We start from the raw sequence: 55710 nt of genomic DNA on the forward strand, positions 1-55710 counted from the left end.
ACCGACCACAGGTCGGTGCCCCGCTTCTCTTGGTGTTGCGAGTTCGAGTCGCCTACTTGGCGTCGCCGTTCGGCTGCTGGCCTGCGCCGTCCTGCTGGGGGGCGTCCTGAGCCGGCTTGTCAGCCTTCTGCTCGTCGACGCCGAGCTGCTGCTCGACCTTGTCGCCGGCCGAGTGGATCTGCGAGTCGTACTTGCCGCCGGTCTTCGAGCTGATCGCGTCCTCGGCCTTGCCGAGACCATCACGCACCTTGTCCGGGTTCTTGCGAGCGAAATCCTTCGCCTTGTTGAGAAGGCTTCCGAAGTCGACCATGTGATATCTCCTTGTTTCGGTGGCGGACCGGTGGGAACCGGCCGCTCGGCACTGTAGACCACGGGGCCGATGCTGCGGTGTTCATCGAGGTGCCGAATCGTCCTGCACCGGCGTCGATCGTTACGGTGCTGGCGGTGGCCTTCAATTCTACGCCGCGAGCGACGACCGGAGCAGGAACAGATGACAGCGCAACGCATTACGGAGCCGGCCGTCCTCGTCCGGGTCGACGGATCGGTCGGGCGGCTGACGCTCAACCGGCCGCGAGCGATCAACGCATTGAACGCCGAGATGGTCGACATCCTGCAACGCACGCTCGACGGGTGGCGATCCGATCCGCGCATCAGCGCAGTGCTCATCGACGGTGCAGGCAGCCGCGGACTCTGCGCCGGAGGTGACGTCGTCGCAATGCATGCGGACGCGGTGGGGAAAGGCACTGGCATCCTTGACTTCTGGCGCGCCGAGTACATCCTCAACGCGACGATCAGCAACTTCCCCAAGCCGTATGTCGCGTTGATGGACGGCATCGTGATGGGTGGCGGGGTCGGCGTCTCGGCGCACGGCAGCCACCGCGTGGTGACCGAGCGGTCGCGGATCGCGATGCCCGAGACCGGCATCGGCTTCGTGCCCGATGTCGGCGGCATCCACCTGCTCGCGCATGCGCCGGGGGAGACCGGCACCCATCTGGCACTCACCGCCGGACAGATGGATGGCGCCGACGCGATCGCACTCGGCTTCGCCGACCACTTCGTGCCGTCCGGCTCCCTGGACGCCTTCACCGCGTCGGTAATTGCGGACGGTGTGGACGCGGCGGTGCTCACGTACGCCGAAACACCGCACCAGTCAAAGGTTTTCGCCGCCCGAACCTGGATCGACGAGGTGTATGCCGCCGCCACCGTCGAGCAGATTGCCGAGCGACTCGAGCGACGCACGGAGCCTGAAGCACAGGCAGCAGCGACAGCGCTCGCGGGTAAGTCGCCGGTTGCGCTCAAGGCGACCCTCAGGTCGTTGCGCAAAGCCCGGACTACCGACTCGCTCGAGGCCGTGCTCGACCAGGATTTCCGGGCGGTGTCCCATGCCCTGCGGACCCACGACCTGGCCGAGGGCATCCGCGCGCAGGTCATCGACAAGGACCGCAACCCGCACTGGTCGCCGGAGACGCTGGCGGAGGTCGACGACGCGATGGTCGACGCCTATTTCGCTCCGGTGGAGCACGAGCTCGGACTGGCCGATCGAGGGCACCCACAGGGCTGACCAGTCGCTGTCCGCGAGCTGCGCTGCATGATCTCCGAATATTGATAGGGAACCTGTCCTCGATTGCCGACGTCGATACCTCATCCGACACAACGCAGCAAAGCTGTTGTGTCACAAGGGGATCGGAGACAGGTATGAGTCAGCAGAGTTATGCGTCAGCCACATCTCGCGAGGGGCGCCGACGCAAGGGGCAGCTGAAGTGGACAGTGGCTGCGGTCGCCGCGGGCGTCGTCGCCGTGCCGGCGATGGCGTTCGGCATGGGTAGCACGGCGGCACATGCCGCGTCACGGGACGGTGTCTGCACCAAGGGCGAGTTCTGTTACTACTTCAACAGCAACGAGAAGGGGTCGGTGTCCGACTTCAAGCACTCGAAGGCGAATCTCGGTGCGAGCCAGCCGGATTGCTACGAGTTCCGTGGTCCCGGCAGTGGCAAGCAGGTATGCGTGAAGAACAACGCGGCATCCGTCTGGAACCGGACCGGTCACACCGTGACGGTCTACTACAACAGCAACTACGGCGGCCCGTCGCAGCGAATTGCCCCGGGGCACAAGGCAAATCTCATCCCGGCGCTGAAGAACAACAACGCATCGCACGAGTTCGGCGGGCATGCCTCGCCGCCGCCGAAGAGCAGCGGCACGGTCCGTGATGTCATCGCTGCGGCACGCTCGCAGATCGGCAAGGGCTATGTCTATGCCTGGGCGGGCGGCGGCAAGTACGGCCCGACGCGGGGGACGACCAGTCCCTCCGGACACCACGACGGAGACCACATCGGCTACGACTGCTCGGGGCTGATGCAATACGCGTTCTGGCAGGGCGCGCACATCGACGTGGGCGGCTACTCCGGTGCGCAACAAGGGAATTACCAGCACATCCCGCTGAGCCAACGCCGTCCGGGCGACATGGTCTTCTGGGGTTCGTCCGCGTCCAGCACGACCCATGTCGCGCTCTACATCGGGAACAACCAGATCATCGAGTCGTCCGTGCCGCGCACGCACAACAGCGTGCACGTCGCGGGCCTCTTCTCCCACCCGAGCGAGGGTCTGCTTCCGTTCGTCGTCCGGCCGGTGCGCTGACGCCCGACTCGACGTTCACCGCGGCCCGGAGCACAGCGTGCTCCGGGCCACGGTCGTGCGGTGCGACGACGGCCTCTGCACACGGCGCGGAACCCATTGGACACAATGTCACTCACGCGATATACAGCCCACGGAACGAGGAGTGACGGTGACCGAATACAACACGATCCTGGTGGACCGAGAGGGCCGCACCGCGACGATCACGCTGAACCGGCCCAAGGCCCTCAATGCGCTGAACTCCGAAGTGATGACCGAGGTGGTTGCCGCAGCGGAGGAACTCGACCAGGACGCCGGCATCGGCGCCATCGTCATCACCGGTTCGGCGAAGGCCTTCGCGGCCGGCGCGGACATCAAGGAGATGGCCGACAAGACCTTCTCCGAGGTGTATGGCGGCAACCTCTTCTGGGGCTGGGAGCGCCTCACCCAGGTCCGCACGCCCATCGTCGCGGCCGTGGCCGGCTACGCGCTGGGCGGCGGCTGCGAGCTCGCCATGCTCTGCGACCTGATCATCGCGGCCGACACGGCGAAGTTCGGCCAGCCGGAGATCACGCTCGGCGTCATACCCGGCATGGGTGGCTCGCAACGGCTGGCGCGTGCGGTCGGCAAGGCCAAGGCGATGGACATGGTGCTCACCGGCCGGCAGATCGGCGCGGAGGAGGCTGAGCGTTCGGGTCTGGTCGCCAGGGTCGTCCCTGCCGACGAGTTGCTGACCACTGCCGCAGAGGTCGCGGCGAAGATCGCCGGTATGTCGCTGCCCGCTGCGATGCTGGCCAAGGACGCGGTCAATGCGGCCTTCGAGACCACCCTGTCCGAGGGTGTGCGGCTCGAACGTCGTTCATTTCACGCGGCATTCGCCACCGACGACCAGAAGGAAGGTATGGCGGCCTTCGTCGAGAAGCGCGCGCCGAAGTTCACCAACTCGTGAATCTGCGGGTTTGAGTAGCCGGGTCTGCGGGTTGAGTAGCGACGAAGGAGCGTATCGAAACCAGCGACCTCTGCGGGTTGAGTAGGCGGGGGAGCGCAGCGGAGGAGCCGTATCGAAACCGGCAGCGCTCACCACTCCGACGATTCCTCGAAATCCCCTGCGTCCTGGCGCAATCGGGCCAGGATCCGCAGCAACGGTTCGAGGTCCTCGTCGGCCAGCCCGGGTTTGGCGAAGACCGCTTCGTTCAGTTCCCGGGTCGCGGTCAGCGACAGCTCGTGACCTTCCGGTGTCAGCTCGACCAGTGTCGTGCGCCGGTCGGTCGGATGCGGCGTACGTCGTACCAGCCCGACCGCTTCCAGCCGGTCGACGGCATTGGTGACGCTCGTCGGGTGCACCTGTAGTCGCGCGCTCGCCTTGGTCATCGGCAGCGCCCCGGTGCGGGTGAAGTGCAGCAGGGTGAGCAATTCGTAACGGGCGAAGGTCAATCCGAGTGGCTTGAGCACTTCCTCGACACGTGCGAGGAAGATCTGCTGCGCCCGGATGACCGAGGTGATCGCCGCCATACCGTCGGCATACTCGCCCCAGCCGTGGGAGGTCCACTGTCGGCGTGCCTCGGCGATCGGGTCGTGGGGCAACGGGCTCGGCATGCCGGTGATTGTCGCATCATCGGTCCGTATGCCGAGCGGACGTGCCGTGTCCGATCGAACCAACAGGCGCCGCAACGCGTTGGAGTGAAAGGATGAGGGGACGAATCTCGAGCTTTGGAGGGTGACATGAGCGTGCGGGTCTGGGTGGACGGCGAGATGGTCGACGACAAGCCCAGTGTGCGAGCGCTGGACCACGGCATCACCGTGGGCGACGGAGTCTTCGAGACCGCGAAGGTGGTCGACGGCAAGCCGTTCGCGATCAATCGACACAATGACCGGCTGGACCGCTCGCTGCACGGCCTCGGCCTGCCGTCCGCCGACCGGGCGCGACTGCAGGAGGGTTTCGACGCGGTCCTTGCTGAGCCGCTCGACTTCGGTCGCCTGCGCTACACGGTGACCGCGGGCGAGGGGCCGCTCGGGTCCGACCGCAGCGACAGCCCGCTGACCTACATCGTTGCCTCGATGCCGGTCGACCGCCCGGCGCCGAGCACCAAGATCGTCGTCGTGCCGTGGACCCGCAACGAGCGCAGCGCCGTCGTGGGCCTGAAGACCACGTCGTATGCCGAGAACGTCGTCGCCCTCGCCGCCGCGAAGAAGGAAGGTGGCACCGAGGCGATCTTCGCCAACAACCGTGGCGAGCTGTGCGAGGGGACCGGCTCCAGCATCTTCGTCGTCGTCAACGGCGAGCTGCTCACCCCCAAGCTCGAGTGCGGCCCGCTGGCCGGCATCACCCGGGCGCTGACGATCGAGTGGAGCCGCGAGGCCGGCATCCCGGTGCGCGAGGAGATCCTCCCGATCGACGTGCTCGACACCGCGGACGAAGTCTTCATCACCTCGTCCACCCGCGACATCCAGGCGGTCTCCGCCGTGGGCGACCGCGAGTTGCCCGCACCGGGACCGGTCACCACTGCCGCTGCGAAGGCATTCGCCGACGCGTCGGCAGCGGGTCGCGACTGAGGTACACCATGGCCGGCCCGCCGCCCCAGGACATCGATCGCGCCGTGCACGACAAGGACGCCAAGATCTTTGAGGAGCGGTTCGCGTGGCGCGCCCGGATCCGGGCCAACCCCACGTCATACCTCTTCTATCGCATCGGGATCGGCATCCTCGGGGCGCTCGTCGTGGCAGCCGGGATCGTGCTGCTTCCGCTGCCCGGCCCCGGCTGGGTGATCATCTTCGTCGGCATCGGGATCTGGGCGACCGAGTTCACCTGGGCCAAGCGGCTGCTGCGGTTCGCCAAGGAGAAGGTCGGGCTCTGGACCGCCTGGATGGGCCGGCAGAACTGGTTCGTCCGCGCACTCGTAGGGCTCGGCATCGTGCTGCTGGTCGCGGCCTGCTTCTGGTTGGTCTTCCTGGTCAGCGGTGTGCCGACTTTCCTGCCCGCCCAGGTCAAGGATTGGATCGGCCATCTGCCCGGGCTCTGAGGCCACCCGATTATGCGCCGGCGCCCGCCGTCGGCTAATGTTGGCGCTCGCAGCACGGTCTGTATGACGGCCGGTCGCAGCACCCGGATGTGTAGCTCAGCTGGTTAGAGCGTTCGCTTCACACGCGAGAGGTCAGGGGTTCGAGTCCCTTCACATCCACCACACGAAAACGGCCTCCGACGCGCGGACACGCAGGTCAGGGGCCGTTGCGGCTCCTACTTCGTTTCGTTCGGGTGATGTGTGTACACCCGCTCCAGCACGACGACCTGGCCACGCACGAAATACCAGATCCTGGCGTCGCCCTGCCGCGTCGGCTTCACCTGCCAGCGCTGGTACTCGATGCCGTCGTGAACAACCGTCTCGAGTTCGTCCTTCAGCGGATAGCACGTCGGTGAGCTGGCGTGCGGCGTCTTCGTCAAAAAGTCCCAGACATCGGCGAGCGGGTTGCGGATCGTCGCGCACAGATCGCGCCATCCTCTTGCTGCACCGGCGGAACCGAACTCGATCGTGTATTCGCTCTTCTTCGTTGGCCGCTCGACCTTGTGCCCGCGCTTCATTCAGGGGCGCTCCACCGGAACGCCCTCGTCGAACCATTCCACCGGCTCGGAACCGTAACCGGCGGCCATGTTGATCGCTGTCTCGCGCCAGGCGGTCATCGTCGCGATCGCCAGGTACGGCTGGCCGGTCGCAAATGATCCACGGGCGGCCTCGACGAGTTCATGGGCGCACTTGTCGCGACCGTTCTCGCTGAGCGCGAGCATCCAGGGGAACGCGTTCGCCATGCGTTCGGGGAGGGTGCCCCGGTCGTCGGTCGAGGCAGCGATGATCTGCGCGGCGAAGTTCAGCAGCTCCGCACGCGCATCGGCCTCCCGTTTGCTCATGAGCACGAGGTCTTCCCCGTCGCGGCGGGTGACCGCGACAGGTTGGTCCTCAGCGGCCTCAAAAACCTTCGTTGAATGGCGGCTGAGGTCGGAGGACGGGAAGGTGGGTTGGATCGTCTGGGCTGGCACACCCACACCATACTTCAGAACGTATTCTGAACTCGAATTGGTATGTGGCTACCCGGGACACGACCGGGCTCTTCCGCGTTCGCTCAGCCCGTGATGCTGGGGTGCCCGTTCTCGATGTGGCCGACGACCCGCCGGGTCCAGAACAGGTCGGCCGAGCAGGTGACGGTGAAGTCGTACCAACCGTGTTGATCGACAACGGTGTTGAAGCCTTCACTCCTTGTCGCACCCGAGGCCACGCGATAGTTCCAGGGCCCGTCCGCGCGGTAGTTGTTCGGTGTCACCGTGAACGTCGCCGCGTGCGCGGAGTCGTTCACGAAGTCGAACCACAGCTTCTCGGGGGCGCCGGAGAACCGGGTGACGATTTCCAGACCGCGGGCAGCACCGCCGGCAGCGCCGGTCATGCGGCGCAGGAAGCGGTTCGGGCCGATGACCGTGACGTGGTAGTGGCTGTCGTGCTGCGCGCCGGCGTCGACCGATTCGGTCACCGTCTCGCCGGGCGCCACCGTGAACTGCCGGGGCCGCTCTCCGCCGTTGTAGATCGCGAAGTGGGCGGATGACGTGGCGCTGGCGCCGACGTTCGCCATACTCACCTCCAACCTGACGGATGAGGCGCTGTGATGCCAGCGGTCGATCCAGGCGTTCGCCTGATAAGGCAGCGCACGTGCGGGGCTGGTGCCCGGCTCCTGCTTCGGGCGTGTATTGGTCGTGGGTCGGATTGTGGTGCCTCCTGAGGCGGACAGCTGCGTGGGTCGGGGAGCGGGCAGTGGCGGCATACCGAAGACCGGCCAGGTGAAGTCGAAGGCGGACGTGAGGTCGCCGCACACGGCGCGGCGCCAGGCGCTGATGTTGCGGCATACCGCGGGCTTCCCGATCGCCGTGGTCCAGGTCTCCAGGAATCGCAAGACCGACGTGTGGTCGAACACTTCTGAATCGACGAAACCCCCTCTGGTCCAAGGGGAAACGATCAGCATCGGGACCCGAAATCCCAGCCCGACGGCGGTCCCGTCATAGAACTCGTTGGCCGTCCCAGGGGCCGGCGCCGGCGGCGGGACGTGGTCGAAGTAGCCGTCGTTCTCGTCGTAGTTGATGAGGAGCACGCTGGAGTCGAAGACCGTGGGATCAGCGTTGAGCGCGTGCATCAGACCGTGGATCAGGCGCTCACCGTTGGCGGGCGGGCCGACCGGATGCTCGGAGTTGATCTTGTCGGTGATGATCCAGGAGACCTGTGGCAGCTTGCCGGAGCGGACGTCTGCTGCGACTGCGGCGACGATGCCGTCGGCGACCGAGCCGTTCTTGGTCGGGACGCGCTGCAGGCCGTTCCGGGCGAGGGGCGAGTCCGGCTTGGCGTCCTCGAAGCTGGCGAAGTACTCCAGGGCGTTGTTGTCGAAGTTGTTCGTGCCCTGGTAGACCCGCCAGGTGATTCCGGCATCCTGGAGGGCTTCGGCATACGTCTGCCAGGGCAATCGGTGGCCCATCGCATCGGCGCCCGTGTATGGCGGATGGGCCACGAATCTCTTCGCCGGATCGATGGTGCCGCTGAAGAAATAGGTGCGGTTCGGTCCCGTCGAACTCAGCACCGAGGCGTGGTAGGCGTCGCAGATCGTGTAGTGGTCGGCCAGCGCGAAGTGGAACGGATGATCGGCATGGGTCAGGTAACCCATGCAGTCGACGCCCTTGGCGCGGATCCAGTCGTCGAGCCTGCCGTGATCCCAGGCGGCGTGTTGACTGTCCCACTCGTGCGGGAGACCGCGCTGGTGCTCGACCTCGGCCCTGGAATATCCGACGTCCTGCGCGAAGGGGTGCTGGTGTTTGTGTCCGTCGGGCTGATCGAACACCGTTGCGCCGCCCCCGTTTTCGCGCCCGATTTCGCGCCCGATTTCGATGACGCTGTGATCGTCGAAGCCACGGACGCCCTTGAGCGTGCCGAAGTAGTGGTCGAAGCTGCGGTTCTCCTGCATCAGCAGGATGACGTGCTTGACGTCCTTGATCGTCCCGGTTCGTGGCGCCGCGGCGGACCTGGTGGACTCGGCGGACTCGGAGTGCTCGTACGCGACGCCGCCGGCGGCCAGTGCCGTCAGGCCGGCCGCTCCGACGCCGGTCAGGAAACCGCGGCGGTTGAACTCGGACATGGGACCTCCCCTGTAGGACGTCCCAGAGCTATCAGTCGAGGAATGTAGCGACCGTGAAGAAGTCGTGGTCGCACTTCGCCCACCGGGTCTCGCGGGTGGGGCATGGTCGGACCTATGGACAACACGAGCGATGGCACGAGCAGGCGGATGGGCCGACGCGGCTTCCTGAGCGCGGCGGCGCTCGGGGGAGCGGGAGCGCTGACGATCGGCGGCACGCAGCGGGCGAGTGCGGCAACGGCTCGACCGGGTGGTCATCGGTTCCGTTGCGGAGCGGACGTCGCGGCGGCCGATGGATGGAACGTCTTCTCCGGTCAGCGAATCGGGGTCATCACCAACCCGACCGGCGTCGTCCGGGACGGATTGCGCAGCATCGTCGACGTGATGGTCGAGTCCGGGAAGGTCGAGATCGGCGGGGTCTTCGGGCCTGAGCACGGCTTCCGCGGCACCGCCCAAGCCGGCGACTCCGAGGAGACGTATGTCGACGAGCGTACCGGCGTCACGGTGTATGACGCGTACGGCGCGAACATCGACAAGTTCGTCACCTACTACGGGACGGCGAAGGTCGACACGATCGTTTTCGACATACAGGACGTCGGCGCGCGTTTCTACACCTACATCTGGACGATGTACAACGCGATGGCCGCGGCCGCGAAGCTCGGCAAGCGGTTCGTGGTGCTGGACAGGCCGAATCCCGTTGGGGGAGAGGCGAAAGGCCCGGTCCTGAAGGACGGCTTCACCTCCGGCGTCGGTCTGGACAAGATCGCCCAGCAGCACGGCATGACCGCCGGCGAGCTGGCCCGCTTCTTCAACGGCGAGTTCATGCCGACCGTCGCCGGCAAGAAGGTCATCGACCTCGAGGTCGTCAAGGTCGAGGGCTGGTCGCCGTCGGAGCTGTATGCCGACACCGGTGCGCCGTGGATCCTGCCGTCCCCCAACATGCCCACGCCGGACACGGCGCTGCTCTATCCCGGCCTGTGCATGTTCGAGGCGACCAACCTCTCGGAGGGCCGCGGCACCACGCGACCTTTCGAGCTGATCGGAGCGCCCTATGTGGATTACAAGTGGGCACAACGGCTCTCGAGTGAGGACCTACCCGGCGTGGAATTCCGGGAGGCCTACTTCAACCCCACGTTCTCCAAGAACGCCGGCAAGGTCTGCGGCGGAGTCCAGGTGCACATCATCGAGCCGAGCCGAGCCGAGTCGACGCGATCCGCACCGCCACCACGATGATGACCGCCCTGCGCGACCTGTATGCCGACTTCGACTGGCGCGGCGACGCCGGCCGCTGGATCAACCTGCTGACCGGCTCGGACCGCTTCCTGAAGATGTTCACCGCCGGCGACAGCGCAGCGCAGATCGTCGCGGCCTGGCAACCGGAGCTGAAGGCCTTCGACCGGACCAGGAGGCAGTACCTGCTCTACCGCCGCTGAGCGTCGTCCCGGGCACTGGAAGGTGCGGACAGCGACGTGACTACGGTGGATCAATGCTGAAATGCGCAGGCGAGGTTGCCGATGTCATCCAGCGGCTGGAGCTGCTGGATGAGCCGTGGAGCCAGTTGTCGGAGTCTGAGGCCACGACGCTGCTGGGCGCCCGGGGCGAGGACCTCGAACGGCTGCTGACCGTGGCTGGTGCCGTGCGCGACCAGGGCTTGGCGAGGGCCGGCCGCAACGGGGTCATCACATACTCGCGCAAGGTGTTCCTTCCTTTGACCCACCTGTGTCGCGACCGTTGCCACTACTGCGTTTTCGTCCAATCGCCCGGCAAGTTGGCAGCCGCCGGCATCAGCCCCTACATGAGTCCGGACGAGGTGCTGCAGGTCGCTCGCGCCGGTGCGGAGCTGGGCTGCAAGGAGGCACTGCTCACTCTCGGCGACCGCCCCGAGGACCGGTGGACCAGCGCTCGCGAGTGGCTTGACCGCAATGGCTACGCCTCGACGCTCGATTACGTCGGGGCCATGGCGAAGCTGATCCTGGACGAGACGGGGCTGCTGCCGCACCTCAACCCGGGAGTCATGTCCTGGGCGGAGATGCAACGCCTGAAGCCCGTCGCGCCCTCGATGGGGATGATGCTCGAGACCACCTCATCCCGGCTGTGGGAGACCCCGGGTGAGGCGCACTTCGGGTCACCCGACAAGGACCCAGCGCTGCGCCTTCGGGTGCTGGAGGACGCGGGTCGCTCGGGCATCCCGTTCACCACCGGCGTGCTGCTCGGCATCGGTGAGACACCTTCGGAGCGAGTGGACGCCATCCGCGCCCTCCGTGACACCCACGAGCGGCACGGGCACATCCAGGAGGTGATCGTTCAGAACTTCCGGGCCAAGCCGGCGACCGCGATGATGGGCAGCGCGGATCTGGGGACTCAGGAGTATGTCGCGACGGTCGCGGTCACGCGCTTGCTGCTCGGTCCGGACATGCGGGTGCAGGCACCTCCGAACCTGACCGATCCCGCCGAGCTGTCGCTGCTGGTCCGGGCGGGCATCGACGACTGGGGCGGTGTGAGCCCGTTGACCCCGGATCACGTGAACCCGGAGCGACCCTGGCCGCAGATCACCGAGTTGGCGGAGCAGACGGCGGCCGAGGGTTACGCACTGCGCGAGCGGCTCACCACGCATCCGCATTACATCCGGGATGCGCGCGGGACGTCGAGCGGGACGTCGAGCGGACACGGAGACGGTTGGTTCGACGACCGTTTGTTCGCTCGGGTTTCGGCTCTCGCCGATGACTACGGGCTGGCCCGACGCGATGCCTATCTGGAGTCGGTGTTGCGGCGGGCCGAAGCGGATCCGGCCGGGCTCAGCGACGCGGAGTATGTCGCGCTGCTCCATGCCGACGGTGATGACCTGGAGGCGCTCGCCGCACTGGCTGACCGGGTGCGCGCCGCGCACGCCGGTGACTCGGTGACGTATGCCGTGAACCGCAACCTCGACTCCTCACTCGGATTGTCGGAGGAGCGGATCGCCGAGCTCGTCGGTGAGGCGGTGTCGTTGGGTGCGACGGAGATCTGCGCGCAGGGTCCGGTGCCCGAACATCTCGGTGCTGCCGGCTATCTGGACTTCGCGCGGGCGGTGAAACGTGGCGGGCCGGTGCATCTGCATGCGTTCCGACCGGCCGAGGTGCTCGACGGCGCTGCTCGTGCCGGCGTGGAGCTGGCCGAGTGGCTGAACGCGCTGGCCGGGGCCGGCGTCGACACCGTGCCGGGCACTGCGGCTCGGATCCTGGACGACGCGGTGCGGGAACGTCTCACTGCCGGCACCGACATCCCGGTCGGCGAGTGGGAACGCGCCATCATTGCGGCACACCGTGCTGGACTACGTTCAACTGCGACCATGGTCTACGGGCATGTCGAGACCCCTGCGCAGCAGGTTGCCCACTTGCGGCGGATCACGTCGATTGCGATGCGTACCAACGGATTCACCGAATTCATCCCGATGCCGTGGCTGCCGACGGAGTCGCCGGTTCGGGTGGAGGGTCATCGTGGCGGACCGACGCTTCGAGAATCACGCGCGGTGTACGCGGTCGCCCGGCTGATGCTCACCGGTCACATCGATCACGTCCAGGCGGCGTGGACGAAGCTCGGCCTGCGCGGCGCTCAGCTGGTGCTTGCCGGGGGAGCGGATGACGTCGGCGGGGTGCTGCTGGACGGGGACCTGGACCCGCTCGCCGGGCCGGAGCAGGGTCGCGAGCTGACCGTCGCGGATGTGCAGCGACTCGCGGCCGAGATCGGTCGTTCGACGCGGCAGCGAACAACGACGTATGACGACGTGACATGACGGCCGAGACGACAGCAGCGGGTATGGCGATGCGGCAGGTCGCGATCGTCGGCGCGGGGATCGCCGGGCTGGGGCTCGGCATACGCCTGAAGCGCTCCGGTCAGGATGACTTCGTCATCCTGGAGCGTGGCGCGGACGTCGGTGGGACCTGGCGGGACAACGTCTATCCGGGTGCTTCGTGCGACATACCGAGCACGTTGTACGAATACTCGTTCCGCCCGAACCCGTTGTGGTCACGCCGTTTTGCGCCCGGCGCGGAGATCCACCGGTACCTGCGTGATGCGGCCGAGCAGGAAGGGCTCCTGCCGCACCTGCGACTGGATTGCGCGGTGAACGCTGCCCGCTGGGACGCTGAGGACGAGTGCTGGCGACTCGACACGGCGGATGGCCCGGTCCGGGCGCGCGTCCTGGTGATGGCGGCCGGCAGACTGAGTGAGCCCCGCCTGCCCGAGGTGAGCGGACTCGACGAGTTCGAGGGGAGAGCATTTCATTCGTCCCGCTGGGATCGTCGATCGTTGACCGACCTGCGGGTCGGCGTGGTCGGCACCGGAGCGAGCGCGGTCCAGCTCATCCCGGAAATCGCCTCGGACGTCGAGTCTTTGGTTGTCTTCCAGCGGAGTCCGGCATGGGTGCTGCCGAGGAACGACAGGGGCTACACCGCCACGGAGACGCGCCCGGGTCGGGCCGAACTCGCACGCGATGCGGAAGAGCTCTTCGCGGCACGGCTGCACGGCTCGCCGGCAGCTGCGGAACTCGAGCGGACTGCTCGAGAGCATCTGCACGCGCAGGTCCCCGCGGGTCGGCTGCGGGATTCGCTGACCCCGGATTACGAAATCGGTTGCAAGCGTGCGGTGTTCAGCAACAGCTACTTCCCTGCGCTGCAGCGCCCGAACGTCGTCCTGGAGCCGTCCGCGCTGCAATCGGTCGACCGGTCCGGGGTGACGTCAGCGGACGGGCAGCACCACGAGGTCGACGTGCTGATCTTCGCCACCGGCTTCGAGACGACCCAGCCGCCGTTCGCGCGGATCGTCACCGGCCGCACCGGCAGCCTGGCCGAGCACTGGTCCGCCGGCATGACCAGCTATGCGTCGACCGTGGTCCACGGTTTTCCCAACCTGTTCGTGCTCGACGGACCCAACTCGGCGCTCGGCCATCACTCCGCGTTCGAGGTCATCGAGGCGCAGTTCGACTATGTGCTCGGGGCGCTCGATCACCTACGGACAGTTGGGTATCCGCTGGAAGTCACTCGTGCTGCAGAGGAGTCCTACACCGAACTCATCGACCGACTGGCGGCCCGCACGGTGTGGCTGCACGGCAACTGCTCCAGCTGGTATCGCGACGAGTCGAGCAACCGACTCACCCTGGTCTGGCCCGAACGCGCCACAACCTTCCGCCGGCTCAACAGCACCTTCGACCCGTCGGTCTTCCAGCCTCTATCGACGAGAGTCAGCTGACCACGACTTCGTCCACGCCGACGCGGTGGTGGGCGTCGCACTCTGCCACGACCCGCACGCGCTCGCCGCACTCCAGGTGCTCGAGGACTCGCGGCCGCGTTCCGGGTAGGTGCTTGGCACCCCACTGCCCCAGCGCGATGACGGCCGGCATCAGGTCGCGGCCCGAAAGCGTCAGCACGTAGGCGTGGCGAGTGCGCTGGCCGGGCTCCTGGTAGGGCTGCCGCTCCAGGAGGCCTGCGTCGACGAGGTCGCGCAGCCGCGCGGCGACGACCGCCTCGGTGAGCCCGGTGCGGCGGACGAAATCATCGAAGCGGCTGGTGTCGAAGTATGCCTCGCGCAGCAGCAGCACGGCCGAGCGTGTCCCGATGAGCTGCATCGTGCGGTCGATCGGGCAGCGGTCGCCGGGGGAGCGGCGGCCACGGCGCGCCATGACACCGGCAAGTGCGAAAGCCATGGACACCAGCCTACCCCTGACTTGTGCGAACCATACCCAGGTGGCACGCTCTGGCTATGCAATCCCAAAGCCAGATCCCGCTCGACTCGGTGGCGCCCTCCGAGCCGCCAGGTCCCGTCCGCCAGAGCCGGGTGCTGCTCGTGCTCTCGGCCGCGGCGTTCATGGCCAGCCTCGACCTCTTCATCGTCAACGTCGCCTTCGACACGATCGGGCGCGACTTCGGGAACGCCTCGATCTCGGACCTCAGCTGGGTTCTGAACGCCTATGCGATCGTGTATGCCGCCCTGCTCGTTCCGCTCGGACGCCTCGCCGACCGCTACGGCCGCAAGGAGGGCCTCCTGATCGGTCTGGTGATCTTCACCCTGGCGAGCGCCGCATGCGCAGTGAGCCCGGGGCTCTGGTGGCTCGTCGCGTTCCGGACGCTCCAGGCCGCTGGTGCTGCGGCACTCACACCGACGAGCCTTTCCCTCCTCCTGCGCGCCACTGACCCCGAGCACCGCGGCCATGCCGTACGCGTGTGGGCGGCAACCGGCGCACTCGCCGCCGCGGTCGGGCCCGTCGTGGGCGGTCTGCTCGTCCACCTCGCCTGGCAGTGGGTGTTCCTGGTGAACCTCCCCATCGGGGTGACGGCTGTCGTCGCCACGCTGATCTGGGTCCCCGACGTACGCGACGGTGGAGGGGACCGGGTGCCGGACCTGCTGGGTGCCGTCGTCCTGGCGCTCACGGTCGGTGCCCTCGCCCTCGGTGTGGTCAAGGGACCTGACTGGGGCTGGTCCGACGTCAGGGACCTGGCCGCTTTCGCGGTTGCGGTCGTCGGGTTCGTCTTCTTCGTCGTCCGCACCGGCAGGCACCCCTCACCGGTCGTGTCGCCGGCGCTGCTGAGGGTTCGCACCTTCGCCTGGTCGAACGCCGCGTCGTTCGTGTTCAGCATGTCCTTCGGTGCGGGCCTGCTGTCCTCGATTCTGTGGTTCCAGCAGGTCTGGGGATATGGGGCTGTGCGTACCGGCCTGGCCATCGCCCCAGGCCCGGTCACGGTGCAGCTGACGGCGTACGCCGGTACCCGGCTGGCCCGGCGCGGGGTACCGGCCGGACGGCTCGCCGCGCTCGGGTGCCTCCTGATCGCGGGCGGCTACACCTGGATCCTCACCCAGGTGGGCGCCGAACCGCACTGGGTGCGCGAGATGCTGGCAGGACAGCTCCTGGTCGGTGCCGGCGTGGGGTTCGCCCTCCCCACGATCCTCGCCTCCGGGACCGCAGACCTGCCCGCGCACACGACCGCAACCGGCAGCGCCGTGATGAACATGAGCCGCCAGATCGGCACCGTACTCGGGGTCGCGGTGCTGGTCGCCGTCCTGGGTGCTCCCGCCACATACGGCGCAGCCCACCACGTCTTCACGCTGGCATGGTTGCTGATCGTGATCGCTGCCTTGCTCGCCGCCGGCGTCTCTCTCGGCATGACGCCGCGGGCGCGAGGCGACCTCAGCCCGGCTGATTAGAGTCGGAAGCTGCGACCACGACGTGTTGACGACAGCTTTGGAGTGAGGACCTACATGACCACGACCACGCAGATCCGGATGGCGGCATACCCGGTCGGTATGCCGCAGGACAGCGACTTCGAGACGGCGACCGTCGAGCTTCCCGAGCTCGGGGACGGGCAAGTGCTGCTGCGCACGATCTACCTGTCGCTCGACCCCTACATGCGCGGTCGGATGAGCACCGCCAAGTCGTATGCCGCGCCGCTGCAGCCCGGCGACGTGATGCTCGGCGCCACCGTGTGCGAGGTGCTCGAGTCACGCGCGGAGGGCTTCAAGGCGGGCGACATCGTGCTCGCCTACACCGGCTGGCAGACCCACGCCGTCGCGGACGCCGAGCACTTGCGACGGCTCGACCCGCAGCAAGCGCCCGTTTCGACAGCTGTCGGTGTGCTGGGTATGCCGGGCTTCACGGCATACGCCGGCCTCTTGGAGATCGGCCGGCCGAAGCCGGGTGAGACCGTCGTGGTCGCCGCTGCGGCGGGTCCGGTGGGCTCGGCCGTCGGACAGATCGCACGGGTCAAGGGAGCCCGTGCAGTCGGGATCGCCGGTGGCCCGGAAAAGTGCCGAATCCTCACGGAGACCTACGGATTCGACGCTGCGGTCGACCACCGTTCGCCCACGTTCGCCGACGACCTCGCCGCCGCCACACCGGACGGCATTGACGTCTACTTCGAGAACGTCGGCGGCCCGGTCACCGAGGCGGTCGTCAAACGACTGAACCTCTACGCCCGGATGCCCGTCTGCGGGCTGGTCGCCGGCTACAACGCCACCGAGCGACCGGCCGGGCCGGACGAGTTGCCCGGGTTCATGAGAAGGGTGCTGACCCTGAGCTTGACGATTCGTGGATTCATCCAATCCGAGTTCGTACCAACGCATTACAAGGCATTCCAGCAGGACATGTCCGGCTGGATCCGCGACGGCGAGGTCAACTACCTCGAGGACATCGTCGACGGCCTGGACAACGCACCCGAGGCGTTCCGCGGGCTGCTCACCGGTCGCAACGTCGGTAAACTGCTGGTGCGCGTCGGAGAGGACCCGACCGGGAAGGACCTCTGATGCCCACCGTCAGCGTCCGTTACATCGTCCATGACGTCGACGAGGCGATCGCGTTCTATGTCGGCCGGCTCGGCTTCACCGAGGTGATGCATCCCGCGTCGACGTTCGCGATGCTCGCCCGCGGCGACCTGCGCCTCGTCCTGTCCGCCCCAGGCGGCGGCCCCGGCGGTGGTCAGGCCCTGGCCGACGGGACGACGCCCAGCCCGGGCGGCTGGAACCGCTTCGCGCTCGAGGTGGACGACATCGAGACGCTGGTCACCGATCTGCGCGAGCACGGCGTGCGCTTCCGCAACGACATCGTCAACGGTGTCGGCGGCCGCCAGACGATCGCCGAGGACCCGTCCGGCAACCCCGTGGAGCTCTTCCAGCCGACCATCGATGAGGCCCGGCTGGAGTCCTAGCGGATTTCGATACGTCTACTCGACCAGCTTCTGGCGTAGGAACGGGATTCGGCCACCGGCCAGCACCATGTCCACCTGGCGTGGGGACAGCTGGTGCCGCAACTTGTATGACGCCTCGCTGCGCGAGTTGCCGGTCTCGACGGTGTCACCGCCCTTCAGCGCCTCGTGCAGGCCGTCGAGGACCAACGTGTCGCCGAGCTGGATGTCGTCGTAGTCGCCGGCGTCGTCGAACTCCAGCGCGAGAATGCCGAAGTTCGCGAGGTTCTGCCAGTGGATCCGCGCGAACGACTTGGCGATCACGACACGCAGCCCGAGGTAGCGCGGTGCGATGACCGCGTGCTCGCGCGACGACCCCTGCCCGTAGTTCTCACCCCCGACGATGATGTGACCACCGTCGTCACGAAGCGCCGTGACGCGCTCGACATACTCCGGGTCGACGGCCTCGTAGACGAAGTCGGAGATCTTCGGGATGTTGCTGCGGTAGGGGAGCACCTTGGCGCCGGCGGGCAGGATCTCGTCGGTGGAGATGTCGTCGCCGACCACCAGCCCGACCTGCGCCTCGACATGGTCCGGTAGTCCGTCGAAGTCGGGCAGCGTCGAGATGTTCGGGCCCTTGACCAGCTCCACCTCACGCGCTTCGGCCTCGGGCAGCGGCTCGACGAGCATCGCGGTGTTGACGCTGGCGTGCTCGGGGAGTTTCGGCCGCGGGTAATCGATCCCCTTCTCCTTGCTGAGATCTCGCGGGTCGGTGATCACACCGTTCAGCGCCGCGGCCGCGGCCGTCTCGGGGGAGCACAGCCACACCGAGTCCTCCCGGCTGCCGGACCTTCCCGGAAAGTTGCGCGGCATCGTGCGCAGGCTGTTGCGCCCGGTCGCCGGCGCCTGGCCCATCCCGATGCAGCCGAGGCAGCCGGACTGGTGCACCCGTGCCCCGGCGCTGATCAGGTCGAAGAGCCAGCCACCCTTGGTGAGGTCCTGCAGGATCTCGCGTGACGTCGGGTTGATGTCCACCGAGACACCGCGGTCGGCATACCGCCCGCGCATGATCTCGGCGACCACCGCGAAGTCACGCAGGCCCGGGTTGGCCGACGACCCGACGACGACCTGGGACACCGACTCGCCGGCGACCTCGCGCACCGGCACGACATTGCCGGGGGAGGAGGGCTTGGCGATCAGTGGTTCCAGCGATGACAGGTCGATCTGCTCGGTGAGGTCGTATGACGCCCCCTCGTCCGGCCGCAGCTCTCGCCAGTCGTCCTCGCGGTCCTCGCCGGCCAGGAAGCGGCGCACTTCGTCGTCGGACGGGAAAACCGTTGCGGTCGCTCCGAGTTCGGCGCCCATATTGGCGATGACGTGCCGGTCCATCGCCGTCAGGCCGGCCAGGCCGGGACCGTGATATTCGATGATCCGGTTGACGCCACCCTTCACGCCGTGCCGGCGCAGCATCTCCAGCACCACGTCCTTGGCCGACACCCAGTCCGGCAGTTCCCCGGTCAGCTCGACACCCCAGACCTTCGGCATACGAAGGTAGAGCGGCTCGCCGGCCAGGGCCATGGCGACGTCGAGCCCGCCGACCCCGACCGCGAGCATGCCGATGGCTCCGGCGGCGCACGTGTGTGAGTCGGAGCCGGCCAGGGTCGCTCCGGGTCGTCCGAAGCGCTGCTGATGGGTCGGGTGCGACACCCCGTTGCCCGGGCCGGAGAACCACAACCCGAAACGCTGCGCGGCCGACCGCAGGAAGGCGTGGTCGTCCGGGTTGCGCTCGTCCTCCTGGAGGAGGTTGTGATCGACATACTGCACGGCGACCTCGGTGCGGACGCGGTCCAGGTCCAGCGCTTCGAGTTCGAGCATCACCATCGTGCCGGTCGCGTCCTGCACCAGAGCCTGATCGACGCGTAGCGCGATCTCCGCACCCGGCGTGAGATCGCCGTCCAGCAGGTGGTCCTGGATGAGCTTCTGTGCTGCATTGAGCGCCATCAGCGTTCCTCTCCAGCCGGTGCTGCCAGGAAAGGTGACCGGCCTGATCGGGCATTCCACCCTATCCCGCTTTCCGCTGCGGATGGCCGTGCGCGCGAGAAAGCCCGGCGTCGGTGACGCCGGGCCTTCTCGTGGGTGCAGCGGTTGAGCGTCAGTACTGCTCGGTGCCGGTGGTCGGCGCCTTCGAAGCAGCTGAGTCGTTCTGCATCTTCTCCAACTGGCGGGCGGCAGCGTCCCGGCCACCGAGACCGAACGCGAGCGCGGCAGCCGCGGCACCGCCGATGACGACCGCACCGAACGCAAGGTTGATGACGGAATTCGCCAGGCCCATGTAGCGCAGGCCGATCGCCGCGAACAGCACGATCGTCGCGATCTTGACGACGTCTCCGGTCCGGCCGCTGACCATCTTCGACAGCAGGCCGGCCACGTAGACACCGGCCATGATGATGACCGCACCGAAGACGACCCGGCCACCGATGCTGAGCACGGTGTTGAGGATCTCGGTCATTTGCGGGATGTGCAGCACATTCGCCGCGGCGACCGCGAAGAACAGCACGATCGCGATCTGCACGATGCGCGAGACGACCTTCGGAACGTCGACATTCTCGGACTCGATGCCGGCGCTGCTGAGCGCGCCCTGCGTGTTCATACCGCGCAGCAAATTCTCCAGCAGGGTGCCGGCGAATTTGGCGATCAGGCAGCCGATGGCCAGCAGGATGCCCGCACCGATGATCAGCGGAATCGTGTCGAGGATCAACTTCAGCATGTGAGATGCCGGGTCCGAAATCGACTTGATGCCGAGGATCTGCAGGGCGGAAATTGCGACGACGAGCAGGACGACGGCGAAGACCAGCATGCCGACCATCGAGGAGATCTTCACCGGCTCCGAGCCGGTCTGGCCGTGCTGCGCCTGAGCCTGAGCGTGTGCCTGACCGAGACCCTGCTGGTCGCCCTGCAGGTGCTGCGGTGCGTCGTGCCGTGCGGCGCCGGTGCCGGTCGCGCTGTCGATCTGGCTGCCCGCCTGGCTGGTGAACTTGTCGGCGAACCGGTCGACGTTCGCAGCCTGCAGCGCGGTGACCACGAGCTCACGCACGATCTTGGCGAGCACGAAGCCGATGAACATCACCATGGCTGCACCGAGGATCTGCGGCAGCGCATGCAACAGCGTGCTCAGCATGTCCTGCAGGGGCGCGGTGACTTGATCGAGCCGGAACAGATTGAGAACCGCCATCAGGCCGAAGACCCAGATGACCAGCGAGATGATGGAACTCAGCGAGGTGCCGAGGGAGTCACCGGTCCCGTCCGGCCGGTTCAGCACTTTGACCTTGGCGAATAGCTTCGTCAGGATCTTCTTGGCAAATTTCGCCAAGAACCACGTGATGATCAGGATGATGACGGCCGCGACAACCTTCGTGATGATGTCGGACCAGTGGAAATCGCTCAACTCCATGTGATTACTCCATTCCAACCCGCGTCGTTCGGGACGCGGTGCGAATTAGGCATCGTCCCAAGGAAACTAGCTGAAATGCGTTCTCCCGGGAACCCCTGAAGAACTATCGAAAAAAAGCTATAATCCGCGCGCGACGTCACGAAATACATCTGGTATGGCGCCGGGGCGGGGCGTCATACCGGGTGGAGCAAGCGGCTATCGGCGGCGGCCGAGCTCGCGCCGTGCGCGGTCGTAGAAGTCGTAGGTGGCGCGCATGGCGTCCGCGAACGTGACGCTGGGGCGACGGGCTCGGGTGGAAGCCTTCAGCTGCTCGACCCGCTCGGCGTCGACCAGCAGTTTGGCCAGGCTGTCGACCATGTCGTCCGCGTCGTCGACCAGCAGGCCCTCGACCCCGCTCTCGACGAAGTCGGCCAGCCCGGTGAAGTTGTAACCCACGACGGGTACGCCCGCGCTGCGCGCCTCGAGGGCGGCAATCCCGAAGGCTTCCTGCCGTGACGGGGCCACGAACAGGTCGGCGTCATGCAGCAGGTCGCGGATCTGCTCCGGTGTCCGGTGGCCGAGAAGGTCGACCCACTCGGTGAGACCGAGGTCGTTGATCTGTTGCACGAGATCGTCGTGTCGCGGCCCGGCACCGACGATGGAGACCGAGACCGCAGTGCCCGCCGGCACCTTCGCCTTGACTCGCCCGATGATCTCGATGAACTCGTCGATGTGCTTGCGCTTCTTGAGCCGGCCGACGAGAACCACCCGGAAGTCCGGGTCGCCGGCGCGGTGCAGCGACGGAGCGATGGGTGACCACCAGTCGGTGTCGACGAGGTTGGGCACGACCGAGACGGCGCCGGAGCGCGGATAGACCCGCTTGATGTGACCGGCGATCATCGTGCTCACGCCGGAGAACACCACCCGCATGACGGACGGGCCGAAGAAGACACCGCTGACGAAGCGATGCGCCGGCGCGACCTTCCACCACACCGAGTGCACCGTCACCGCGACCGGTATGCCGCGCCGGCTCGCGGCACGGGCGACGTAGATCGCGATCGGTGACGCCACGGTGAAGTGCGCGTGCACGACATCGACATCGCCGTTGTCGAGCACCTCGGCGACCATCGAGTGGTTCAGCGACGGGAAGGCGATGGTCAGCCAGCGCGTGCGCAGGCCGCGGTGCACGTCGAGGTCGTGGTCCTGCGCGCCGTCCTTGTTGACCGCCGTGATGACCGAGACGTCATGTCCGTCGGCCCGCTGGGCGAGAGCGAGCGCCTCGACCTGGCGCTCGATCCCCCCGACATCGGGCGGGAAGGAATCTGCGACGTGGACGATCCTCATCGGCGCCCCCGCGAAGTATCGGAGCGAGGTACGAGCGGAGAGCTTCGTGGGGTGGTTCTCATGCCACGTCGCGGCTTGACTCGGGACGCAGCCGCACGGGGAGGGACTCCACGCCATACACGATGGACAGGTCACGGAACGCCAGCTGCTCGACGGGCGTGGCCAGCTGCAGGTCCGGGAAGCGCTCGACCAGGCCGAGGAACGCAGAACGCAACTCCATCCGGGCCAGCTCGGCACCGACGCAGCGGTGGAACCCGTGGCCGAAGCCCAGGTGTGACGGCCGCTCGATGTGGGGGTTGACGGTCTCGGTGTCGGCACCGAGCACGGGGTCGCGGTTGGCGCCGGAGAGGGAGACGACGACCACGTCGCCCTTCTTGATCGGCTTGCCGAAGAGATTCAGATCGTGCTTCGCGAACCGCGGGAAGGTGATCTGCACGACCGACAGGTAACGAACCAACTCGGCCACGACACCGTCGACATGCTCGCGTTGGCCCGCGCGAAGGTAGCTGTCGGGGTCGCGCAGCAGGGCCAGGGTGCCCAGCGACAGCATGCTCGCGCTGGTCTCGTAGCCGCCGGTGAAGACACCGTCGGCCAGGCCACCGAGGTCCTCGTCGCTGACGTCGTCACCGAGCTCGCGGATGATCTGTCCGATCAGTCCGGGACCGGGTTCCAGGCGCTGTCGGCGGACGGCCTCCTGCAGGAACTCGCGGGACTCGGTCATCGCGCCGAACACGCCGATGCCGCCGTTGGTGACGTCGAACCGGGCGTGGCCGAGCTTGCGGAAGTGCTCGCGGTCCTCGACCGGCAGCCCGAGCAACTCACAGATGACCAGGAAGGGGATCGGGAAGGCGAAGTCCTCGACCAGATCGATCACCGGACCGGCGGCTTCCATCGCATCCAGCCGCTCGGCGACGATGCGGTCGATGGCCGGTTGCAGCCGCGCCAGGCGACGGATGGTGAACTCCGGCGTCAGGATCTTGCGCAATCTGCTGTGTTCCGGCGGGTCGGTGAAGCCCAACCCGCCGATCTTGACGTCACTGCCCATGCCGAGCATCGGTCGGATGTCGGTGCTGTAACTCTTGGTGTCGGCCAGTACGGCCTTGGCCTCGTGGTAGCCGCTCACCAGCCACACGTTGATGCCGAACACCCGGCGCATGCGTTGCACCGGGTCCTGCTCGCGCATCTGCCCGAGCTCGGGGAGCGGGTCCATACCGTTGCGGCGCAACGGCATGGTCAGCTTCTTGGGAAGCGCTGAAATACCTGCCAGCCCCGAGGAGCGGCCTGCTGCGGCAGTTGACAGCAGTCGCTGGGCGACCCACCGACGGATCGATGTCGTCGCGTTCACTGTGGTTCGTCTCCTGGAAATACGATGGATGCCGTCCCCGCCCTGGCGGTCGACGCGGGTATCCGCGCAGCCTCGTCACGATACCTGTGACGGGGCGGACAGCACTTTCAACCGTAACCGACGAGCGCGTCGTTCGCGGTGCGGCTCGCTCACACCATGACAACGATCCGGGAACGCCGGTTAATGTGGCGCCGTGATCGTTGCAGCAGCCCCGCGCCGTGGTGCGCCGTCATGACGGACGACGAGCGGGCGTCGCGCCCCCCGGCGCGGTTCGGGCACTACGAGTTGCACGAGGTCATCGGCACCGGTGGCATGGGCCAGGTCGCTCGCGCGACGGACACCAGGCTCGGCCGGGACGTCGCCCTGAAGGTCATGCATCCGGCGACCGCGGCGGACGATGAATACCGGGCGCGTTTCCAGCGTGAGGCGGCGATCGTGGCCCGGCTGACCGACCCGCACGTCATACCGATCCACGGGTATGGCGAGATCGACGGCCGCCTCTACCTGGACATGCGGCTGGTGGAGGGTCGCAACCTCGCCCAGTTGCTCGACCGTGGGCAACTGGAGGTGTCGCGGACCCTCGACCTGCTGAGCCAGATCGGCGACGCCCTGGACTCGGCGCATCGTGCCGGCCTGGTGCACCGTGACGTCAAGCCGTCCAACATCCTGGTCGACCCCAAGGGCTTCGCCTACCTGGTCGACTTCGGCATCGCCGCCAGCGTCAGTCAGCAGGACCTGACATCCACCGGGCAGGTCGTGGGCAGTGCGTCATACATGGCGCCGGAGCGCTTGCACGTGCCGGCACGGTCCGACGCGCGCAGTGACGTCTACTCGCTGGCCTGCGTGCTCTACCAGGCGTTGACCGGCAGCAAGCCGTTCGGCGTCGGTGAGCAGGTACAGGTGATCGCCGCGCACCTCAACGCACCGCCGCCCTCGCTGCGCGAGCACCGCACGGACCTGCCGAGCGCGCTGGACCGCGTCGTGCAATCGGGTATGGCGAAGGACCCGGCCCATCGTCCGGCGAGCGCGCCCGAGCTGATGGACGCCGCCCGCTCCGCGATGTCGCAGCCACGACGCACGGTCACACCCGCACCGCAGCGCCGACCCGATCCGGGCGCGACGCGTGCCGTCGCGCAGGGCAACGCTCCGCTGCCGGGGAAGGGCCCGCAGCGCCGGGCCGAGGCGGCACACGGGCCGGCACCTGAACCACGGGCCCGCCCCGGTCGCGACGCGGCACCCGCCGCCGGCAACAACGCCTCCCGGACCCTGTGGGTCATCGCGATCGTGATGGTGCTGATCTGCGTTGCGGTCGTCGCGTACGCCGTCGCGACGGGCTGAACCGCCCGCGATAACCTGAGGCGGCTCGGCGTGTGTCGCCGGGCACCCGTCTGTATGACGAGCCGGGCGCTCGCCATACCTCGCCATCTCACAAGGAGAACACCCGTGTCAGCAGGTCAAGCCGAACCCATTGCCGCCACTGGCCGACGGGTCGAGCAGGCCACGACGGGCACCGAACTCTTCGGCGACGACCGGCAGGTCGTGGCGATGACGGTCGACGGTGAGTTGCAGGACCTCTTCCGCGAGATCCCGGCCGGTGCCGTGGTCGAACCGGTCCCGGTCGACTCGCCCGACGGCCTCAACGTGCTGCGGCACTCGACCGCGCACGTGCTGGCGCAGGCCGTGCAGCAGATCAACCCCGACGCCAAGCTCGGCATCGGGCCGCCGATCACCGACGGCTTCTACTACGACTTCGACGTCGAGACCCCCTTCACGCCCGAGGACCTCAAAGCCCTCGAGAAGGCGATGCAGAAGATCATCAACGAGGGTCAGACGTTCCATCGCCGCGAGATCAGTGATGACGCCGCGCGAGCCGAACTTGCCTCTGAGCCCTACAAGTTGGAGCTCATCGGACTGAAGTCGAAGGCCGGTGAAGCGGCCGACGGCGCCGACGCCGAGGTCGGCGAGGGCGGCCTGACGATCTACGACAACATCCGCCGTGACGGCTCCGTCGCGTGGGGCGACCTGTGCCGCGGGCCGCACCTGCCCTCGACCAAGCTGATCGGCAACGCCTACAAGATCATGCGGTCGGCCGCCGCCTACTGGCGAGGCTCGGAGAAGAACCCGCAGCTGCAGCGCATCTACGGCACCGCCTGGCCGAGCAAGGCCGAGATGAAGGACTATCTCGACCGGCTCGCCGAGGCGGAGAAGCGCGACCACCGCAAGCTCGGCGCCGAGCTCGACCTCTTCAGCTTCCCGGAGGAGCTGGGTTCCGGGTTGCCGGTCTTCCACCCCAAGGGTGGTGTGATCAAGCGTGAGATGGAGGACTACGTCCGCGCGCGGCACCTGCAGGAGGGCTTCCAGTACGTCGGCACCCCGCACATCTCCAAGGATGGGCTGTTCCACACCAGCGGCCACCTGCCCTACTACGCGGACACGATGTTCCCGGGTATGGAGCTGGAGGGTGCGCAGTACCGCCTGAAGGCGATGAACTGCCCGATGCACAACCTGATCTTCTCCTCGCGTGGTCGCTCATATCGCGAATTGCCCTTGCGTTTCTTCGAATTCGGCTCGGTCTACCGCTATGAGAAGTCCGGTGTCGTCCACGGCCTGACGCGCGTGCGCGGTATGACGCAGGACGACTCGCACTCCTACGTGACCGCCGAGCAGGCGCCGGGGGAGATCCGACACCTGCTGAACTTCGTGCTGTCGCTGCTGCGCGACTTCGGGCTGGAGGACTTCTACCTGGAGCTGTCGACCCGGGAGACCGAGGGCGACAAGAAGGACAAGTTCATCGGCACCGACGAGCAGTGGGAGACCGCGACCTCGATCCTCGAGCAGGTCGCGACCGAGACCGGTCTCGAGCTGGTGCCGGACCCGGGCGGCGCCGCGTTCTACGGGCCGAAGATCTCCGTGCAGGCACGCGATGCGATCGGCCGCACCTGGCAGATGTCGACCATCCAGTACGACTTCAACCAGCCGCACCGCTTCGGGCTGGAGTTCCAGGCCTCCGATGGCACCCGCCAGGAGCCGGTGATGATCCACTCGGCGAAGTTCGGGTCGATCGAGCGGTTCCTCGGTGTGCTGGTGGAGCACTACGCGGGCGCCTTCCCTCCGTGGCTGTCACCCGTGCAGGTGCTCGGCGTGCCGGTCGCCGAGGAGTTTGCGCCATACCTCTCGGGTGTGCTGGATCAGTTGCAGCAGAAGGGGATTCGCGTGGAGCTCGACGACTCCGACGACCGTTTCCCGAAGAAGATCCGCAACGCCAGCAAGTCGAAGGTGCCGTTCACGCTGATCGCCGGCGACGAGGACCGCTCGGCAAATGCCGTGTCGTTCCGCTTCCGCGACGGCTCCCAGCGCAACGGTGTCCCGGTGGCCGAGGCGATCGCGGAGATCGAAGCCGCGATCCGCGACAAGGCACAGGTGTAGCGGGAACCAAGCCCGATCGCCGCTAGTTGGACCCAATGCAGCCCCCACGGACACTCGAGGCCCCGGGGGCTGCACCACGTCCGGGGTGGGTGCGATGAAGTTGCGTGGGACGAGCCCGGTGCTCGGCGGTCGCGTCGCACACCAGGTGCAGGGCCGGCGAGACGCACCGGTCCTGCTTCTGCTGCAGGGACAGGCCAATTCGCATGAGTGGTGGCAGCACGTACGGCCGTTGCTGACCGAGCGCTTCCTCACGATCACCTTCGACTACCGGGGCACCGGGGATACCGCGCGGCTGCAGGCGGCCACCGGTAAGGAGGACGAAACGCTTTGGTCGACGGGGCTTTTCGCCGAGGACGCCGCCGCGGTGCTGGCTGCGCTCGGCGTGAAGCGCGCCTTCGTCTACGGCACCTCCATGGGCGGCCGGATCGCCCAGGAGCTCGCGATCAGCCACCCGAGGCTGGTGCGCACTCTGGTGCTGGCCTGCACGACACCGGGCGGCTCGCTCGCGACGGAGCGCAGCCGCGAGGTGCGCCTGGCGCTCTCGAGCCCGGACCGCGCGGCGCGTCTGCGCACGACGGCGGACCTCTTCTACACACCGGAGTGGGTCACTGCGCATGGCGGGTATGACGGTGTGCCGACATACCTCTTCGGCGATCCCACGATGACCCGGCGCGACGCCAACCGACACCTGCGGGTCAGTGCGAAGCACGACGCGGCCAGCCGGCTCGATCGCATCGGGGCGCCAACGCTGATCCTGCACGGTGCGCAGGATCGGTTCGCGCCGGTGGCCAACGCAACGGTGCTGCACGAGCGGATCAGGGGCAGCCGACTGCACGTCCATCCGATCGGCCGGCATGGCTTCTTCGACGAATTCGCTTCGGAGACAACCGATCTCGTGATGGACTTCACAGCCTCGGCCTGAAGGCACAGGCGCCTGCGTTGGTATGCCGGCTCAGTCTCCGCCCGCTGCCGCGTGGTGGTCAGCGCGTTCGTCGAGAGCGTTGGCGAGCCGGGCGAGGTGGGTGACCGGCGAATCGGCTGTCGTGTCGGTCGCTGCCGCGGTGAGGACGGCCTCGAGCTGCTCGTTGACCAGCTGGACGAAATTCTCGCCGGACTCGGTCAGCTCAACCACGGAGCTTCGACGGTCCTGAGGGTTCGGAACGCGACGTGCGTAGTCGCCGGCGACGAGTCGGTCCAGCACGGCGGTCAGCGTGCCGGATCCGATCAGCATCCGCTTCGCGAGCTGGCTCGGGGTGAGGCCGGCGTCCGCCGCGGCGAGGTGCCCGAGCACCACGACCTCCCGCACACCGAGGTCGTGGCTGTCCGCGATGGCCTGGCGGAAGCGCTGCGAGGCGAGTAGCAGCGCGCGCAGGTTGGCAATGTGGGCGGTAGGGATAGCACGTTCGGCACTCACGCGGGAACGATACTTCAAGTTCCAGATATGTCGAAAATAAAGTAACTCGATTTTCGAGATAAATGCTACGCTGCGTCGTGCGGCGCCGCACTGGCAACCGCCGCAGTGGCGAAGCGTTCTGCGCCCGACCGACCGCGACTCAATGAGGAGATCCCGATGCGAACCATGATGCGGGTCCATATGGACACCCGGGCCGGAAACGAGGCTGCCCGCAGTGGCGCTCTCGCCAAGGGGATGGACGCGCTGATGAACGAAATCCATCCAGAGGCGTCCTACTTCTTCCTCGATGGTGGCCGACGCTCGGCGATGTTCGTGTTCGACCTGGCCGATCCATCACGCCTTCCGATCATCGCCGAACCGCTGTTCGGAGTGATGAACGCCGAGATCGAGTTCACGCCGGTGATGAGTCTCGAGGATCTGCAGAAGGGGCTCTCCCAACTCACAACAGCGCCCTGACGCCGGATCGTCCTGCGCCAGTACACCCCGAGGAGGGTCACTGTGACGTTCATCCAGATCATCGAATTCCGGACCACCCGCATCGATGAGCTCAATGCGTTGATCGATGGGTGGCTGGAGACGACGGCGGGCAAGCGCGCCGCAACACGTGCTGCCCAGACCAAGGATCGTGACACCGAGAACACCTACCTCCACGTCGTCGAGTTCCCGTCCTACGAGGAAGCGATGGCGAACTCGGACCTGCCCGAAACCAGTGAGTTCGCAACCAAGCTCGCGGCGCTGTGCGACGGACCTGCGACGTTCCGAAACCTCGACGTGATTCGTGAGGTCCCGATGTAGGGACCGCCGGATCAGGCGGTGGCCGGTTCGGCCTCCTCCTGCGGCGCGAAGGCGTGGTCGTGCTGACGTCCACCGAGCAGCACGGCCGCGATGACCGCGGCGAGCAGGGCGGCGATGGCGCACACCAGGTAGCCCAATGCATAACCGTGGGACAACGCGTGGAACGCGACGTCCTTGAGCGGGTTGAACGGCTGCATCTTCCCGTCCGCGCCGGGCACCTGCGAGGGCACGGCGTTCTGGCCCAGTGGCCCGGACTTCACGGCGGCGACAGCCTCGGCGACCTTGGGTCGTTCGGCGGCGGGGACATGCCCGGGTGCGGCGTAGAACTGGCTGAGCGACTTCTGCAGCGTGCTCGACGACGCGATCTTGTCGCTGATCCGGTTCGCGGCACTCGTCAGCGCGATCGCACCGACGATGGCCGGGCCGAGCGTCAGGCCGAAGTCGCGCAGCATGCTGGTGGCGCCGCTCGCCATACCGGCCTTCGACGTGGGCACGCTGTTGACCGCGACGACGGTGATGGCTGTGACAGCGGTCTTGAAACCGGCGCCGATCACCAGCAGTGGCAACGCGATTGCGCCCAGTCCCAGATGCGTCGCGGGTATGGCGGCCATGGCGAGGTTGCCGACGCCGATGAGCGCCATACCGCCGGCCAGGACCCAGCCGGGGTTGAGCTTCTGCAACATCCGGGTGCTGACCGGGAAGAGGACTACACCCATGATGTTCAGCAGGACGAATCCGACCGACGTCTTCAGCGGCGTGTACTCCTGGATGGCGGACAGCCGGATGCTGGTGGCGTAGGCGGTGCCGAGGTAGGCGAACATGCCCAGCACGGTGACGATCGCCGACACGGTGAACATACGGTTGCTGAAGAGCTGCAGCTGGATCAGCGGCTTGTCGACGCGCAGCTCGACCACGACGAACGCGATCAGGAAGACGACGGCGAGGACGAAGGCGCCGACGACCTGGATGCTGCCCCAGCCGTCCTCGGCGCCCTGGATGACACCGAACAGCAACGCGAAGATGCCGATCGCGACCGTGATCTGTCCGGGCCAGTCCAACGAGCGGCCGTGCGGAGACGACGAGTCCTGGGCCCAGGCGAGCGTGACGACGGTGCTGATGATGGCGAGGACTGCCATCGCGAGGAACGCGTAACGCCAGCTGGCGAATTCGCCGCCGCTGTGGTGGATTCGGGCGAGCACGCCGCCGATCAGCGGTGACATGAAACCACCGGCGGTGAGGGCGGCGGCCCAGATCGAGATCGCGTGGGCGCGGTCCCTGACGGTGTGCGTGCCGGCCGCGAGCATCGCGACCGAGGTGGGGAAGATCGCTGCGGCTCCCGTGCCGGCGATCACCTGTCCGGTCAGCAGGATGGCGGTCTCACCGGAGGGGGTGAAGAACGACAGCAGGCCGCCGGCGAGCACGAGCACGGACCCGATGGCGAGCAGTCGCTTGCGTCCGAACAGGTCGCCGACGACGCCGAAGGACAGCTCCAGCAGGGTCACCGGCACCATGAATGCGTCCGACACCCAGGTCAGCGTGGTGGACGACAGATGGAGGTCCTGGTTGATGTACCCGTTGATGACGGCGGGGATGCTCACGCCGACCTGGGCGAGGAAGCACGCCGTGATCGCGGCGATCAGCGTCCCGGCGGTCAACTTCGGCAGCGTCGTGTCCGCTGCGGTGGTTTCGGTCTGATCCATGAGGAGGAGCGAAGCAGGTGCACCCTGTGGTCCGCAGCACATCGTTTTCGCTGGGCGGAAGAATTACTAAAGAATCCTGATGACCTGCCCGTGGTACGCATCCCGGCGGCAGTCAGCCGGGATCGGACCCGCGTGCGGTGGCTGAATCGCCGAGGCCGTGCCGGCACGCCTCGAGCAGGCGACGCAACTCCTCGGCGGCGGTGCCGGGCAGTTGGGTGAGCATCCGGGCTTCGAGCGCGGCGACGTTCGGCCGCAGCTGATCCAGCAGCCGGCGGCCGTCGTCCGTGAGAGTGATGACCAGCCGGCGTCCGTCATTCGGGTCGCGGTATCGCTCGATCAGGCCACGCTTGAGCAGCGTGGTGACCATGTCCGCCATACTCTGCGCGGTCACGAAGGAGTTGCGTGCGAGTCGTGCCGCCGTCAGCCCGGGGTGACGCTCCAGGACCGTGAGAGCGGTGTACTGCAGCGCGGTCAGTCCCGCGGGCCGGGTCAGCTCGTCGAGCCCGGCGCGCGTTGCGAGCTCGACCTGCTTGATCAGGTAGAGCAGCGTCGGTGGTTCCGGGCGGTCCTGGCTCACGATGTCCTCCCTCAGGTCAGTCCGAGCACCTTAGCGGCGTTGTCCTTGAGGATCCCGGGCAGCACGGCCTCGTCGAGTCCGAGCTGCTCGAAGTCGGTGATCCACTGCTCGGGGGTCAGCAATGGGTAGTCGCTGCCGAACAGCACCTTCTGGCGCAGCATCCGGCCGGCCGCGTGCACGAGTTCCTTCGGGAAGTACTTCGGCCGCCACCCGGACAGGTCGATGAAGACGTTGGCCTTGTGGGTCGCCATCGAGATCGCCTCCGCCTGCCACGGGACCGATGGATGCGCGAGAATGACTGTCAATCCGGGGAATTCGGCAGCGACGTCGTCCAGCAGGAGCGGGTTGGAGTAGCGCAGCTTGATGCCGCGTCCACCGGGCAGTCCGGCGCCGATGCCGTTCTGGCCGGTGTGGAAGAGAGCCGGCACGCCCAGCTCCTCCAGTGCGGCCCACAGCGGTCGGTATGCCGGGTCGTCGGGGGAGAAGGCCTGCAGCGACGGGTGGAACTTGAAGCCGCGCACGCCATACGCCTCGACGAGGTGTCGCGCCCGCTCCACCGCAGGGGCGCCCTGCAGCGGGTCGACCGAGCCGAACGGGATGAGTACATCGGCGTGCTCGGCGGCCTCCTGCGCGATCTCCTCGCTGGACAGGGCTGGGTGTCCCGTCGCGGTGGTCGCGTCCACGGTGAAGACGACCGCCGCCATACCTGTGCGTCGGTAGCGATCGGCAAGGTCCTCGACTGTCGGCGTGCGCGGCTCGTCGCCCTTGAAGTACGCGGCGGACGCGTCGAGCAGTTCCTGGTCGAGCGAGCAGTGGCCGTGCGAGTCGGCCTCGACATGCACGTGCACATCCAGTGCACGGATCGTGTCGAGATCGATGGCGGGCTCGTACCGGGTCACGGGTTTACCTCTCGCAGTGTGGATTTCAGCAACTTGCCAGACGCGTTGTGCGGCAGTTCGGGTAGGAACACGACGGACCGCGGCAGCTTGTAGCGAGCCAGCAGGCGGGACAGGTGCTCGATGATCGCGTTCTCGTCCACTCTCGCTCCGGGGCGTATGACGACGAACGCACGTCCGACCTCACCCCACTTCGCGTCCGGTATGCCGATCACCGCCGCCTCGACGACATCCGGGTGCTCGTGCAGGGCGCCCTCCACCTCGGCGGGATAGACGTTCTCGCCGCCGGAGATGTACATGTCCTTCAGGCGTCCGACGATGCGCAGGTAGCCCTCGTCGTCGGTGGTCGCGAGATCGCCGGTGTGCAGCCAGCCGTCGACACGCGCGACATCGGTGGACCGCTGATCCCGCCAGTAGCCCGGTGTGACGTTCGGTCCGCTGACCTGCACCTCACCTGCCGTGCCCGCGGGCACGGCGACGCCGCTCGGGTCGACGACCCGCACATCGGTGAAGAAGCATGCGGTGCCGGCGGATCCGAGCTTGCGGACGCCGTCCTCGGCCCGCAGCATCGTCGTGCCGGGGGAGGCTTCGGTCAGGCCGTAGCCCTGCACGATCATCAGGCCCCGGTCGAGCCAGGTGTGCAACAACGATTCGGGGATCGGAGATCCGCCGCTGAGGGCACTGCGCAAACTGCGGAGATCTGCGGACCCGAAACGGCCCGCCTCGGAGAGCGCGAGATACATCGAGGTGACACCGAAAAGCAGTGTGACGCGCTCGGATTCGATCAGGTCGATCGCACGGTCCGGGTCGAATCGTGCCTCGATCAGGGCCGTCCCGCCCTTGAGGATCGTGGGGAACAGGACCTGGTTGAGCGCCGCCGTGTGGAAGAGCGGTGCGGTGATCAGCGCGACCTCATCGCTGCCGAGGTCGACGTCGACCATCAGGTTCATGACGTTCCAGATGATGTTGCCATGGGTCAGCTGCACGCCCTTCGGGCGGCCGCTGGTGCCGGAGGTGTACTGGATCATGAAGAGATCGTCATGGCCGATGCTCTCGTCGATCGGTGTTGCGGCGTCGCTTTCCAGTGCCTCGAGCCCCGCGCCGGCACGGCGCGTGAAAACAGCTGTGGGGATTGACAACTCGGCGATCATCGCGATCACATCGTCGGTGCCGAGGTCGTCCTCCACGAGGACAAGTCTCGGCTCGCTGTTGTCGAGCACGTAGCGCAACTCCGGGGGTGCCAGCCGGGTGTTGAGCGGCACGAAAACCGCGCCCAGTGCGGCGGTCGCGAACATCGCGCTCACCAGCTCGAGCGAGTTCAGCCCGAGGAACGCCACGCGGTCCCCGCGTGCGACGCCGCGCTCCCGCAGGCCGTGCGCCAGCCGGGTCGCGGACTCGTGCAGCTGCCGGTAGGACTGGCGATTGCCGTCCTGTACGAGCGCGGTCTTGTCCGGGGTCATCCTGCTGCGCCGCAGCGGCCAGGAGCCGAGTCCTTGATCCTTCATCGCGCGTCTCCGTGCGACGGGTCGAGGCCGAGGCGCGCCTTGAGTGCCAGCAGCTCCTGCAACGCCCTGTCGCGGTCGAGTCGCACCTGGTCCTCGGTCCCGGCCAGCTCCGTGGTGACGCCGGAGACGAGCCGCCCGGTCAGCTCGGGTGTCAGCTCCGGCTCGCCGAGGTCGGCCCACCAGTCCACCATGGGCGGTCCGAGGTGCTCCAGGACGTGCGCCATACCGCCTGGTCCGCCGGACAGGTGTTGCGTCGCGATCGGTCCGAGGAGCGCCCAGCGCAGGCCGGGACCGTTGGACACCGCGAGGTCGAGATCGGTCACCGAGATGGCGCCCCGGCCGATGAGGTCGTACGCCTCCCGCCATAGCGCAGCCTGCAGCCGGTTGACGACATGGCCGGGCAGCTCCGCACGGACCCGGATCGGCCGCCGGTCCAGCTGACGCATGGACGTCATCGCCGCCTCGATCGTCTCCGGCGCGGTCGACGTTCCGCCGACGACCTCGACGAGTGGGACGAGGTGCGGTGGATTGAACGGGTGCGTGACGACCACCCGCTCGGGGTGCCGGCAGGCGTCCTGGAAGCTGCTCGGCCCGAATCCCGAGCTACTGCTGGCCAGTACGACGTCCGGCTCGGTGGCCGCATCCAGTGCGGCGAACAGTTCCCGCTTGAAATCCAGTCGCTCCGGCCCGGCCTCGATGACCAGATCCGCCGTCGCGGCGGCCTCGGCCGGATCGGCGTGCAGGTGCAGGCCGTCCATCAGGTCGGCGGACGCGCTGAGCGCGGTGAGATGCGCACGTACCGTCTCGACCGCTCGATCGCGTGCGGTGGCAGCGGGATCCGCGAGATGAACGGGTATGCCGTGCGCGAGGGCGAGTGCCGCCCAGCTGCAACCGATCGATCCCGCGCCGACCACCGCGACCGTGTGCAGGTCGCTCCTCATGACTGCTCCTCCCTCCGGGTCGCCGCGTACGCGACATACGCCTCGATCGAGGTGGGTTCGGCCAGCGCATCGGCGCTGACAACGTCGGATGCCTTGGCGCCCTGGAGGATTCGCTTCACCGGCACCTCGAGCTTCTTGCCGGTGAGGTTGCGCGGGATGGCGGGCACCTCGACCACCCGGTCCGGCACGTGCCGGGGGCTCAGTGCGGACCGCAGCGCGCCGGACACCCGGCTCCGCAGGTCGTCGGCAGCGATGTGCCCGGTGGTCGTGACGAAGAGGATCAGCTCACCGTTGCCACCGGCCGGATCCTCCAGGTGTATGACGAGGCTGTCGCCGACCTCCGGGAGCTCCTCGACCACGCGATAGAACTCCGCCGTGCCCAGCCGCACACCGCCGCGATTGAGCGTGGAGTCACTCCGTCCGGTCACGATGCAGCTGCCGTCCTCCTCGAAGACGATCCAGTCGCCGTGCCGCCATACGCCCGGATAGGTGTCGAAATACGTTGCGGTCAGGCGAGACCCGTCATCGCCCCAGAGTCCGACGGGCATCGACGGCATGGGGGAGAGGACGACGAGTTCACCGGGATCGCCGACCAGCTCGCGCCCGTCGGGGTCGAAGGCGTGGACGTCCACACCGAGGGCGCGGCCGGAGATCATGCCGGCGCGAACGGGCAGGAGCGGGTTGTTCTGCACCAGCCCGCTGCACACATCGGTGCCGCCGCTGCCGACGTTGAGCTGCACGTCGTCGCCGAGCTGGTCACGGATCCAGCCGTACCCTTCCGGCGGCAGCGGTGATCCCGCGGACCCGACGACCCGGATCCTCAGGTCGCGCCCCGTGAGATCGACGCCGGCGGAGCGGCAGGCCATGATGAACCCCGGGCTCGCTCCCATCAGGGTGGCTCCGACCTCCTCGGCGAGGTCCCATTGCCAGGTCAGGTCCGGATGGGCGGGGTTGCCGTCGACCAGCACGATCGTGGCCCCGACCAGCAGGCCGGACACCAGCGCGTTCCACATCATCCAGGCGGTCGTCGAGTACCAGAGCATGACGTCGCCGCTACCGAGGTCCCAGGACAGGGCGTGGTTCTTCAGGTGCTCCAGCACGATGCCGCCGTGCGCGTGCACGATCGCCTTCGGCTTGCCGGTCGTCCCGGACGAGAAGAGGACGACGAGCGGATGGTCGAACGGCACGGGAGTCGTGACGTGGATGGGTTCGGTGACGGCTGCGACCGCGTTGGGCCACGACGTCGTGTCGGGACTACGCCAGTCGCCGTACTCGATGTCGAAAACCGTGCGGACAGTGGGGAGTTCGGCCCTGATTGCCTCGATCTGGTCTCGGCGGTCGACCGGCTTGTCGCCGTAGTTGTAGCCGCCGGCCACGAGCAGAACGGTGGGTTCGACCTGGGCGAAGCGGTCGATGACGCTGCGGGGTCCGAATTCGATCGCGCAGCTGGTCCAGATCGCGCCCAGGCCTGCGGCGGCGAGGAAGGCGACGACGGCCTCGGGTGTGTTCGGTAAGTAGCCGGCGACGCGGTCGCCGGGCCCGACACCGTGATCGCGCAGCACCCGACGCGCCCGAGCGACCTGGTCGCGCAACTCGCCCCAGGTCAGATCGACGTCCTCACGGGTCTGCGACCGAGCGCGTATGGCGGGCGCGTGATCCGAACCGCAGCCCTTCAGCGCCTGCTCGGCGTAGTTGAGCAGGGAGCCGGTGAACCACTTCGCACCCGGCATGACGCGTTCGTCGAGGACCTGCTCCCGAGTGCCGTGGTCGGTCACCTCGAAGAAGTCCCAGATCGCGGCCCAGAACTGCTCGAGCTCGTCCACGGACCACTGCCACAACTCGTCGTGACCGGCCAGGTCGACGCCCCGCTCGTCCCGCAGCCACCGCAGGAACGAGCCGACCCGCGTGCTGTCGAGGACGTCGGCCGGCGGGCGCCATACGACGTCACCGGTGTCGAGTTGTGTTGCAACAGAGGGGTTTCGGACGCCGGTCATCGGTCGGTGACCTTCTGTGCCTTGCCGTCCAGGAACGCCCGCATGCGGTCCTTGGCGTCATCACTGCCCTGTGCGATCGCCGCCATCATCGCCTCCATGAAGTAGCCCTCACGGGGGTTCGCCTCGGCGATGCGGGGCAGTGCCTGGGTGATCGCGTAGTTGCTGGCGGGCGAATTGGTCGCGATCTGCTGGGCGAGTTCGAGCGCCTTCGCGGTTCCCGCGCCGTCCTCCACGATGTATTGCGACAGGCCGGCGGTGAGGCCTTCGGCGGCGTCATACCGGCGGCCCGTGAGCATCATGTCCGCCATCCGGGCGGCGCCCATCAGCCGGGGAACGCGGACGGATCCGCCACCGCCGACGAAGATGCCGCGCATACCTTCGGGAAAGGCGTAGAACGTCGACCGCTCGGCCACCCGCACGTGGGCTGCTGCGGCGAGTTCGAGGCCGCCGCCGATGACCGCGCCCTTGAGGGCCGCGACCACGGGCACCGGACCGAACTCGATGGCCTCGAACACGCGGTGCCACATCCGCGAATGCTGTAGTCCCTCAAGGGTGTTGCGCTCGGTCAGCTCCGCGAGGTCGAGGCCTGCGCAGAAATGATCGCCCTCGGCGGCCAGCACGACGGCACGGACGTCGTCCGGCAGGTGTGTGAAGAAGTGCTCGAGGCCGAGGACGGTCTCGTCGTTGAGCGCGTTGCGCTTGTCCGGGCGGTTCAGCGTCACGACAGTGACGTCACCGGACCGGGTGAGCGACAACGTGCTCGGCAGGTTCAACGTGTTCGGCACAGGCACCGGCAACTCCTAATCAACAGGTTTCCTGATGATTAAACCAAGGTGCGATCCAATGAGCAAGGAAGGCGCCGCGAAGCGCCGGCCCTGCGCCGGACGGTGACGGTTGCTCAGGCTGGTGGCGCGAAGAACTCCAGCGCGATGTTGTCGGGGTCGCGGAAGGAGATGCCCGAGCCGTAGTGCGCGTCCTTGACACCGCTGTGCTTGATCCCGAGTTCGTCGAGCTTGGTCACCCAGCCCTCCAGGTCGTCGCGGCTGATTGCGAACGCGATGTGGTCCAGTCCGGTACGTCGCTCGTCGAACGCGTCGGTCGGTCCGGAGGTCGTGTGGGTGTGCAGGCCGAAGAGCGTGCCACCCTCGAGAGCGAACACGGCGTGGTGGAAGGTGCCGGACTCCTCGTCCTCATCGAGGACCGGGCCCGCGCCGAACAGCCTGGTGTACCACTCGGTGCTGGCGTCGAGATCGCTGACGGTGATGGCGACGTGGGTGAGTGCTGGGAACGTCATTCGGGGCCTCCGCTGGTGGGGTCTGGCTGGTTCCGGGCAACGCTAGGTACCGGCACCCACGCGTTCAACTGGCCGAGCGGCCAGGTCACGACCAGGGGTTCGACGCGGGCCGAGCCGAAGCCGGCTCTTGACGCGGGCGGTCAGCCGAGCAACTCGTCGGGATGGGTCCGCCGATACGGATGGTTACGGTTCTGCCGAAACGTAACCATCCGTATCCGAAGGCGTGTACCTGCCGGTGCTCAACCGGCCGGAGCGATGTCGACCATCCAGGACACCCCGAAACGGTCGACCAGCATGCCGAAATCGTCGCCCCACATCTGCTTCTCCAGCGGCATCACGACGTTGCCGCCGTCGCTCAGCCGGTCCCAGTAGCTGCGCAGCTTCTCGGCATCGTCGCCGGACAGGCTGATCGTGCCGTTCGGGGAGGCTTCCATGCCCTGTGGCACATCCGAAGCCATCAACTCGAAGCCCCCGGGGGCGCTCAGTCGTGCGTGCATCACCTTGTCGGCGTCCGCCGGGTCGGCCGGGTGCTCCTCCGACGCGAAATCGCCGAAGGTGTTCAGCGTCAGGTCGCCGCCGAAGATGTCGTTGTAGAGCTCCATGGCGGCCTTGGCGTCGCCCTTGAAGTTGAGATAGGGGTTCATCTGCACGGTCATCGGCCGGCTCCTTCTGGGAGATGGTGGGTGCGGCCGGGTCAGCCGCAAGCCCATTGCACCAGTGTCCACCGACACCCCGGGCCATGAAGCGGAACCGCACCACTTGCTGGCTAGTCTCAGCGCCGTGAGAATCCGAAATCGTCGTACCACGGTGATCGCGGTCGCGGCGCTGTGCGCCGTCGCACTCGTCGTGACGATGGTGGTTCGATCGCGCAGCATGTCCCATCGAGCCGATGCCGCGCTGGACGACCTGCGGTCGATGCCCGGGGTGTCCTCGGCACGCGCTCAGAACTACCCGGAGTCCGATGGCGGGGCACGCGACGCCATCGTCACGGTGTCCGAATCCGCGACCACGAAGCAGGTCGCCGATGTGTTGGCGGGTGCCCGGAAGGCGGCCGCCGGGGAGTCGATCTCCGACATCTCGGTGCGGGTCGGCGCCGCCCACGCCACGATCAGCGACCGGACGAAACGACCGGCACAGGCCGCACCGGCGCTCGCGGCCCTCGCTGCGCTGCCGCACGGATCCGCCGAGGTCAAGGGCTATGGCTACGGCGACGGCTACGAAGCGACGATCGACCCGGACGGGCAACAGCCGGTGGCTGTCGCCCGCACCGCCCTGCAACTGGTCCACCGGACGGGCGCGCCCGATGGGAATCTGTACGTCGGAACCCAGACCAACGCTGTCGTGACGGTCGACGAATCGATCGCCGGCGCGAGCCGGCTGCTGACTGTGCTGCGCCCGTATGAGAAAGAGCTCCGCCGGGTGCGGGTCAGCAGGACCGCCGTGAGCGTCACGGCCGACGCCGGCGTCTCGACGATCGACCTGCATCGGGCGCTGGCACCGGTCGTCCGCGACGAGTCACCGACCAGGACGCTGACCGTCGATGGCGCGCCGGGCGAGACCCAGATCGACGGGTCCGGACCCACCACGTCGGTCACTGAAACGGCGGCGCACCTGCGGTCGCGTCACCTCGGACTCACCGGCTTCAGCACCGACGAACGAAGCATCAAGGTCGCCGGCGCGACGAAAAAGCTCACCGCGAAGGATCTGCCGAACGTGCAACGAGCGCTCGCGACCCTGCGTCCGCGACTACCCCGGAACAGCGACATCACGGTCGAACGCACCCCGGGTGGGCTCGAACCGCTGTTCAGCGGAAGCCCCGCGGACCTGTCCCGGATGGCGCCGAGAGCGGGCGCCGCCGCGGCCAAGGGTTACGACGTGTCGTGGAACGGCGACTTCGAGGTCACCGTCGTGATGCCACCGGGTGCGAAGCTCACGACGACGACGGTCAAGCCGGCGATGGCGGTCGCGCGAGGACTCGGCTGGAAGGGCTCCCTCTGGGTGCAGATCGGTGAGTATGGCGAGAACGCCGACACCGAGACGGCGCGATTCCAGTCGACCGCGACCGGCAGCACGAAGGCGGTGTTCGGCGACGTCGAGGACACCGAGGGGCTCAAACGCGTCTGGAACGCAACCGCGACCGACGCGGGGGCGGCGTCATGACCCGCGCGATCGGTTTTCCCGAGTCGCGTCGAGCGCGTGTGTTGCTGTGCGCGGTCCTCGCCGCCGCGGTCGCACTCACGCTCTTCCTCGTCGTCCGGTGGGAGCGGTCCGAGGGTCACCGCGCCCAGCAGATCGCCGATTCGTTCCGCGCCATGCCGGGCGTCGCGTCGGCGCACACCGATGGCGACAGCGGCCCGCGGGACCTCACCGTGCGCCTGTCCTCCACGGCCAGCCGCATCGAGCTGCAAGACGTCTACGACCGCCGCGAGAATCTGCCCAGCGATCTCATCGACCGGATGACGGTGACGGTCGGTGCGGTCTCCTCGGAGCTCGACGACACGCTCGGCGGCGGCTCGACGGACGACGTAGCCCTCCAATGGGCACTGCGTGGCATGCGCGGCGGGTCGGTGGAGTTGTCGGCATACAGCCAACAGGTCAGGCTGCGCGCGACGAAGGAGCCAGCGGTCGCGGTTGCTCGTGAGGCGGTCGCCGCCCTCGACATCCGTGGTTTCCAGAAGGTCGACCTGCTGGTCTATGGCGGCGACGGCACGAAAGTCACCGTGGCGAAGGACGTCGCGCTGCCCGCCGCCCATGCCGTGCTCGGCGACATCGCTCCGTTCGCGCCATACCTGACCGACAGCTCCGTGTATCCCGGCGGCGTGAACCTCGACCTGCGCGCCGGCCACACGGATCGTATGGCGAAGGTGGCCGCGACGGCCCAGCGCGCCGCGCGGCGTATTCGCGCCGCAGGTGATGGCGATGACGACACCTACTCGTTCACCGTCCGCGATCAGGGCAGCGGGCGGATGATCAACGGTGACCCGGACACGGACCTGGCAGCGTCCCAGCGGGTCACGACGACTCTCGAACAGAAGGGCTGGACGGTCGGTTCGGTGCAGGCCGATCTGTCGGGGGTCGCGATCAAGAAGGAGTCCGCTGCAGCCGCCAACCTGCCACAGCTGCAGCGGGACCTCGCAGCGCTGCGTCCGGCTCTGCCGAAGAACGCCGTGATCACCTTGTCGGAGCCGGACCAGGACCGCCTGAACGTTTTCTCCGGGACGATGACGGAGCTGCGCCGGGTCACGCCGAAGCTGATGGCGCTGGAACATGCCGGGTATCGGATCTACTGGGACATCGACGGCCTGAGCTCGGACATCTCGGTGTTGCTGCCGAAGGGCGCGCAGTTGGGTCCGGATTCGATCCGCGAGGCCGGACGGCGGCTGCGCGCCATCGGCTGGACCGGCTCAGCCACGATCGTGATCCAGCAGCGCAGCCGGAACGACGAGGACGACTACTTCCCGGCATACATCACGTTCCCCTCGACGGACACGGGCACTGCCGGCCAGTTGCGGGTCGAGCCGCGCGACGCATCGATCACGGTGGCCGATGCGACCCGGGCCTGGAACGCCTCTGCGACCAAGTGACCGGCGAAGGGACCGACGAAGTGACCCCGCCGATGCGGCACGGTTCGATGCGCCGGCGCCGGCACCATGGAAAACTGCCGGTGTGAGCGACGAACTGGACGGCATCCGCATCGAACGCGCCGTCCCCGAGGACGCCTTCGTGCTGGCGGCGATGACCCTGCGATGGGATCTGGAGAGCGGCGCACCTCGCCGCGACGGATTCATCGACGAGTTCGCCGAGGCCTGGCTCGGCCAGGGAGCAGCGCGACCGGCGTGGCTCGCCCGCCGCGCCGACGGCGACCCGGTCGGCTTCGCGATCGGCATCCTGGCCACGAGCCTGCCCAGCCTGCGGCGACCGACCGGTGGCTGGGTGCACCTGAGCTCGGTGTATGTCGCTCCCGACCTGCGTGGCCACGGACTCGGCGAGCAACTCCTGCGGCACATCATCGACTGGGCCGCCGAGAGCGGGCTCTACCGGGTGCAACTCAACGCCACCGATCGGGCACGTTCGCTCTATCGCCGGGTCGGCTTCGGCGGTCCGCAGGACACCCTCATGCAGTGCATCCTGTCGGACCGCCTGCCGACCAGCTGAGTCAGTCGCCCGACGTGGGCTCGATCAGGAACACCGGGATCTGCCGGTCGGTCTTGGTCTGGTACTCCGCATAGGGCGGGTATGCCGCAACGGCGCGCTCCCACCACTCGTCCCGCTCCGCGCCGGAGATCTCCCGGGCGACGGCGTCGTGCTTCGTCGTGCCGTCCTGAACCTCGACCTCGGGGTGAGCCGTGATGTTGTGGTACCACGCCGGATGCTCAGGAGCTCCGCCCTTGGAGGCGACCGCGGCATAGACACCGTCGTGCTCGACGCGCATCAGCGGCACCCGGCGCAACTTGCCGGACTTGGCCCCCCGCATCGTGTAGACGACGACCGGCATCCCCATCACGTCGACGGATTCGGTGGTGCCCGACTCGTCGATCTTGGTGAGCTGGTCCTTGACCCAGCCGGTCTTCTCCTCGGCGTATTCGCCCTGCAGCGGCATTTCGTCTCCTTGCTGAATCGGTGAACGTTCCCGAGACGACAACCGTGAGCGGGCGAGGGTTGTTCCGCGGCGACGTCATACGATCGCCGTATGCCGCAGCAGATCGAGCCAGACGAGGACTTCGCCCGGGTGCCCGACGGATTCGAACGTCTCTGGACGCCGCATCGGATGGCCTACATCGAGGCGGACAAGCCCGATCACGACGATGACGGTGCGTGCCCGTTCTGCGTGGCGCAGGCCAAGACCGACGAGGAGGCCCTGATCGTGCATCGCGGCCGCACCTGCTTCGTCATCCTCAACCTGTTCCCCTACAACCCCGGCCACCTGCTCATCTGCCCGAACCGGCACATCCCGTCATACCTCGACCTCACCGACGAGGAGACGATCGAGTTCACGGCGTTGACGAAGCAGGCCACCAGGGCGCTCACCACGGCCTCCGCACCGCACGGCTTCAACCTCGGGATGAACCAGGGCCAGGTCGCCGGCGCCGGAGTCGCCGCGCACCTGCACCAGCACGTCGTGCCCCGCTGGGAGGGCGACTCCAACTTCCTGCCGATCGTCGCCCAGACCAAGGCGCTGCCCGTCCTGTTGGACGATACCCGGAAGCGGCTCGCCGACGCCTGGCCGCAGGGTTGAGTGCGACTCACGGGTAACCTTGCACGCACCATGCTCAACCGTTACGCCCGGGCGGCGATCACCAAATTCTTCACGCCACTGGCGAAACTTCTGTTGCGGCTGGGAATCTCGCCCGACATCGTCACGATCGTCGGCACGATCGGCGTGTGCTTCGGCGCGCTCGCGTTCTATCCGCGCGGCGCCTTCTTCTGGGGCACCGTGGTCATCACGGTGTTCATCTTCTCCGACACGCTCGACGGCAACATGGCACGTCTGTCGGGGCGCTCGAGTGTCTGGGGTGCCTACCTCGACTCCACCCTGGACCGGGTCGCCGACGCGGCGATCTTCGGCGCGCTGATCCTCTGGTATGCCGGTGACGGCGACAACCTCGTCATGGCGGGGCTGGCCCTCGCGTGCCTCATCCTCGGCATGGTCGTGTCCTACTCCAAGGCACGTGCCGAGGGCCTCGGTATGACGGCCAACGTCGGCATCGCCGAACGCTCCGAACGGCTGGTCGCGGTACTGGTCACGACCGGGTTGGTCGGCATCCCGTGGTTGCACCTGCCGACCGCCGTGCTCGGAGTCGTGCTGGCACTGCTGGCGATCGCGAGCCTCATCACCGTTTTCCAGCGCATGCTCACCGTCCGCACCCAGGCATTGGGTGGGGCCGGAGAACTCCCGAAGTGACCCTGCGCGAGCGCGCGGAAGGCTTCGCCTATCGCGCGGCCTGGCGCCTGGTCTGCCGGCTCCCCGAACGCACCGCGTATGGCGCCTTCGACCGCGTCGCGCGATCCCTGCACCGCCGCAACGGTCGCTCCGTGCAGCAGATGCGCACCAACTACGCAGCGGTCCGGCCGGAGCTGACCGCGAAACAGCTGGAATCACTGGTAGCGGAAGGGGTTTCGTCATACCTGCGCTATTGGTGTGACGCCTTCCGGTTGCCGCGCGAGACGCCCGCGACGCTCGACGCGCGGATCCGGTTGACAGGGTACGACGCGGAGGCCCGCGCGGTGGTCGACCGTGGTGAGCCGCTGATCCTCTTCCTCGGGCACCTCGGCAACTGGGACCACTGCGGCGCCTGGGCGACCGACCACTTCGCACCCGTGACCACGGTCGCCGAGCGGCTGAAGCCGGAGTCGGTGTTCGATGCGTTCGTCGACTTCCGGGAATCACTCGGCATGCGGATCCTGCCGCTCACCGGTGGCGATCACGTGTATTCGCAACTGCGAGAAGCGATTTCGCGCGGCGGGTTCGTGCCGCTGCTGTCCGACCGTGATCTGACGCGCAGCGGGGTCGAGGTCACCCTGTGCGGGCACCGGACCCGCGCGGCGGTCGGGCCGGCCAAGCTCGCCCTGGAGACCGGCGCCGCGCTCTTCCCGCTCGCGATCACCTACGAGCCGATCCCGGGGCGCGCCGCCCAACGGGTGGTGGCGCGCTTCGGTCCGCGGGTTCGCCCGTCCGGCGAGGGGACCGCCGAGGTGCAGGTGCGGGAGATGACGCAACAGTGTGTGGACAGTCTGGGGGAGACCATCAGTGAGCGCACGCAGGATTGGCACATGATGCAACGCGCATTCATCGGAGAACCCCGGTGAGGATCGGCATGGTCAGCCCCTACGCGTTCAACGTGCCGGGCGGAGTGCAGTTCCACGTGCGCGACCTGGCCGAGCACCTGATCACCCAGGGGCACGACGTGCGGGTGCTCGCGCCCGCCGACGAGGACGCCGACCTGCCGCCATACGTCGACCCGGCCGGACGGGCGATGCCGGTGCCCTACAACGGATCCGTCGCCCGGCTGCTGTTCGGCCCGGTCACCGCGGCACGTGTCTCCCGCTGGATCGAGCGGGGCGGGTTCGACGTGCTGCACATCCACGAGCCGTTCGCGCCGAGTGTGTCCATGCTGGCGATGATGGCCGGGCACGGCGCGGTCGTCGGCACCTTCCATTCCAGCACGATGCGTTCCCGGGTGCTGCTGACCGTCATGCCGTTGCTGGAGCCGCAGCTGGAGAAGCTCAGCGGCCGAATCGCGGTGTCCCGCGAGGCTCTTCGCACGATCCACCGCCACGAGGGCGCAGCGGACGCGCTGATCATCCCCAACGGTGTGTATGTCGATCGCTTCGCGACCGCACCGCTCGTGCCGCACTGGAAGGGGAGTGACGATCGGCCGACGATCGCGTTCCTCGGTCGTCTGGAGGAGCCGCGCAAGGGCCTCGGTGTGCTGCTGGAGGCGATGCCGCGACTGCTCGACGCGCGGCCGGGGTTGCGGTTGCTGGTGGCCGGTCCCGGTGATCCGGGGGAGGCCTTGCGTCATACGACGGCCCGCGTGCGGGCGGCGACGGAGTTCCTCGGCATGGTCAGCGAGCCGGACAAGGCGTCGCTGCTGCGGTCGGTGGATGCGTATGTCGCACCCAACACCGGTGCCGAGAGCTTCGGCATCATCCTGGTCGAGGCGATGAGCGCGATGGCCCCGGTGGTCGCCAGCGACCTGCCGTCGTTCGCCGACGTGCTGGCCGGCGGCAGCGCGGGGGCGATGTTCCGGGCCGGTGATCCGGAATCGCTGGCCGCCACAGTGCAGCGGCTGCTCGACGACCCGGCCGAGCGTGCCGAGCTTGCCGCCCGCGGTGCGATGCGGGCTCGGGCCTTCGACTGGTCGCGGGTGTCGGCGGACGTGATGGACGTCTACGAGACGTGTCACGCGGCCCGGCCGGGTGCGGTTCGCGCGACTGCCACTGGACGGGGCAAGCGCGTGCGGGGGCGTGACTGATGCGCATCGTCGCATGGACAGCGGTGGTGATCGCGGTGCTGGCGCTCGTCGCGTGGTACCTCTCCTACACGGCGGCGCGGTTGGACCGATTGCACACCAAGGTCGAGGGCTCGGTCGCATCGCTCGACGCGCAGTTGGTGCGCCGTGCGGAGGTCGTGCGGGAAGTGGCCGGCTCGGGTGCGCTGGATCCGGCGAGTGCCGCGTTGCTGGCCGATGCCGCCAGTGCGTCACTCGATGCCGCCGATGCGGCGTCGCTGGGGGAGACCGTTCGCTCCGACGGCATCGGCGCGCAGCGGGCCGAGACGGAGTCGATGCTCACCCAGGTGCTGCGAACCACGCTGACCGCCGACGTGATCACCGAGTTGCGTGACGAGAACTCCGGCTGGCCCGAGGTCGTGGAGCGGCTGCGTTCGGCCGGCCAGCGCGTCGAGATCGCGCGACGCTTCCACAATGAAGCGGTCCGTGACGTACGCCGCCTGCGGCACCGCCCGCAGGTCCGCTACCTCGGGCTGGCGGGCCATACCCCGCTGCCGTCGGCGGTCGAGTTCGACGATCAGCTGCCTGATGGGCTGTGAGTCCGAGGTGGCCGAGGAGCGAGGGACGAGCGTCTCGAGGCCCCGCACCGACTGTGGCCGCATCTCGCCGTGTCCGAAAAGTGTCATACGGGGCCTGATGGCATGAAGCTGCCGAATCCGGCGGTATTCTGGTCGAAAACGTCGTTCGATGAGGAGACCCGGAAGTGACTGCAGCGACCGAGACCGGCACCGCCCGCGTCAAGCGAGGTATGGCGGAGATGCTGAAGGGCGGCGTCATCATGGACGTCGTCACGCCCGACCAGGCGAAGATCGCCGAGGACGCCGGCGCCGTTGCGGTCATGGCGCTGGAGCGGGTGCCCGCCGACATTCGCGCGCAGGGCGGCGTCTCGCGGATGAGCGACCCCGACATGATCGACGGCATCATCGAGGCCGTCTCCATCCCGGTGATGGCCAAGGCGCGCATCGGTCACTTCGTCGAGGCGCAGGTGCTGCAGAGCCTCGGTGTCGACTACATCGACGAGTCCGAGGTGCTGACCCCGGCCGACTACGCCAACCACATCGACAAGTGGGAGTTCACCGTTCCCTTCGTGTGCGGTGCGACCAACCTGGGCGAGGCGCTGCGTCGCATCACCGAGGGTGCGGCGATGATCCGCTCCAAGGGTGAGGCCGGGACCGGAGACGTCTCCAACGCCACCACGCACATGCGTCAGATCCGCCAGGAGATCCGCCGCCTGCAGAGCCTGCCGGAGGACGAGCTGTATGTCGCCGCAAAGGACCTGCAGGCGCCGTACGAGCTGGTCAAGGAGGTCGCGGAGGCCGGCAAGCTGCCGGTCGTGCTCTTCACCGCCGGTGGCATCGCCACCCCGGCCGACGCAGCGATGATGATGCAGCTCGGCGCCGAGGGCGTCTTCGTCGGCTCGGGCATCTTCAAGTCCGGCAACCCGGCGCAGCGCGCCGAGGCCATCGTCAAGGCGACCACGTTCCACGACGACCCCGACATGATCGCCAAGGTCTCACGCGGTTTGGGCGAGGCCATGGTCGGACTCAATGTCGACGAGCCGGCGCGATCGATCCAGTTCGCCGAGCGCGGCTGGTGAGCTGACCCGCCGAGGCGGAGCGTTTCCCTTGAGGGGCATACCGATTCGGTGTGCCCCTCAATGCGTTGGTATGCCGCTCGGTGGCTGGGGCTGTTACTGCGCGCGAGGCAGGATCATCAAGTGGATGGGTATGTCCTGCTCCGGATCCCACGGTGCCTGCACGGTGTCGATGAGCTGCCAGCCGCGACGCAGGTAGAGGTTGACGGGGGTTTCGTGCGCCGCCACCACGTCGAGCGCCGGGTAACCGTCGGCCATCGCGAACTCGGTCGCGGTCGCCAGCAGGCGTGAGCCGATGCCCTGACCGGCCTTCGTGATGTCGCTGAAAAAGACTGCTACACAACGGATTTCGGAGAGCTCGACATTGTGAGCCGCTGCCCATGCCTTGCCGATCGTGTCATCGTCCGCGCTGGTGACCGAGACGTGCCCGACCGGTGCGCCGTCCAGTTCGGCGATCCATGCACGAATCTCGGTCGGTCGCTTGAGGAACTCCTCGAGCGACCGGGATGACGGCCACGCGAGCGGGTAGGCCGTCGCTGCCTGTTGTCGGCTCAGCAGTTCGGCCAGGGCGGATAGGTCGGAGTCCTGCCGAGGGCGTATGACGAGGTCCACGACAGGAGACGTTAGTCCGCCATACGAGTGCAGGGGCGGGCGGGACCGGTGAAGTCCGGTCGATCAGCTGGACAGGGCGGCCAACGGCCGGCTCGCGCCCCGACCGCGTCCGCGGCGTGGGCCTCGGTCGCCGCTCAACAGCTCCCGCCGCCGCGTCGCGCTGTATGACGCGGGCTGTGTCGTCGCCATGAAGTCCCGCACGATCCGGATGAACTGCTGGGAGTGGTCCCGGTGCGGGAAATGCCCACTGTCCTCGATGATTTCAACCTGGGCACCGGGCGCCAGGTTTTCGGCGATGTGTGCGTGCGACGACGGGATGATCGGATCCTGCGCACCCCACACGACGCAGATCGGCATGGCTTCAGTGAGGTAGGCGCGATCGGCCATCGTCACGAACTGGCCACGCAGGTCGACGACGCCACGCAGTACCTGCTGTACGGCCGCACACGCGCCGGGGCTGGCGAACGAGTCGTAGATCTTCGCGATCTCGTCGACGTCGCGAGTGCCCGGTAGGCGCGCCGCATGTGCCAGCCGCAGGCCGGTGCGATTCACCTGCCGCACGCCGGGGAGGGTGAGCACGCCCATGAGTTGCCGGAATCCCGGTGCGGCCGCCAGCCGGATGATCGGGCTGACCTCGCGTCCGACGCCGCCCGGTGCGACGAGGATCAGCCGCTCGGTCAGCTCCGGGAACTGATACGCGAACTGCAGGGCCACACCGCCGCCGAAGCTGTGCCCGACGACCGTCACCCGGTCGACGCCGAGGATCGTGAGCAGGTCGCGCATGCCGTTGGCATAGCCGCCGAGGGAGTAGTCCCCGCGCGGCTTGGCGGACTGTCCGTGCCCGAGCAGGTCGGGCGCAATGACCGTGTAATCCTTCGCCAGCGGCGCGATCACGCGGTCCCAGGTCGTGTGATCACAGGCGACGCCATGGAGCAGTAGGAGAGCAGGACCGGATCCGGTCTTGATGAAGGCGCGGCGGTGGCCGTGCACATCGACGAACCGGACACGGCGAGAACTACTCATGAACGGGGATTCAACCACGCGGGAAGTCCTGAGGCTACGAATCGGTAACTCCGATTTCGCATCGTTGTCATACGCTCGGCCCGTGGCACAGGACGGGAAGGCGGATGTGGCGCGGACTCCGGCGCTCACACGCGGCCGAATTCTGCGGGCCGCCGGGAAGATCGTTCGTGATGACGGCGCGTCGGCGCTCAGCATGCGGACACTGGGTGCCCGCCTCGGTGTGACGCCGATGGCGATATACCGGCATTTCGCCGGCCGCGACGAGCTCCTGGTCGCGCTGCTGGACGAGGAATTCGCCCGGGTCGGCTGGCCCGAGTTGCCGGAACCGGGCAGCGAGCGCGCTGTGGCGGTGCTGCTCGTGCTGCATCGGGAGCTCGCCATACGCCCGTGGGTGCTGGACGCGCTCACGCGTGGCGACCTGATGGCTCCGTCGGCCGCCAGCGCGACCGACGACATCCTCGGGTCCTTGCTGGCGGCCGGTTGCTCCCCGGAGCAGGCCGCGCACCGCTATTCCGCTGCGTGGCGGCTGATCCTCGGCGCAGCTCAACTCGATGCGCGCTCGGTGCAGGCCGAACGTCACCTGGACCGCCCGACGGTGCAGGAGACGGTGCGCCGTGACGCCGCCGTCAACGGGCTGGACGCGCTGGCGACCTGCGGCTCGGCGTTGGCCGAGCAGCGCGCGAGCTTCGACATCCGCGCTGCACTGGTCTTGATCGTGTATGGCGCCGAGCATTAACGTATACGCGTAAACATCCCGTGGTGAGGAGTGCCATGGCGAGCGAATCGATCTTCGACGCGGCCGGCGGTGCCGCCGGTATGACGCGCATCGCGACGGCCTGGCACCGGCGCGCGATGGCCGATCCGGTGGTGGCACACGCATTCCACGGTGGGACGAGACCGGACAACGTCGACCGGCTCGCGGCATACCTCGGCGAGGCGCTCGGCGGACCGGCGCGCTACACGTCGACCTATGGTGACCACGCCACGGTCGTGCGGATGCACAGCGGCAACGGTGAGCACGACGAGATGAACGAGCGCGCGATCGAGTGTTTCGCCGGTGCGTTGCGGGACGCCGGTGTGGACGCGGATCGTGAGACGTACCAAGCGATCCTGGACTACTGGAGTTGGGCCACCTGGCATCCGATGTACACCCACCACGGCTCAGCCGACGAGGTGCCCGGCGAGTTGCCGATGCCGCACTGGGGCTGGGACGCGACCGTCACCTTCGAGAACGAGCAGTCATGAGCATCACGCCATACATCACGGTCGCGGACGCACGCGCCGCAATCGAGTGGTATCGCAACGCATTCGGCGCCCGGGTCTCCTTCGAGCCGATCGTCATGGAGGACGGCCGCATCGGCCACGTGGAGCTGACGATCGGCAACGACGCGCGGTTCATGATGTCCGACGAGTTCGACAGTGCGGGTGTCGCCGCTCCGGATCCGGGACGGCACAACGCGGTCACGCTGCACGTCGACACCACTGCCGTCGACGTCGTCGTGCGGCAAGCGAAAACAGTTGGCGCACAGATCGATCGGGAACCCGAAGACACTCCCAACGGTCGCATCGCGGTCCTGCACGATCCGTTCGGGCATCGCTGGATGTTCAATCAGCGGGCGGACGACCGCGGACGAGCGACCTCACCCGCTCTTGCACGGGACCTGACCGCAAATCTTCGGGTGCCCGACCTGGACGGCGTCGATGACTTCTATGGCGACTACCTCGGACTGACCGACGAGGGCTTCAACCTCGGCTGGGTGACACACCGCAGCGCGCCAGGGTCCGGCGCGTGCGTGCAGCTGGTGACCCGCGACAGGACCGCACCGGTCGATTCGGCGATCTCGGTGCACGTCGCCGATGTCGATGCTGCGTATGCCGAGGCACGGCGTCGCGGCTACCGGATCGTGCATCCGCTCACCGACGAGGAGTGGGGCGTGCGCCGCTTCTTCGTGCAGGCGCCGGACGGCACCGTCGTCAACATGGTCAGCCACGCCGACTGAGCAAAATGCGGGTTGAGTAGCGGAGGAGCGCAGCGGCGAGACGTATCGAAACCCGTGGTCTCGATACGCGGCTCGTTCCTCGCCGCTACTCGACCCGCTTGGATGGCTCGCCGCTACTCGACCAGCTTGGGCGTCAGAGTCGCTCGCGGAGCCAGGCGATGTCCGCCTTGTGCTCCTCGGCGCCGCCGGGAGTCTCGCACACGACCGTGGCGCCGGCCGCGCGCACGACACCGGCCAACTCATCCGGATCTATTTGTCCCGCACCGAAATTGGCGTGCCGGTCGGCGCCGGAGTCGAAGGCGTCACGGCTGTCGTTGCAGTGCACCAGGTCGATCCGGCCGGTGATCTCGTGGACGCGCTCGGCCGCCTCCGCCAACTCGATGCCGCCGGCCCACGCGTGGCAGGTGTCGAGGCAGAAGCCCACCTGCTCGTGGCCATCAGCCTGGGTGATGGCACCCCAGACGCCGGCGATCCGGTCGAGGTGACGTGCCATCGCGTTGTCGCCGCCCGCGGTGTTCTCGATGAGCAACGGGATCTTGCAGTCGGTCGCCTCGATCGCCTTGCGCCAGTTGTCGAACCCCTTGGCCGGGTCGTCGGACTTGTTGACGTGACCGCCGTGCACGATCAATCCGGCCGCGCCGATCTCCGCGGCGGCATCCATGTGCTGCTGCAGCAGCTTGCGGCTCGGGATACGGATCCGGTTGTTCAGCGTCGCAACATTGATGATGTATGGCGCGTGGACGTAGACCCGCACCCCGGCGGCCTCGGCGTCGGCGCGTAATTGCGCCGGGCCACCGTCATACGCGATCACCGGACCCTTGTAGCTCTGCGGATCGCCGAGGAAGAACTGCACGACATCCGTGCCGCGCGCCGCTGCCTCCGCAATCGGGTCCTGCTGGTCGACGTGTGCACCGATCTGAAGCGTCATACCTCCAGGGTACGGAGACGGACGGACAGCCCGAGAACCACTGGTGCGGCCGCCGGACGCCGTTACGGTGGTGTCATGGTTCCGTCCCGACCGAGTCCGAGGCACGACGACAACCGTCGGCGTGCTGAGCAGGCGCGGGAGGAGTTCCTCGAGCGGCGTGACCCGGGCCAGGTGCGGCCCGAGGTCTATCAATCCTGGTTGCGGTCGCTGACCGACGGTCTCGACCCGGAAGCAGAGTTGCGTCAGGAGCCGCTGGCGGATGACGCCCTGCACGCGTTGCGCGAGCCCCATCCGCTGGCCGCGACGATGCCATTGATCCGCTCGCTGCTCACCGAGAGCGCTGCGGAGGCAGGGCTGCTGGTGGCCGTCAGTGACGCGGCGGGCCGGCTGCTCTGGGTCGAGGGCGACGCGACCCTGCGGAGACGAGCCGAGCAGATGCTTTTCATCCCCGGCGCCGACTGGGCCGAGCAGGTCGTCGGGACCAATGCGCCCGGGACCGCCCTGGCCGTCGACCGTGCGGTGCGGATCCGCGGCGCCGAACACCTCGCGCGCCAGGTGACGCCGTGGAGCTGCTCGGCCGCGCCGATCCATGATCCGGACACCGGCGCCATGCTCGGCGCACTCGACCTGACCGGCAATGACGAAGCCGTGACACCGCAGAGTCTCGCCCTGGTCGGCGCGACCGTGGCAGCCGTCGAGTCGCAGTTGCGGCTGGCGCGCCTCACCTCCGGTATGGCGCTGCACGACTCCACGGCACGCGTCGGTGGTCATCGACTGACGGTCCTCGGAGCGAGTAGCGCCACGCTCTCCAGCGGGGACAGCGTGCGCCGGTTCGGGCTGCGGCACAGCGAGATGCTGCTGCTCCTGTCCGAGGCCGCCGACGGGACGACTGCCGGCCAGCTGTCGGTCGAACTGAGCGATGATGACCGCCCCTCGGTGACGTTGCGTGCCGAGATGTCACGCCTGCGCGGGCTGCTGCCGACGGGGCTGCTGGCCTCTCGCCCGTACCGCTTCACCGGCGGGGTGACCTCCGATCTGGCGGTCGTGCGGGGACACCTCGACCGCGGGGAGATCGGCGCCGCGGTCGGCAACTATCGAGGACCGGTGCTGCCGGAGTCGGAGGCGCCCGGCGTCATACAGATCCGGGACCAGCTGCATACGCGGATGCGCAATTCGGTTCTGGCACGCGGTGATTCGGACCTGCTGCTCCGCTTCGCCGACACCCTCCACGGGCGAGACGACCTCGGCCTGTGGGAGGCGGCCGCGGCGCTGATGGACCCCGGCTCTCCGCGCAGCGACACCGTCAGTGCGCGAGTCAGCCGACTGCGCGGAGTGTGACCCACGCAACGTTGGTGCAACGTTGCGGTCCGTAATTTGCGTCTCACACGCCGGGTGAGAACGCCTGGCATGCACGCACCATCTGCCAGGAGGACACGCAGAATGACGATTTACGCGCGACCGGGCGAACCGGACAGCCCGGTCTCCTACAAGGCCCGCTACGACAACTTCATCGGTGGCGAGTGGGTCCCGCCGGTGAGCGGCAAGTACTTCGAGAACGTCTCCCCGGTCAACGGCAAGGTTTTCACCGAGGTCGCCCGGTCGACCGCCGCAGACGTCGACAAGGCGCTCGACGCCGCGGAGGCCGCAGCGCCCGCCTGGGGCAAGACGTCGGTCACGGAACGGTCCAACATCCTGCTGCGGATCGCCGACCGGATGGAGCAGAACCTGGAGATGCTCGCCGTCGGCGAGACCTGGGACAACGGCAAGCCGGTCCGTGAGACCCTCGCCGCCGACCTGCCTCTCGCGGTGGATCACTTCCGTTACTTCGCGGGTGCGATCCGGGCGCAGGAGGGTCACCTCAGTCAGCTCGACGACGACACCGTCGCCTATCACTTCCACGAGCCACTGGGCGTCGTCGGCCAGATCATCCCGTGGAACTTCCCGCTGCTGATGGCGACCTGGAAACTGGCACCCGCACTGGCCGCCGGCAACGCCGTCGTGCTGAAGCCCGCCGAGCAGACCCCGGCATCGATCCTGCTCCTCATGGAGCTGATCGGCGACCTGCTCCCACCGGGAGTTCTGAATGTTGTCAACGGGTTCGGTGTCGAGGCCGGCAAGCCGCTCGCCTCGTCGAACAGGATCCGCAAGATCGCGTTCACCGGCGAGACCACGACCGGCCGGCTGATCATGCAGTACGCCAGCGAGAACCTCATCCCGGTCACCCTCGAGCTCGGTGGCAAGAGCCCCAACATCTTCTTCGATGACGTTGCGGCGCATGACGATTCGTTCTACGACAAGGCGCTCGAGGGCTTCGCGATGTTCGCGCTCAACCAGGGCGAGGTCTGCACCTGCCCGAGTCGTGCGCTGATCCAGCGACCGATCTTTGACTCGTTCCTCGCGGACGGCACCGAGCGCGTCAAGGCGATCAAGCAGGGCAACCCGCTGGACACCGAGACGATGATCGGCGCACAGGCCAGCAACGACCAGCTCGAGAAGATCCTGTCCTACATCGACATCGGCACCAAGGAGGGCGCACGCGTCATCACCGGTGGTGAGCGCGTCGACCTCGGCGGCGACCTGTCCGGCGGATACTACGTCGCACCAACGATTTTCGCCGGCAACAACAAGATGCGGATCTTCCAGGAGGAGATCTTCGGTCCCGTGCTGTCGGTGACCGAGTTCGACGGGTTCGACGACGCCATGTCGATCGCCAACGACACGCTGTACGGCCTCGGCGCCGGCGTCTGGTCCCGCGACACCAACACGGCATACCGCGCCGGCCGTGGCATCCAGGCGGGTCGGGTGTGGACGAACTGTTACCACCAGTACCCCGCGCACGCGGCATTCGGTGGTTACAAGTCGTCCGGCATCGGCCGGGAGAACCACGCGATGATGCTGGACCACTACCAGCAGACGAAGAACCTGCTGGTCTCCTACAGCGCCAGCAAGCTCGGCTTTTTCTAAATGGCCGAGCGAGTGGCCGTCACCGACGAGGCGGCGCAGCTGCTGCGCCGCCTCGTCGATGAGCACGGCACCGTGATGTTCCACCAGTCCGGCGGGTGCTGCGACGGGTCGGCACCGATGTGCTACCCGGAGGGCGAATACCGGCTGGGGGAGCGCGACGTACACCTGGGCGACCTGCCGATCGGCGAGGGTTACCACCCCGTGCCGGTCTACATCTCCGGCGAGCAGTACGCCGTATGGCGCCATACCGCGCTCACCATCGATCTGGTGAAGGGACGTGGCTCCGGCTTCTCCCTGGAGGGGCCGACCGGCTACCGGTTCCTCACCCGGTCGGATGTCTGTGCGCCGTCCGACCCACCCGGCGGGTGAGTTTCCGGACCAGTCCTTTTGGGATGGAACCTTTCGGCCGCTCGCGTCCCCTTCCTGGTGACACTGTCCAGGCACCGGGAGGGCGCAATGAGCACGACCGACACCACCTCGGCACCGCAGCACCGGATGATCG

Annotated in this window: 56 protein-coding genes and 1 tRNA gene; 33 read left to right on the forward strand and 24 right to left on the reverse strand. The window is 67.7% G+C overall.

Annotation, left to right across the window (positions count from 1 at the left end; genetic code table 11):
- Window positions 1–52: 52 nt before the first annotated feature.
- Window positions 53–310 carry an antitoxin gene (locus VG502_RS01810; protein ID WP_325548132.1) on the reverse strand — a complete coding sequence of 86 codons (258 nt, stop codon included), beginning with the start codon at window positions 308–310 and terminating at the stop codon, window positions 53–55.
- 180 nt (window positions 311–490) lie between these two features.
- Here VG502_RS01810 and VG502_RS01815 point away from each other — a divergent pair, with 180 nt between their 5' ends.
- From VG502_RS01815 to VG502_RS01825, 3 genes are all read left to right on the forward strand, one after another.
- Complete coding sequence (locus tag VG502_RS01815; RefSeq protein ID WP_325548134.1) at window positions 491–1561, forward strand: enoyl-CoA hydratase/isomerase family protein; 1071 nt, start codon at window positions 491–493, stop codon at window positions 1559–1561.
- Between the two features lie 134 nt (window positions 1562–1695).
- On the forward strand, window positions 1696–2634 hold the full coding sequence (locus VG502_RS01820) for an NlpC/P60 family protein (RefSeq protein ID WP_325548136.1): 939 nt from the start codon (window positions 1696–1698) through the stop codon (window positions 2632–2634).
- 148 nt (window positions 2635–2782) lie between these two features.
- Window positions 2783–3559 carry an enoyl-CoA hydratase gene (locus VG502_RS01825; protein ID WP_325548138.1) on the forward strand — a complete coding sequence of 259 codons (777 nt, stop codon included), beginning with the start codon at window positions 2783–2785 and terminating at the stop codon, window positions 3557–3559.
- 128 nt (window positions 3560–3687) lie between these two features.
- On the opposite strand, the gene VG502_RS01830 is transcribed toward VG502_RS01825, so the two are convergent.
- Window positions 3688–4206 carry a MarR family winged helix-turn-helix transcriptional regulator gene (locus VG502_RS01830; RefSeq protein ID WP_325548140.1) on the reverse strand — a complete coding sequence of 173 codons (519 nt, stop codon included), beginning with the start codon at window positions 4204–4206 and terminating at the stop codon, window positions 3688–3690.
- Window positions 4207–4332: 126 nt separating this feature from the next.
- Between VG502_RS01830 and VG502_RS01835 the strand changes: the two genes are divergently transcribed.
- The 3 genes from VG502_RS01835 (at window position 4333) to VG502_RS01845 (ending at window position 5792) form a co-directional block, all read left to right on the forward strand.
- Window positions 4333–5163 (forward strand): aminotransferase class IV, encoded by an 831-nt coding sequence (locus tag VG502_RS01835; protein WP_325548142.1) that lies wholly within the window; start codon window positions 4333–4335, stop codon window positions 5161–5163.
- An 8-nt stretch (window positions 5164–5171) separates the two neighbouring features.
- On the forward strand, window positions 5172–5630 hold the full coding sequence (locus VG502_RS01840; protein ID WP_325548144.1) for a TIGR02611 family protein: 459 nt from the start codon (window positions 5172–5174) through the stop codon (window positions 5628–5630).
- An 85-nt stretch (window positions 5631–5715) separates the two neighbouring features.
- A tRNA-Val gene (locus tag VG502_RS01845) sits at window positions 5716–5792 on the forward strand.
- A gap of 53 nt (window positions 5793–5845) precedes the next feature.
- Here VG502_RS01845 and VG502_RS01850 read toward each other — a convergent pair.
- From VG502_RS01850 to VG502_RS01860, 3 genes are all read right to left on the reverse strand, one after another.
- Window positions 5846–6187 carry a hypothetical protein gene (locus VG502_RS01850; protein ID WP_325548146.1) on the reverse strand — a complete coding sequence of 114 codons (342 nt, stop codon included), beginning with the start codon at window positions 6185–6187 and terminating at the stop codon, window positions 5846–5848.
- Complete coding sequence (locus tag VG502_RS01855; protein ID WP_325548148.1) at window positions 6188–6640, reverse strand: type II toxin-antitoxin system Phd/YefM family antitoxin; 453 nt, start codon at window positions 6638–6640, stop codon at window positions 6188–6190. It lies immediately after the preceding gene.
- An 83-nt stretch (window positions 6641–6723) separates the two neighbouring features.
- On the reverse strand, window positions 6724–8769 hold the full coding sequence (locus tag VG502_RS01860) for a phosphocholine-specific phospholipase C (protein ID WP_325548150.1): 2046 nt from the start codon (window positions 8767–8769) through the stop codon (window positions 6724–6726).
- 114 nt (window positions 8770–8883) lie between these two features.
- Here VG502_RS01860 and VG502_RS01865 point away from each other — a divergent pair, with 114 nt between their 5' ends.
- From VG502_RS01865 to VG502_RS01880, 4 genes are read left to right on the forward strand one after another with little or no spacing between them, the layout of a single operon-like run.
- Window positions 8884–9999: an exo-beta-N-acetylmuramidase NamZ family protein gene (locus VG502_RS01865; RefSeq protein WP_325548152.1), complete on the forward strand. Its 1116-nt coding sequence runs from the start codon at window positions 8884–8886 to the stop codon at window positions 9997–9999.
- Complete coding sequence (locus VG502_RS01870; RefSeq protein ID WP_325548153.1) at window positions 9996–10199, forward strand: hypothetical protein; 204 nt, start codon at window positions 9996–9998, stop codon at window positions 10197–10199. The genes VG502_RS01865 and VG502_RS01870 overlap by 4 nt, the downstream gene beginning before the upstream one ends.
- A gap of 53 nt (window positions 10200–10252) precedes the next feature.
- Window positions 10253–12538 (forward strand): 7,8-didemethyl-8-hydroxy-5-deazariboflavin synthase CofG, encoded by a 2286-nt coding sequence (cofG, locus tag VG502_RS01875; protein WP_325548155.1) that lies wholly within the window; start codon window positions 10253–10255, stop codon window positions 12536–12538.
- On the forward strand, window positions 12535–13992 hold the full coding sequence (locus VG502_RS01880) for a flavin-containing monooxygenase (protein WP_325548157.1): 1458 nt from the start codon (window positions 12535–12537) through the stop codon (window positions 13990–13992). Before cofG ends, VG502_RS01880 begins: the two co-directional genes overlap by 4 nt.
- On the opposite strand, the gene VG502_RS01885 is transcribed toward VG502_RS01880, so the two are convergent.
- Window positions 13985–14446, reverse strand: a complete 462-nt coding sequence (locus VG502_RS01885; protein ID WP_325548159.1) for a winged helix-turn-helix transcriptional regulator — start codon at window positions 14444–14446, stop codon at window positions 13985–13987. The genes VG502_RS01880 and VG502_RS01885 overlap by 8 nt on opposite strands.
- A gap of 56 nt (window positions 14447–14502) precedes the next feature.
- On the opposite strand from VG502_RS01885, the gene VG502_RS01890 reads away from it, so the two are divergent.
- Genes VG502_RS01890 through VG502_RS01900 form a run of 3 tightly spaced genes read left to right on the forward strand, consistent with a single transcriptional unit; the run spans window position 14503 to window position 17438 of the window.
- Entirely contained in the window at window positions 14503–15942 is a 1440-nt protein-coding gene (locus tag VG502_RS01890; RefSeq protein ID WP_325548161.1) for an MFS transporter, read from the forward strand.
- Window positions 15943–15996: 54 nt separating this feature from the next.
- Window positions 15997–17037, forward strand: a complete 1041-nt coding sequence (locus VG502_RS01895) for an NADP-dependent oxidoreductase (protein WP_325548163.1) — start codon at window positions 15997–15999, stop codon at window positions 17035–17037.
- Window positions 17037–17438 carry a VOC family protein gene (locus tag VG502_RS01900; RefSeq protein WP_325548164.1) on the forward strand — a complete coding sequence of 134 codons (402 nt, stop codon included), beginning with the start codon at window positions 17037–17039 and terminating at the stop codon, window positions 17436–17438. The genes VG502_RS01895 and VG502_RS01900 overlap by 1 nt, the downstream gene beginning before the upstream one ends.
- Window positions 17439–17453: 15 nt before the next feature.
- Here VG502_RS01900 and VG502_RS01905 read toward each other — a convergent pair whose 3' ends face one another.
- From VG502_RS01905 to VG502_RS01920, 4 genes are all read right to left on the reverse strand, one after another.
- Window positions 17454–19415 carry an aconitate hydratase gene (locus VG502_RS01905; RefSeq protein ID WP_325548166.1) on the reverse strand — a complete coding sequence of 654 codons (1962 nt, stop codon included), beginning with the start codon at window positions 19413–19415 and terminating at the stop codon, window positions 17454–17456.
- 151 nt (window positions 19416–19566) lie between these two features.
- Window positions 19567–20865 (reverse strand): mechanosensitive ion channel, encoded by a 1299-nt coding sequence (locus tag VG502_RS01910; RefSeq protein WP_325548168.1) that lies wholly within the window; start codon window positions 20863–20865, stop codon window positions 19567–19569.
- A gap of 195 nt (window positions 20866–21060) precedes the next feature.
- Window positions 21061–22188, reverse strand: coding sequence for a glycosyltransferase family 4 protein (locus VG502_RS01915; protein WP_325548170.1), 1128 nt, complete (start codon window positions 22186–22188; stop codon window positions 21061–21063).
- Window positions 22189–22246: 58 nt separating this feature from the next.
- Entirely contained in the window at window positions 22247–23533 is a 1287-nt protein-coding gene (locus VG502_RS01920; RefSeq protein WP_325548171.1) for a cytochrome P450, read from the reverse strand.
- Between the two features lie 231 nt (window positions 23534–23764).
- Between VG502_RS01920 and VG502_RS01925 the strand changes: the two genes are divergently transcribed.
- The 3 genes from VG502_RS01925 (at window position 23765) to VG502_RS01935 (ending at window position 27881) form a co-directional block, all read left to right on the forward strand.
- Window positions 23765–24871, forward strand: a complete 1107-nt coding sequence (locus VG502_RS01925) for a serine/threonine protein kinase (protein WP_325548173.1) — start codon at window positions 23765–23767, stop codon at window positions 24869–24871.
- Window positions 24872–24976: 105 nt separating this feature from the next.
- Entirely contained in the window at window positions 24977–26959 is a 1983-nt protein-coding gene (gene thrS, locus VG502_RS01930; RefSeq protein ID WP_325548175.1) for a threonine--tRNA ligase, read from the forward strand.
- 94 nt (window positions 26960–27053) lie between these two features.
- A complete protein-coding gene (locus tag VG502_RS01935; protein ID WP_325548176.1) occupies window positions 27054–27881 on the forward strand; it encodes an alpha/beta fold hydrolase in 828 nt (275 codons plus the stop codon).
- Window positions 27882–27911: 30 nt separating this feature from the next.
- Here VG502_RS01935 and VG502_RS01940 read toward each other — a convergent pair whose 3' ends face one another.
- Window positions 27912–28373: a MarR family winged helix-turn-helix transcriptional regulator gene (locus tag VG502_RS01940; RefSeq protein WP_325548178.1), complete on the reverse strand. Its 462-nt coding sequence runs from the start codon at window positions 28371–28373 to the stop codon at window positions 27912–27914.
- A gap of 156 nt (window positions 28374–28529) precedes the next feature.
- Between VG502_RS01940 and VG502_RS01945 the strand changes: the two genes are divergently transcribed.
- A complete protein-coding gene (locus VG502_RS01945; RefSeq protein ID WP_325548180.1) occupies window positions 28530–28829 on the forward strand; it encodes a hypothetical protein in 300 nt (99 codons plus the stop codon).
- Between the two features lie 42 nt (window positions 28830–28871).
- Window positions 28872–29168, forward strand: coding sequence for a hypothetical protein (locus VG502_RS01950; RefSeq protein WP_325548182.1), 297 nt, complete (start codon window positions 28872–28874; stop codon window positions 29166–29168).
- Window positions 29169–29179: 11 nt separating this feature from the next.
- Here the strand turns inward: VG502_RS01950 and VG502_RS01955 are convergent, their stop codons facing one another.
- The 9 genes from VG502_RS01955 to VG502_RS01995 form a co-directional block, all read right to left on the reverse strand.
- Window positions 29180–30868 carry an MFS transporter gene (locus VG502_RS01955; RefSeq protein WP_325548184.1) on the reverse strand — a complete coding sequence of 563 codons (1689 nt, stop codon included), beginning with the start codon at window positions 30866–30868 and terminating at the stop codon, window positions 29180–29182.
- A gap of 112 nt (window positions 30869–30980) precedes the next feature.
- Window positions 30981–31445: a MarR family winged helix-turn-helix transcriptional regulator gene (locus tag VG502_RS01960; protein WP_325548185.1), complete on the reverse strand. Its 465-nt coding sequence runs from the start codon at window positions 31443–31445 to the stop codon at window positions 30981–30983.
- Window positions 31446–31456: 11 nt separating this feature from the next.
- Window positions 31457–32344: an amidohydrolase family protein gene (locus tag VG502_RS01965; RefSeq protein ID WP_325548187.1), complete on the reverse strand. Its 888-nt coding sequence runs from the start codon at window positions 32342–32344 to the stop codon at window positions 31457–31459.
- On the reverse strand, window positions 32341–33846 hold the full coding sequence (locus VG502_RS01970; RefSeq protein WP_325548188.1) for an acyl-CoA synthetase: 1506 nt from the start codon (window positions 33844–33846) through the stop codon (window positions 32341–32343). Before VG502_RS01970 ends, VG502_RS01965 begins: the two co-directional genes overlap by 4 nt.
- Window positions 33843–34787 carry a 3-hydroxyacyl-CoA dehydrogenase NAD-binding domain-containing protein gene (locus VG502_RS01975; RefSeq protein WP_325548190.1) on the reverse strand — a complete coding sequence of 315 codons (945 nt, stop codon included), beginning with the start codon at window positions 34785–34787 and terminating at the stop codon, window positions 33843–33845. The genes VG502_RS01970 and VG502_RS01975 overlap by 4 nt, the downstream gene beginning before the upstream one ends.
- Window positions 34784–36781 (reverse strand): acetoacetate--CoA ligase, encoded by a 1998-nt coding sequence (locus tag VG502_RS01980; protein ID WP_325548192.1) that lies wholly within the window; start codon window positions 36779–36781, stop codon window positions 34784–34786. Before VG502_RS01980 ends, VG502_RS01975 begins: the two co-directional genes overlap by 4 nt.
- Entirely contained in the window at window positions 36778–37572 is a 795-nt protein-coding gene (locus tag VG502_RS01985) for a crotonase/enoyl-CoA hydratase family protein (protein WP_325548193.1), read from the reverse strand. The genes VG502_RS01980 and VG502_RS01985 overlap by 4 nt, the downstream gene beginning before the upstream one ends.
- Window positions 37573–37679: 107 nt before the next feature.
- Window positions 37680–38075 (reverse strand): VOC family protein, encoded by a 396-nt coding sequence (locus VG502_RS01990; protein WP_325548195.1) that lies wholly within the window; start codon window positions 38073–38075, stop codon window positions 37680–37682.
- 239 nt (window positions 38076–38314) lie between these two features.
- Window positions 38315–38731, reverse strand: coding sequence for a VOC family protein (locus VG502_RS01995; protein ID WP_325548197.1), 417 nt, complete (start codon window positions 38729–38731; stop codon window positions 38315–38317).
- A gap of 124 nt (window positions 38732–38855) precedes the next feature.
- Between VG502_RS01995 and VG502_RS02000 the strand changes: the two genes are divergently transcribed.
- The 3 genes from VG502_RS02000 to VG502_RS02010 all read left to right on the forward strand — a co-directional run bounded on the left by VG502_RS02000 (window position 38856) and on the right by VG502_RS02010 (window position 42230).
- A complete protein-coding gene (locus VG502_RS02000) occupies window positions 38856–40235 on the forward strand; it encodes a hypothetical protein (protein ID WP_325548199.1) in 1380 nt (459 codons plus the stop codon).
- Window positions 40232–41659 (forward strand): hypothetical protein, encoded by a 1428-nt coding sequence (locus tag VG502_RS02005; RefSeq protein WP_325548200.1) that lies wholly within the window; start codon window positions 40232–40234, stop codon window positions 41657–41659. The genes VG502_RS02000 and VG502_RS02005 overlap by 4 nt, the downstream gene beginning before the upstream one ends.
- A gap of 82 nt (window positions 41660–41741) precedes the next feature.
- Window positions 41742–42230: a GNAT family N-acetyltransferase gene (locus VG502_RS02010; protein WP_325548202.1), complete on the forward strand. Its 489-nt coding sequence runs from the start codon at window positions 41742–41744 to the stop codon at window positions 42228–42230.
- A gap of 1 nt (window position 42231) precedes the next feature.
- Here the strand turns inward: VG502_RS02010 and VG502_RS02015 are convergent, their stop codons facing one another.
- Window positions 42232–42675, reverse strand: a complete 444-nt coding sequence (locus VG502_RS02015) for a nitroreductase family deazaflavin-dependent oxidoreductase (RefSeq protein WP_325548204.1) — start codon at window positions 42673–42675, stop codon at window positions 42232–42234.
- A gap of 90 nt (window positions 42676–42765) precedes the next feature.
- Here VG502_RS02015 and VG502_RS02020 point away from each other — a divergent pair, with 90 nt between their 5' ends.
- The 6 genes from VG502_RS02020 to pdxS all read left to right on the forward strand — a co-directional run bounded on the left by VG502_RS02020 (window position 42766) and on the right by pdxS (window position 47684).
- Window positions 42766–43311 carry an HIT family protein gene (locus VG502_RS02020; protein WP_325548206.1) on the forward strand — a complete coding sequence of 182 codons (546 nt, stop codon included), beginning with the start codon at window positions 42766–42768 and terminating at the stop codon, window positions 43309–43311.
- 30 nt (window positions 43312–43341) lie between these two features.
- Window positions 43342–43977: a phosphatidylinositol phosphate synthase gene (gene pgsA, locus VG502_RS02025; protein ID WP_325548207.1), complete on the forward strand. Its 636-nt coding sequence runs from the start codon at window positions 43342–43344 to the stop codon at window positions 43975–43977.
- Entirely contained in the window at window positions 43974–44882 is a 909-nt protein-coding gene (locus tag VG502_RS02030; protein WP_325548208.1) for a phosphatidylinositol mannoside acyltransferase, read from the forward strand. Before pgsA ends, VG502_RS02030 begins: the two co-directional genes overlap by 4 nt.
- Complete coding sequence (locus VG502_RS02035) at window positions 44879–46051, forward strand: glycosyltransferase family 4 protein (RefSeq protein WP_325548210.1); 1173 nt, start codon at window positions 44879–44881, stop codon at window positions 46049–46051. The genes VG502_RS02030 and VG502_RS02035 overlap by 4 nt, the downstream gene beginning before the upstream one ends.
- Window positions 46051–46626, forward strand: a complete 576-nt coding sequence (locus VG502_RS02040) for a hypothetical protein (protein ID WP_325548212.1) — start codon at window positions 46051–46053, stop codon at window positions 46624–46626. Before VG502_RS02035 ends, VG502_RS02040 begins: the two co-directional genes overlap by 1 nt.
- A 164-nt stretch (window positions 46627–46790) precedes the next feature.
- On the forward strand, window positions 46791–47684 hold the full coding sequence (gene pdxS, locus VG502_RS02045; RefSeq protein WP_325548213.1) for a pyridoxal 5'-phosphate synthase lyase subunit PdxS: 894 nt from the start codon (window positions 46791–46793) through the stop codon (window positions 47682–47684).
- Between the two features lie 93 nt (window positions 47685–47777).
- Here pdxS and VG502_RS02050 read toward each other — a convergent pair whose 3' ends face one another.
- Window positions 47778–48293 carry a GNAT family N-acetyltransferase gene (locus VG502_RS02050; RefSeq protein WP_325548215.1) on the reverse strand — a complete coding sequence of 172 codons (516 nt, stop codon included), beginning with the start codon at window positions 48291–48293 and terminating at the stop codon, window positions 47778–47780.
- 63 nt (window positions 48294–48356) lie between these two features.
- Complete coding sequence (locus tag VG502_RS02055) at window positions 48357–49316, reverse strand: alpha/beta fold hydrolase (RefSeq protein WP_325548217.1); 960 nt, start codon at window positions 49314–49316, stop codon at window positions 48357–48359.
- An 82-nt stretch (window positions 49317–49398) separates the two neighbouring features.
- On the opposite strand from VG502_RS02055, the gene VG502_RS02060 reads away from it, so the two are divergent.
- From VG502_RS02060 to VG502_RS02070, 3 genes are read left to right on the forward strand one after another with little or no spacing between them, the layout of a single operon-like run.
- Window positions 49399–50052, forward strand: a complete 654-nt coding sequence (locus tag VG502_RS02060) for a TetR/AcrR family transcriptional regulator (protein WP_325548219.1) — start codon at window positions 49399–49401, stop codon at window positions 50050–50052.
- A 35-nt stretch (window positions 50053–50087) separates the two neighbouring features.
- Window positions 50088–50561, forward strand: a complete 474-nt coding sequence (locus tag VG502_RS02065; RefSeq protein ID WP_325548221.1) for a globin domain-containing protein — start codon at window positions 50088–50090, stop codon at window positions 50559–50561.
- Entirely contained in the window at window positions 50558–51316 is a 759-nt protein-coding gene (locus VG502_RS02070; RefSeq protein WP_325548223.1) for a VOC family protein, read from the forward strand. The genes VG502_RS02065 and VG502_RS02070 overlap by 4 nt, the downstream gene beginning before the upstream one ends.
- Before the next feature lie 133 nt (window positions 51317–51449).
- Here the strand turns inward: VG502_RS02070 and VG502_RS02075 are convergent, their stop codons facing one another.
- Window positions 51450–52244 carry a deoxyribonuclease IV gene (locus VG502_RS02075; RefSeq protein ID WP_325548224.1) on the reverse strand — a complete coding sequence of 265 codons (795 nt, stop codon included), beginning with the start codon at window positions 52242–52244 and terminating at the stop codon, window positions 51450–51452.
- 75 nt (window positions 52245–52319) lie between these two features.
- Between VG502_RS02075 and VG502_RS02080 the strand changes: the two genes are divergently transcribed.
- The 3 genes from VG502_RS02080 (at window position 52320) to VG502_RS02090 (ending at window position 55577) form a co-directional block, all read left to right on the forward strand.
- The gene (locus VG502_RS02080) at window positions 52320–53582 is read left to right on the forward strand and encodes a GAF domain-containing protein (protein WP_325548226.1); all 1263 of its coding nucleotides are present in this window, start codon (window positions 52320–52322) and stop codon (window positions 53580–53582) included.
- Window positions 53583–53684: 102 nt separating this feature from the next.
- Window positions 53685–55208 (forward strand): aldehyde dehydrogenase, encoded by a 1524-nt coding sequence (gene adh, locus VG502_RS02085; RefSeq protein WP_325548228.1) that lies wholly within the window; start codon window positions 53685–53687, stop codon window positions 55206–55208.
- Window positions 55209–55577, forward strand: a complete 369-nt coding sequence (locus tag VG502_RS02090; RefSeq protein WP_325548230.1) for a DUF779 domain-containing protein — start codon at window positions 55209–55211, stop codon at window positions 55575–55577.
- Window positions 55578–55710 lie beyond the last annotated feature (133 nt).

The organism is Flexivirga sp. (genome assembly GCF_035551235.1).
Classification (GTDB): Bacteria; Actinomycetota; Actinomycetes; order Actinomycetales; family Dermatophilaceae; genus Flexivirga.

Excerpts from the sequence above, each read along its gene's own strand:
- VG502_RS02040 (WP_325548212.1), top strand. The coding sequence starts at position 46,051 with ATGCGCATCGTCGCATGGACAGCGGTGGTGATCGCGGTGCTGGCGCTC.
- VG502_RS02055 (WP_325548217.1), bottom strand. The coding sequence starts at position 49,316 with ATGAGTAGTTCTCGCCGTGTCCGGTTCGTCGATGTGCACGGCCACCGC.
- VG502_RS02075 (WP_325548224.1), bottom strand. The coding sequence starts at position 52,244 with ATGACGCTTCAGATCGGTGCACACGTCGACCAGCAGGACCCGATTGCG.
- VG502_RS01865 (WP_325548152.1), top strand. The coding sequence starts at position 8,884 with ATGGACAACACGAGCGATGGCACGAGCAGGCGGATGGGCCGACGCGGC.
- VG502_RS02065 (WP_325548221.1), top strand. The coding sequence starts at position 50,088 with ATGGCGAGCGAATCGATCTTCGACGCGGCCGGCGGTGCCGCCGGTATG.
- VG502_RS01900 (WP_325548164.1), top strand. The coding sequence starts at position 17,037 with ATGCCCACCGTCAGCGTCCGTTACATCGTCCATGACGTCGACGAGGCG.
- VG502_RS01990 (WP_325548195.1), bottom strand. The coding sequence starts at position 38,075 with ATGACGTTCCCAGCACTCACCCACGTCGCCATCACCGTCAGCGATCTC.
- VG502_RS01975 (WP_325548190.1), bottom strand. The coding sequence starts at position 34,787 with ATGAGGAGCGACCTGCACACGGTCGCGGTGGTCGGCGCGGGATCGATC.
- VG502_RS01935 (WP_325548176.1), top strand. The coding sequence starts at position 27,054 with ATGAAGTTGCGTGGGACGAGCCCGGTGCTCGGCGGTCGCGTCGCACAC.
- VG502_RS01995 (WP_325548197.1), bottom strand. The coding sequence starts at position 38,731 with ATGACCGTGCAGATGAACCCCTATCTCAACTTCAAGGGCGACGCCAAG.
- VG502_RS01830 (WP_325548140.1), bottom strand. The coding sequence starts at position 4,206 with ATGCCGAGCCCGTTGCCCCACGACCCGATCGCCGAGGCACGCCGACAG.
- VG502_RS02090 (WP_325548230.1), top strand. The coding sequence starts at position 55,209 with ATGGCCGAGCGAGTGGCCGTCACCGACGAGGCGGCGCAGCTGCTGCGC.
- VG502_RS01885 (WP_325548159.1), bottom strand. The coding sequence starts at position 14,446 with ATGGCTTTCGCACTTGCCGGTGTCATGGCGCGCCGTGGCCGCCGCTCC.
- VG502_RS01820 (WP_325548136.1), top strand. The coding sequence starts at position 1,696 with ATGAGTCAGCAGAGTTATGCGTCAGCCACATCTCGCGAGGGGCGCCGA.
- VG502_RS01925 (WP_325548173.1), top strand. The coding sequence starts at position 23,765 with ATGACGGACGACGAGCGGGCGTCGCGCCCCCCGGCGCGGTTCGGGCAC.
- VG502_RS01905 (WP_325548166.1), bottom strand. The coding sequence starts at position 19,415 with ATGGCGCTCAATGCAGCACAGAAGCTCATCCAGGACCACCTGCTGGAC.
- VG502_RS01980 (WP_325548192.1), bottom strand. The coding sequence starts at position 36,781 with ATGACCGGCGTCCGAAACCCCTCTGTTGCAACACAACTCGACACCGGT.
- VG502_RS01850 (WP_325548146.1), bottom strand. The coding sequence starts at position 6,187 with ATGAAGCGCGGGCACAAGGTCGAGCGGCCAACGAAGAAGAGCGAATAC.
- VG502_RS01835 (WP_325548142.1), top strand. The coding sequence starts at position 4,333 with ATGAGCGTGCGGGTCTGGGTGGACGGCGAGATGGTCGACGACAAGCCC.
- VG502_RS01870 (WP_325548153.1), top strand. The coding sequence starts at position 9,996 with ATGATGACCGCCCTGCGCGACCTGTATGCCGACTTCGACTGGCGCGGC.
- adh (WP_325548228.1), top strand. The coding sequence starts at position 53,685 with ATGACGATTTACGCGCGACCGGGCGAACCGGACAGCCCGGTCTCCTAC.
- VG502_RS02080 (WP_325548226.1), top strand. The coding sequence starts at position 52,320 with ATGGTTCCGTCCCGACCGAGTCCGAGGCACGACGACAACCGTCGGCGT.
- VG502_RS01970 (WP_325548188.1), bottom strand. The coding sequence starts at position 33,846 with ATGAAGGATCAAGGACTCGGCTCCTGGCCGCTGCGGCGCAGCAGGATG.
- VG502_RS01910 (WP_325548168.1), bottom strand. The coding sequence starts at position 20,865 with ATGGAGTTGAGCGATTTCCACTGGTCCGACATCATCACGAAGGTTGTC.
- VG502_RS01915 (WP_325548170.1), bottom strand. The coding sequence starts at position 22,188 with ATGAGGATCGTCCACGTCGCAGATTCCTTCCCGCCCGATGTCGGGGGG.
- VG502_RS01890 (WP_325548161.1), top strand. The coding sequence starts at position 14,503 with ATGCAATCCCAAAGCCAGATCCCGCTCGACTCGGTGGCGCCCTCCGAG.
- VG502_RS01815 (WP_325548134.1), top strand. The coding sequence starts at position 491 with ATGACAGCGCAACGCATTACGGAGCCGGCCGTCCTCGTCCGGGTCGAC.
- VG502_RS01860 (WP_325548150.1), bottom strand. The coding sequence starts at position 8,769 with ATGTCCGAGTTCAACCGCCGCGGTTTCCTGACCGGCGTCGGAGCGGCC.
- pgsA (WP_325548207.1), top strand. The coding sequence starts at position 43,342 with ATGCTCAACCGTTACGCCCGGGCGGCGATCACCAAATTCTTCACGCCA.
- VG502_RS01810 (WP_325548132.1), bottom strand. The coding sequence starts at position 310 with ATGGTCGACTTCGGAAGCCTTCTCAACAAGGCGAAGGATTTCGCTCGC.
- VG502_RS02070 (WP_325548223.1), top strand. The coding sequence starts at position 50,558 with ATGAGCATCACGCCATACATCACGGTCGCGGACGCACGCGCCGCAATC.
- VG502_RS02015 (WP_325548204.1), bottom strand. The coding sequence starts at position 42,675 with ATGCCGCTGCAGGGCGAATACGCCGAGGAGAAGACCGGCTGGGTCAAG.
- VG502_RS01840 (WP_325548144.1), top strand. The coding sequence starts at position 5,172 with ATGGCCGGCCCGCCGCCCCAGGACATCGATCGCGCCGTGCACGACAAG.
- VG502_RS01945 (WP_325548180.1), top strand. The coding sequence starts at position 28,530 with ATGCGAACCATGATGCGGGTCCATATGGACACCCGGGCCGGAAACGAG.
- VG502_RS02020 (WP_325548206.1), top strand. The coding sequence starts at position 42,766 with ATGCCGCAGCAGATCGAGCCAGACGAGGACTTCGCCCGGGTGCCCGAC.
- VG502_RS01895 (WP_325548163.1), top strand. The coding sequence starts at position 15,997 with ATGACCACGACCACGCAGATCCGGATGGCGGCATACCCGGTCGGTATG.
- VG502_RS01955 (WP_325548184.1), bottom strand. The coding sequence starts at position 30,868 with ATGGATCAGACCGAAACCACCGCAGCGGACACGACGCTGCCGAAGTTG.
- VG502_RS01880 (WP_325548157.1), top strand. The coding sequence starts at position 12,535 with ATGACGGCCGAGACGACAGCAGCGGGTATGGCGATGCGGCAGGTCGCG.
- VG502_RS02005 (WP_325548200.1), top strand. The coding sequence starts at position 40,232 with ATGACCCGCGCGATCGGTTTTCCCGAGTCGCGTCGAGCGCGTGTGTTG.
- cofG (WP_325548155.1), top strand. The coding sequence starts at position 10,253 with ATGCTGAAATGCGCAGGCGAGGTTGCCGATGTCATCCAGCGGCTGGAG.